Origin of the sequence: Maricaulis sp. D1M11 (assembly GCF_047308265.1) — a bacterium.
GTDB lineage: Bacteria > Pseudomonadota > Alphaproteobacteria > Caulobacterales > Maricaulaceae > Maricaulis.
In genome coordinates, this window is record NZ_JBKQWY010000010.1 from 115344 (window position 1) to 172325 (window position 56982).

The following is a 56982-nucleotide window of genomic DNA, read 5'->3' on the forward strand; positions in this document are numbered from 1 at the left end:
CCAAAGACGGTCATCGGTCGCAGGATTTCGATTCCCGGCGTCGACGCATCTACCAGGAATTGGGAGTGCTGGCCGTGGCGGGATGCCTCCTCCCCTTCAGTCCGCGCCATCAGCACATAGACCACACACCGCGGATCGCCCGCGCCCGATGCCCAGTATTTCTCGCCATTGAGCACCCATTCATCGCCCTCCAACTCCGCTTTGAAGGCAATATTTGTGGCATCAGAAGACGCCACATCGGGTTCCGTCATGAGATAGGCCGAGCGGGTCTTGCCCTCGAGCAGATCACCCAGCCATTTTGCCTTCTGAGCCGCGCTGCCATAACGCTCGATGACTTCCATATTGCCGGTATCGGGCGCTGCACAGTTGAACACTTCCGGCGCAAGCAGGGACCAGCCCATTTCCTCAGCCAGATAGGCGTATTCAACGGTCGACAGACCAAAACCGCGATCGCTGTCGGTCAGCCAGAAATTCCACAAACCCCGTTCACGGGCTTTCGCCTTGAGACCTTCTCGGATCTCCTCCTGGCGCGCGGTAAAGGCGAACCGGTTTCCGCCCTCGGCCCTGCCGACTTCATGGTGATATTCGTCTTCGAGCGGCATGATTTCATTGCGAACCATGTCACGTACTTGCTCGATCAGCGGCTTGAGACGCTCGGTAATACCCAGATCCATTCTATAGTCCTCCCTCAGGGTACCAGGACGACCTTACCGATCGCCTTGCGTCCCGACAGCTCGCCAAAGGCGGCCAGAAATTCTTCCAGTTTGTATTCAGCTGCGACATGCGGCTTGATCTGCCCGGCTTCGAAGAAACCGAAGAGTTCCGCCATATTGTCGTAATGGGCTTGCGGGTCCCGCATGGCCCAGGCGCCCCAGAACACGCCCACCGCGGACGCCCCCTTGAGCAGCGGCAGATTGAGCGGGAGTTTGGGGATGTCACCCGCAGCAAATCCGATCACCAGATGGCGACCTTCCCACGCAATCGAGCGGAAAGCCGTTTCCGCCATCTCACCCCCCACGGGATCATAGATGACGTTTACACCCTGCCCGCCCGTGATCTCCTTGATGCGGGCGCGGAGGTCGTCGGAGGTGTAGTTGATCACCTCATCCGCCCCATGCGCCTTGCAGACCTCAAGCTTCTCATCTGTCGAGGCCGCCGCGATGACCTTGGCCCCCATGGCCTTGCCCAGCTCGACCGTCGCCAAGCCCACCCCGCCGGCTGCACCCAGAACCAGCAGGGTTTCGCCCGCCTTGAGCTGGCCGCGCTGTTTGAGGGCGTAGTAAGACGTGGCGTAGACGACCGTCAGACCCGCTCCTTCGGCAAAACTCATCGAATCCGGAATCTTCACAGCGGCCGGAGCGGGAACGGCCGCCTTTTGCGCAAACGCACCGGTCAGGCCGTTGAAACACACCCGGTCGCCCACATTCAGAGTGGACACATCATCAGCGACCGCAGTGACCGTGCCAGCCCCCTCTCCCCCGGGAACAAAGGGCAAGGGCGGTTTGAACTGATAATCACCGCGTACACATAACAGGTCCGGAAAATTCAGGCCCGCTGCCGCAACATCCACAAGCACATGGCCCGGTGCGAGCACCGGATCGTCGATCTCCTCGACCAGAAGATCTTTCTCCGGACCAAAGGCCCGGCAATACAGAGCTTTCATATCACCCCTCCCCGAGGTGTTTCAGGAGGAGCCGGTGGTATTGTTTTTTTGGATCCACCGGCCCGAAAAGGCCGGGCCGAGCCCGGTCAGGCTCAACCCATTTTGACACCGAAATGTTCGGCGGCCTTGGTCAGGAATTTCATGGTTTGCTCGCCGCCCTGCTGATAGAGGCCCTGACCGTCAGCCGCGATGATATCATCAATCCGTGCGGCCACATTCTCAGGCGTCTGTTCCTCGGGCGGGAGGTAGATACCGTCCGTCTCGTAGATCCGGGTCGCAGCATACCCCCCAGCACCGGCACACAGAACCAGCCGCGACGGCGCATCCTCGGCCACCAGATAAGCCAGCCCGGCCGACACACTCTCGACGGTCATAAGCTTCAACGCATCTTCGGGAATGAGGCCTTCGGTCATTCGCGTGGCGGCCGTCGGCGACAGGGCATTTACTCGAATGCCGTATTTCTGACCTTCCAGATGCAGGACATTCATCAAGCCGACCAGCCCCATCTTGGCCGCACCGTAATTGGACTGGCCAAAATTGCCATAAATCCCCGATGAGGATGACGTCATGGCGATGCGCCCATAATTGCGTTCGCGCATGTGTTCCCAGACGGCCTTGGTACAGATGACCGAGCCCATGAGATGGACGTTCACGACCGCCTCGAAATCCTCGTGGGTCATTTTCACGAAGGACTTGTCGCGCAGAATGCCGGCATTATTCACCAGAATATCCACCTGGCCCCAGGTCGAGATCGCCTGGTTGACCATGTCCTCGACCTCGTCGGCTTTTGTGACATTGGCCGTGTGGGCAATAGCTTCGCCCCCGGCTGACCGGATCTCCTCAGCCACATCTTCCGCGGCAGACCCCGAGCCTGTGCCATCCACAGACCCACCCAGATCATTGACGACAATTTTCGCGCCCCGAGACGCCAGAAGCAGGGCATGGGACCGGCCCAGCCCATGGCCCGCACCGGTGATAATGGCGACGCGGCCATCAAATCGAATCTCACTCATATCGTTATCTCCTAACCCAGCATCTGCAGCGTCAGCCATTCGGCGATCAGTGCGGGTTTGTCTTCACCCTCAATGTCAACGGTCACCTCATAGGCGAACATCCACTGTCCGGGACGCCGTTCGCGCGCAGATTTCAGATGAAAACGTCCACGCACTTTCCGACCTGCACGAACCGGCTGAAGAAACCGGATCTTCTCGAAACCATAATTGATGCCCATGGTCATGCCGTCCAAGCCGATGACAGTGCCCATGGCCAGTTTGGACAACAGGGACAGGCTCAAAAACCCGTGGGCGATGGTACCGCCAAAGGGGGTCTCCGCCTCAGCCCGCGCCGGGTCGATGTGAATGAATTGATGATCTTCCGTGCAATCGGCAAAGGCGTCGATCCGGTCTTGAGTCACCTCGACCCAGTCCGAAACACCAATTTCCGTGCCGACAAGATCGGCCACGGCGTCGGGTTTGACGATCATGTTCGCTCCCCATGTTTGCTTTATCGTGCCCGCTTTGCGGTGCACCAACCGTTTTTCTTGCTAGCTAAGCAGAGGAATTGGCTGAGTGGAAGGGGAAGCGCGCCCACTCAGCCGGTCGTTTTCATGCAACACCATGTTGCAATACAGCAAATACTCGCCGTTCAGGTCAGCGCTGCAAGCCGCTGGCCGCTTTCACTTCTTGTGTCACCGCCAGCAAAGTCATGACCGGCACATCCAGCGTTTCCGGCCGGGTGACGGAGGGATAGGCCTGATCCAGCAAAGCAATCGCGGTGGTCATGCGCGCCGCAGCCTCAGGCGCATCTTCGAAGACAACCGCATTGTGCCGGTCCCAGAGCTGGCGCGCAGTTCGCGCAAAACCATATCCGTCAAGATAGGCTTCGCCGGCATCGGGCTCGGCAAGCACGAACTGATATTGCAGGGCGGCCCGCTCGATCAGATCAGCAAGCACCTGGGCTCGAACAAATCCCTCGGCCTGGTCTGTCGCGGGCGCAACCCGTTCCGCCGCGTCGATCGCAGCCGTCACAGCCTCCACAGCCACGACGATGTCGTCATCACTGGCCCCGCTGTAAGGCAGAGTAGAGGCAGAGGTCATCTGATCGAGAAACGGTTCGGCGCCGAGGGTCATGATCGTGTCCTCCAGGTCGAGATAGATTTCGGAGATTGGGTGCGCAAACATTTCAGCGCCCGCTGCGCGCTCTCCGGCCAGCAAGGCGTCGATCCCAGCTACATAATGCGCGCGCATCACTTCCATTGCCGTCAGATAGGCGACCGGATCCTCCAGCGCCTGCTGCGGGTCAATCCCGAACTCTCCGCCGCCGCTTTCGCCTGCACCTTCACCCTCACCGGCTCCCTCGCCTGAAAACGCCGCGGCACCTGTTTCCTGAGGGGTTTCAACCGCCGTCGGTTCGGCCTCAGTTTCGTTTTGAGGCGCCTCTTCGGCGGCACAGGCGGCAAGCCCGGAAACGAGCACTGCCGTTCCGGCATGGGTCCACAGTTTGCGTGTGCGTGTGATCGCCATAATGATATTCCCTGAAATCGAAGCCGCTGGGGGCAGAAGACAAACCGCTGCCTAACCCATATTATCGACTTTGACAATCATTCGCAGGTGCGCCGTGGTGTTTCAGTTACAAAAGGTCCTTAACGCGGACGAAATCCAGACTCTGCGGAGCCTCATTCTGGACGGAGGCCAGCTCGAAGACGGCGCACGCACGGCCGGTTGGGCAGCAAGACCGGTCAAACACAATGAGCAATTGGCACGCGGCGCCCGGCTGGACACGCTCCGCTCACAGGTCCGTCGATGCCTGGACCGTCACCCGATGTTTCAGCCCTATACACAGGCCCGGTCGATCACCCGCATTCTGGCCTCGCGCTACACGCAAGGCATGAAGTACGGCCAGCATGTGGACGATGCTCTGATGGCCGGACGTCGATCAGACCTGTCCTTCACCCTGTTTCTCAGTGAACCCGACACGTATGAGGGCGGGGAGCTGATACTGGATCTACCAGGTGAGACCTTGGGCATCAAATTGCCTGCCGGGGATGCGATCATCTATCCGACCGGAGCGCTTCACCAGGTGAGCGAAGTCACTGCGGGCGAACGGATTTGTGCGGTGGGCTGGGTTCGCAGTCTTGTGCGCCGCGCCGATCACCGTGAAATTCTGTTCGATCTGGACCAGACGGCAAAAGGCCTGTTCTCCCAACACGGTAAAAGCCGCGAGCTGGATACCGTCCTCAAGACCAAGTCGAACTTGCTGCGCTTGTGGGCTGATGACTGAAACGGCACCGGCCTCGGCAAGCCTCAGATCTCAAACCGATCGTCTGCAGCACCAGGGTCGTCGGCAATCGCAACAGGCGCTTCAGAGCGCAGGGCGGTGGGCGCACCCTGGCGTCCCAATTGTCCCAGCATGGACTTGATCCGCTTGAGTTTCGGGCGCCCCTCGACCTGCTCGGCCTCCGACAATCCGGCTTCGGACTTGATCAATCGAAGGGCCCGGGCCTGGGCATCGGCCAGACAATCGCCCTGCGGCAACGCCCCGCCGGTGGCCAGACGCAAAAAGCCATTGGCACGATCAAGCACGGATTGTTGCCCCGCTTCGATCGCATCAAACACCCGCGTCTCCTGAATCAGCTTCATGCCCAGGGCATCGATCTGTTGCGTCAAGGCGCTTTGATCCTCATCGGGATAGCTGGCCTGACGCACATCCGCCTGGAAGCGTGCGAGAATGGCGAGCCGCTCCAGCGGACTGCCCTGCCCCCGGACAAACCAGCTCTCAGCGGGATGGCCGCCGACGACGCTGCGAATATAGCCGGCCAGTTTGCGCTTGTTGGGCGCACCGACAATGTTTTCTTCCAGGGTGAACAAACGCTGGATCTGATCCACCGGTGAATCGGTACCCTGGAGCATCTGGTCGATCGTTTCCGGTTGCAGAAGCCGAGCAGAGCGGGCCGTAAACGACTTGGTCAGTGCATCAATAGGCAGGGAAGAATCCGCACTCATTACCAGTTTTTGTGCGAGCTCACGTGCCAGACGCACTTCTTCTCGCACGCTGGACGGCCGCAAGCGTCTGGGGCTTTCCAGATCCGCCAGCAAGGCCTGAGCGATGGTGATCTTGCAGGCCGGCAGGTCACCCGCCTGGATCATTTCCGCCACCTGCCGCGCTGCGTCCGGGCTCATGGAAATTGCTTCCGCCTTGTCATCACCGTCATAGAGACAGGTCAGGCGTTCCAATCGCTCGCCCAGATCCCGACATTCGCCCAGCAGAGCCTCGCGGCCTGCATCAAACTGCATCACATCGCTGATCGACTGATCCAGTTCGCACAGGGCAAACTCCCTCACCTCACCCGTCTCGGGCAGGGCCAGGGACATGGCGAGCAGGGCATTCAGCTTGTCGGCATAATTGCGATTGCTCTTCAGCATCGAAGCAATAGCCGCCCGCAGGCGATAGGGACGGCTGTCGGATGCATGAATTTCGGCCGCGACCTTGCCAAAACAGTGTTTGGCCGAGACCTGCGGCAAAACCTTGTTGCGATGATCCGTGTACAGGCGCGTCAGGGTTTTCTGAACCAGCTCATTGGCCTGTTTCACAAACCCATGGACACTCGCATCGCTGTCCCGGGCGTTCGCCACTGCGACTTTCTGCACCGCATGCTGCAGCTCGGTTCCCGACGCTTCGAGACTCTCCGCCAGGTCAGGACGGTGCAACAATTCGAGCGGAATGGCCTGTTTGCGCTCCAGCCAGTCCTTGAGGACCCGGCGGATCGTGTCGCGACCATGCGATTTACACAAATCATCCGGTGCAAGGCAGGGCAGACGCGCTTCGCCAGTCTTTTCCTTGACCGCGGTCATGCGCTCATTTCCGCCATTGAAGACCGGAACCGAGCGGAACGTCCGGTCCGCTTCGTTGTAGACTTCCTTCGAGATCCGGACCGAACCATCCGGATTTCGTGCAAGAAGCTCGTGTGCCAGCTTGAACGCCTCATCACGCACTTCTTCGGCCCGCTCCAACACCCATCCGGCTTTGCGGTTCTTCTTCACAAAGACTTCGTAATGAACCCGGCTGGACATTCAGCACTCCCTTCTCCGCCAAGTTGCAACAAAGGGCTTAAAACCCGGTGAAGATTAACCACACAGGCTGGCCTGTATCCGGCTTCAGGATTACGCTTTGCCTATCATGGGTTTGATGGTTATGGTCCCGTCATGGGCCAATCTGGAAAGCGCTAACAAAGAGGCAGCATACCGCATGGCGACCATTGCCCTTGTCGATGACGACGAGAACATCATCACCTCCGTGTCCATCTTCCTGGAAGGTGAGGGCTATCATGTCCGCACCTATAATGACGGCGCCTCTGCCCTCTCGGCCTTGCTTGAGGACCCACCGGATTTGGGCGTGTTCGACATCAAGATGCCGCGCATGGATGGCCTCGAATTGCTGCGCCGTCTGCGTCAGTCTTCCAATCTTCCCGTCATTTTCCTCACTTCCAAGGATGATGAATTTGATGAGGCGCTTGGCCTGAATCTCGGTGCCGATGATTATATCAGCAAGCCCTTCTCCCAACGCCTTCTGGGAGAGCGCGTCAAAGCGGTCCTGCGTCGGGTTCGCCCGGTTGATGAGACGGAAGATGCGGCCTCGCTTGAGCCCGGCGACAGCAAGCCCATCGAGCGCGGGCGCCTGTTGCTGGATCCGAACCGACATGCCTGTTCCTGGGATGGCGAACCGGTACGGCTGACCGTCACAGAGTTTTTGATCCTGCAAGCTCTGGCAACACGGCCGGGCTATGTGAAAAGCCGGGACAATCTGATGGACGCCGCCTATGATGATCAGGTGTATGTCGATGATCGAACCATCGACAGCCACATCAAGCGCATCCGGAAGAAGTTCCGCGAAGTCGATACCAGCTTCGATTCCATCGAGACCCTCTATGGCGTGGGTTACCGCTATAAGGAAGTTTAGGCTCGCAAGTCTGCGCAAGGCCTGGAACTGGCTGGAAGATTTCTGGCTGGGTGTGAGCCCGCGTGCCTCATCGCGGCTGGCCCAACTCATCCTTGTCGCGAATTTTGTGGCCCTGGGCGTTCTGATCTTCGGCATGCTGGCGCTGTCGGAAACCCGCCGGGGTCTCGTCAATGCCAAGCTCGACAATTTGCTGACCCAGGGCACGATGATCGCAAATGTGCTGGAGCGCGGTGCGTCGGAAGATTTCCCCGCACCCGCGCCGGCCTTGAGAAACGGGGACGCTCGGGCCCTGCTCAGACAGGTCTACCAGTCTGACGAGAACCGCGTTCTGGTGTTTGACAAGGGCGGCCACCTCGTCGCTGACAGCTTCCTGCTCGATGATGTTGTCGAGATCGATGCCCTGCCTCCGCCCGCAACCGATGAGCGCGGCATTCTTGGCTTTATCGCGGATCTACCCGGCGATGCCGGCCAGGCTATTTCCAATCTGTTTGGCGGTGAGGAAGCGGGTATTTCTGACATCGCCAGCCTGGAGACCGAAGTCGACCAGGCCATTGCCGGAGAACGTGTATCCGGGGTCCGCCGCGATGAAAATGGTCGCCGTATTGTGTCAGTCTCCGTGCCTATTCAGCCGGTACGGGCGGTGATCGGTGTGGTTACGGTCGAATCCTACGATCTGGACGCTCTGATTGCCGCAGAACGCCGGGCTCTGCTGCCTTTCACGCTGATCGCCTGCCTGGTCAGCATCATGTCGTCACTGGCACTAACCGTCTTTATTGCCCGCCCTATCCGGCGCCTCGCCAAGGCAGCGCGGGAAGCGCGGCGGGCCGGGGGACGTCGCGTGAAAATGCCTGACATGCGTCACCGCAAGGATGAGATCGGTGTTCTGGCCACAGAACTCTATGACATGACCGAAACCCTGTACGACCGGCTCGATGCGATCGAACGGTTTGCGGCAGATGTTGCCCATGAACTCAAAAACCCGCTCACCTCCATCCGGTCAGCGGCAGAAGTGCTTCCCAAGGCCAGAGATGACGAAAGACGGGACCGGCTACTCCGCGTCATCAACAATGATGTCGGGCGTCTGGACCGTCTGATCAGTGATATCTCGCGCGCGTCGCGCGTGGATGCCGAACTGGCCCGTGAAGATATTGAACTCATGGATGTCGGCGGTCTGCTCTCCGAACTGGCAGAGACCTATAACGCCGCTTCCGATGGACAGGGCGCTCAGATCGCCTATCAGACACACGTCCGTCGCAGTGTGATCAAGGGGCGTGAAGGACCGCTCGGTCAGGTGTTTCGAAACCTGATCGACAATGCGATGACCTTTTCGCCGGACGACGGCACCATCAATATTGATATCCATCGCGATCATCTGGGTGACGACCCCGCCCTTCTCGTGACCGTCGATGATGACGGGCCGGGAATTCCAGAAGATAATCTGGAGACGATTTTCGAACGTTTCTACACCCAGCGCCCACAAGGTGCCGCCTTCGGAACCCATTCCGGTCTGGGACTCGCCATCTCTCGCCAGATCGTCGAAGCGCATGGCGGTCGGATTTCAGCCTCTAACCGTCTCGGGACACAGGGGCAGATTCTGGGTGCGCGCTTCTCGGTCTGCTTCCCGCGGGTGATTTAGACGCCTCTCACTGAGCAAAACAGGCACAGTGTTGCAAAAAGACGCTTTCTCTTAACCCATCACCGCGCTTAGATAGATTCATGATTGGAGTCGTCGTTGTCACTCACGGTCGTCTGGCCGATGAATTCGTGGCCGCCACAGAACATGTGGTGGGTCCGCTCGATGCGTTTGCTGCGGTCTGTATCGGTCCGGATGACGATATGGAAAAGCGGCGTGCAGAAATTCGAACAGCCATCGAAGACACCGACCAGGGTGAAGGCGTCCTCGTTCTCACAGACATGTTCGGCGGCACTCCGTCCAACCTGGCGATTTCCCTTCTGGAACCCGGCAAGGTGGAAGTCATCGCGGGCGTCAATCTGCCAATGCTGATCAAACTCGCCGAGGCACGCTCGCGGGCAGATCTGGATGCCCTGGCCCGCATGGGCGCCGAAGCCGGCAAACGTTATATCGCGGTAGCATCCAATGTACTTGAAGGTGCCGGCAAGTGAGCGACACATTGCGTCGCACCGTTACGATCTGCAATGTCCGGGGTCTGCACGCTCGCGCCTCCGCAAAATTTGTGGAGACCGGCTTGGATTATCAGGCAGACATCCTGGTCAGCAAGGACGGCGAGACGGTGAGCGCCGACAGCATTATGGAATTGCTCATGCTTGCAGCCAGCAAGGGCTCAACCATCGACATCATCTGTTCCGGCCCGCAGGCCGAACCTGCCCTTGACGCCCTGGTTGCTCTCGTGGAAGCCGGCTTCCACGAAGACGACTAGCGACACCTCCAACATCACGTAGAAAAAAGGCGGACCTGGGCCCGCCTTATACATTCACTCAGCCTTTTACATGCGCCCCGCCACTCATATGCGGTCAGGCCCGACCGGCCAGTTATTGGGCGGCCAGTTATTGTGCGGGCGGTGGTGGTGGCGGCGGAGGTTCAACAGTCGGTTCGCCCACAGCCCCATCCGGGCTCGCACCGTCTGCCTGGGCGGCATCACTCTCGACCGCGCCATCATCAGAAATACCCGTTTCCGGGGCGACCTCTTCTGAGGCCTGCTCCACCGCCGGAATATCCTCAGCCACAACATCATTCGCAGCCGGGGCTTCATCAATCGTCGCAGAGGCGTCCTGTCGAGGAGCACTCGTCGGCATAACCAAGCTGAGGGCCGACATCAGGATTGGCGCCTTGGTAGGCGGCGCGCTCGGAGCCGGCATGGCTGCGGCCAGCGTCGCAATCGAGCCAAGGCCCGGCTCAGGAGAGGACGCCGCATCCGACCCCTCGTCACCGCTCAATGTCGTATCAGCCGGATTGGCCTCAGCTCTTTCTGTCTCCGCTGCACCGGTTTCGGATGACGGACTGCCGATATCGCTGTCGACCGGCTCACCTGCGCTGTCCTCACCCTCATGCCCCTCGGGCGCGGTCTCAGCCTCAGTTTCAACTGTGTCCTGCTCTACAGCCCCGTCGACAGTGCCAGCCTCAGACACTCCATCCTGGACCTCAACGGTTTCGGACGCAGCGACCTGGGGTGCAGGCGCGGGTTCAGCAGGTGTTGAGTCTTCCTCCGCAGGCGGTGTCTCACCCGCGAGAACAGTCTCTTCGACCTCATTTTCGTTCGTCGCATCAGCCTCAACCACCTCGACAGGTTCGGCCGCTTCAACAGGTTCAGCCGGGGAAGATTCACCGTCCGTAGGCGCGACTTCGTCAATCTCAGATTCTGCAGGTGTAATCTCGGCGACCGGCGCGTCTACAGGACTTTCCGCCTGCGTGGAATCTTGGGCTTCCCCGTCAGCGTCGACGGCGACGTCCTCCTCCACCGGTTGGGCTGTCCCCTCATCCTGTGTCGTCTGGGCCGGCATGGGCGGCGGCGCAGCAACGGGCATAGTCCGCTCATCATCCAGCGGATCATCGGCCGCGTTGGCGTTCGTCTCGACTGTCTCACCGGCGTCTTCAGCCGCTGCCGCGGCACGTGCTGCAGCCAGCTCCGCCTCGCTGGGAAGCCCGTCATCCAGATCGGCTTCGGCTTCGGCTTCGGCTTCGGCTTCGGCTTCGGCTTCGGCTTCGGCTTCGGCTTCGGCTTCGGCTTCGGCTTCGGCTTCGGCAGGGTCAGCCTCCTGCACGCCGCCAGCGTCAAGAACCGTTTCCGCGTCTTGATCGATATCAACGGTCTCGGTTTCAACTTCGAACGCCGCATCAACGGGATCCGCATCCGTCACAGCCACAGCCTCGTCCGTCTCGGTGTCCGGCGCACTGTCTTCGGCGACGTCGCTCACGGCCTCAGCTGCAGGTCCAGCATCTTCCGGAACCGGATCGGCCTCATGCACACCATCGTCATTGGTATCCGACAGCACCTCCGCAGCCGCCACGGCGACGGCGCCCGATGCTGCCACCGGAAGTCCGACCGGGTCCTGTTTTTCGTCTCTGTCGGATGCGTGCTCCGCAAGCTGTGCTGCGTCGGACGCCTCGGCTTCGCTCGTCGTGCCGTCTCCAATTTCCGCTTCGACACATTCCAGGTCCACATCACCTTCCGGCGCGACACCCGGCGTTACCTCTTCGACCTCTTCAGCAATCTCGGCCTCAGAAACTGCGTCCTCGGCGACCGCATCTTGATCAATCATCGGATCCGCAGCCTCAAAACGGGCTTCAGATGCCGCCGGCTCGCGCGACAGACTCACGCCTTCTTCAGGCGGATGGCGCAGCACGTGTTCAGACAGTCGTTCAACACGGGCGTTGAACCGTCCACCATCACGCACACGGTTCACAAATCCGCCCAGCATGAACAGAACAGCTGTCAGGGCCAGAATAACAAGCGTGGCTTCGGCTCCCCCCAGAACAGCACCGGCCAACAGGGCCAGCATCGTCAGGGCCGGAACATACAGCAGGCGCCAGGACCGTACGGTATAAGCCAGCAAGGCCAGCCCGGCCGCACCAAGACCCAGCCCCCACTCCGTCAATTGCCCCATGGGGATCCACCCGAAGGAGGAGACGGCATCATACAATCCATCAGGAAGCGCCATTTCCAGACGCCAGCTATCGAGCCCCGGCATACGGGAGATCAATTCCGAAAAGACATTGAACGCCGGAACTCCGGCCATCATCGCGCCATTGATTTCCGTCAGGAAGGCATGGAGCGCAGGCCATACGGCCAGAGCTGCAACCAGAACCAGGGCCACAATCGAGAGCCACCAGTTAAAGGACCGCGTCACGCCCGATTTGGACAACGTTGTTGTGGCCTCGGCCTCCGCACGCAGCCAGACACCGCGCGAATGATTGACGACGGCAACCGCACGAGATCGACGCTTGGGACCGGACTGAACCCGCAGCACGCTGGCCTGATCGCCCGGCGCAAGCGCCGAGCTGGATTCCATCAGCCGGACCTCGTGTTCCATCCCGTCCGCATCAATGATGATGCCTTGATGGCCGTCGACCGAAGCGACCTGACCGGACACCGTAAAATAGTCGACCCGACGCGCCCCGAAGGACTGACCCGCATGAGCAGTAGGCAGCAAGGACATGGCGAAACACACCTCAAAACAACTCTCGTGCGCGCCCGATCCGCGTCATCCCCACCGGCAGCCCTCCTGCAGATGAAGACGAAACTGTGCGGAAATCGGTCAGCACACCTCTCCCTCTGATCGGACCTTACAAGTTTGAGACCGCAATTAGAACACTTATTAATGTCTCAAAAAGAAATTGTTCCCCAAGCGTTCCGTAAATTCGGAAAAACTTCACAGGACCGTAAGATATCTGCCCACACGTCGTGTTGATGCTGCGGGCTCTGCGCCTTTAGTTTGGCTCGCCCATCCGTTCAGAGTTAGCGTATCCCTTATGAAACTCCTTGCCTTTCCTCTGCTGAGCCTTGCCCTCTCCGCGTGCTCGCTTTCGATGCCTGCACCCGATCTTCCCATGCCGGGAGATCGTGAGCGAGGCCCGTTTATTCCCCGTGATGTCTATCCGGCTCCCCCCAATGTGGAGCGACTGATTACACCGGGCGATTGTCAGGGTGCGCAATTGGCCGCCGTTGAAGCCCCTTTTCCAGACTATCCGCCGCGGGCCTGGCGCAATGGGCGTCAAGGCTGGGTGATCGTCCGGTTCGACGTCCTCGCCAGCGGCGAGGTGGATGATGCGGAGATCGCGCGCTCCGTCCCGCCGGATACGTTTGATCGCGAAGCCCGCCGCACCGTCCGGCGCTGGCGTTTCAGAGCGCTTGAAAGTGTTGAACGACTGGATAACTGCGTGGTGATGTTCGAGTTTCGCGCTGGCAATGTCACGGTCCGCTGAGGTGGTAGTTCCACACGACACATTAACCCTTGGGTAAGATTTCCACAGCTTCGTGCTGTTGCAAAGCCCGGCGCCCCTTTTTGGTTTCTCTGCACCACCGTGCAGAATCAACCCTTTGAGCCGACTCCCGATTTTCCTCGTCGAAAATCCGGAACACCGGCACAGGCGATCGAGATTTCCGCATCCCTCAAAATAACTTATTAAGATTTTGCTAGCAGCGGGCGTCGCCCCCGAGTCCACGCATCAGTATGATGCTGATTCGTTTCCTCAGGGATGGAGACACTCTGGAGTGGGCATCCGGAGTGGAGTGGGCAAGGGCAGGACATGCAGATCGCTTCGCTTATAGTGACATTTGGAGCCGTCGCGCTGGCAGTCGCAGTGGGGATATGGGCTTACCGCATCACCAGTGGCGCGCGCATGGCGCAGGCTGTCTGGCGGCGTCGGATGGGCGATTTCGAGGATCGTATCGCCCGCTCCGACAGCGTGTTCGGTGCCTATCCCGGCCTGGTACTGGTTTGGGATCAGCCCCCCTTGGACGAGACGGCCACAGATTGGGGCCAGCCCCGCATTTTCGGCTCCTCCGTTGCTCTGGCCTCGCTGTTGCGTTTCGCTGACGCGAGCGATGGCCCCGATCCGGCAGGTATCCTGATGGAAGGCCTGGCAGACTATGAAGCCCGCTCGGCCGGAGGTGAGGACACGACCCTGCGCCGACGTTTCACGGATCTGATGCAGCAGGGCCGACCGTTTTCGCTGACCATTCTGGGCCCGTCCGGACGTTTTCTGGAAGTTGATGGGCGCGCGGCCGGTACCCAGCTCGTGGTCTGGCTATCGGACAGCACCATTCGCGGGCTAGAAGAGTCCGGAGCGCGCGGTCGTATCGAGGAAGCCCGTCGTCTTGTCAGCCAGGACCCGCTGGCTTTTCTGGACATGCTGGGCAAAGCCCCCTTCCCTGCCTGGCGCATGAACGGAAGCGGTCGCCTGGAATGGGTCAATCTCGCCTATGTGACCGCTGTGGAAGCCGAAGGTCCCGAACAGGTTCTCCAAGACCAGGTCATGCTGGATGCCGGCCTGACCGAACAGGCCGAGAAAGTTATGCGCGATGGCCACCCCGACAGCGACACACGCGCAGTCGTGTCACGCGGTCAACGCTGCGCAATGCGATTTGAAGTTTTCCCGGTTTCAGGTGCTGCCGCCGGTTTTGCCATCGACGTGACCGAAGCCGAAGAAGCCCGGAACAATCTGCAACGTTTCCGTCAGGCGCATGACGAAACGCTGAACCACATGGCTGAAGCCGTGATTGTGTTTGATCGCTCCAAGGCCCTGAGTTTCTACAACACGGCCTTTTCACATCTGTTTGGTCTCGATGAGGCGTGGCTGAACGAACGCCCCGGTCATGCCGGCCTGCTGGATCGGATGCGTGAGAAAAGACTGCTGCCGGAACAAGCGAATTTCGATCAGTGGAAAGCTGACGAGCTGGCGCGATACAATGCTGCGCCCAATGAGGAAATGCCCGACGAACTCTGGCCCTTGCCGGATGGTCGCACGCTCAGGGTCGCCGTCCAGCGACACCCTTTGGGCGGCCTGATGCTGATCTTCGAGGACAAGACCGACGAGCTGGCCCTTCGCGCACGCTACAACACACTCATCAATGTGCAGCGCGCGACCCTGGACAAGCTGCACGAGGCTGTGGCGGTTTTCTCTTCCAATGGCCGCCTGCAGCTTCACAATAACGCGTTCGAGACCCTGTGGAGTTTTGACGCTGAAGATCTGGCCGGCCAGCCTGATTTCGACAGCGTGGCTGAAACCTGTGCCGGGCTGTTCGCCGATGATCGTGTCTGGACCGATGTAAAGGCCCGCGTCACCGATCCCAGCCCGCAGGCCCGAAAACAGGTCACCGGCGAGATGCGCCGCACCGATGGCCGCGTCCTGACCTATCTCACCCGTCCCCTGCCCGATGGTGCGACCCTGATTTGCTGGGATGATGTGACCGACAGCCGCCGGATCGAGGAAGCACTACGTGAACGAGCCGAAGCCCTTGAAACGTCCGAGCGGATCAAGACGGAATTTGTCGAACATGTCAGCTATCAGCTGCGCACACCACTCACGACGATCAATGGCTATTCCGACATGCTGGCCCAGGGGTTTGCCGGTCCGCTGACCGACCGCCAGATGGAACCCATGAACGCCATCCAGACCGCAGCCGATCATCTCGCCAAGCTGATCGACGATATTCTCGACGTCGCCGCCATCGATGCCGGTCAGCTGGAACTGGATCTGGGCGATGTCGATGTCGCCGATGTGGCGCGCGAGACGATGGAATTTGCGCAAGCGCGAGCCGAACACCATTCGATCAAGCTCGACACGGACTTCAAGGGTCACTCAACCCTGATCCGGGCCGACAAGAACCGGGTGAAACAGGTATCGATGAATCTGGTTTCCAACGCCTTGCGCCATGTCGCAGCAGGGGGCCAGATCACGATCGGCACCCAGCAGGAAGGCGACATGCTGACCCTGTGGGTCGCGGATAACGGAGAAGGCATCGCGCCCGAACAACAGGTGAAAGTGTTCGACCGGTTTGCGCGCGGTGAACGCGGTGGCGCCGGCCTCGGTCTCGCCCTGGTGAAGGATATCGTCCAGCTGCATGGCGGCTGGGTGGAACTGGAATCCGAACCAGGCAAGGGCACGCGTGTGAGCTGCCACCTGCCCCTGGAAGCCCGTTCAGACACTATTCCGGAGCTTAGCCTAACCTGACACCGGCACATTGCGCGGCTATTTCATGCCGCTGCCATACCGCAGACCCGACCCAGGATCGGGTCCGGCTTCGGTCCGGTGTCTAGCCCTGCTGAGCCGGGGTCTCGACGATCAGACCATCGAGCGCATCACTGATCTTGATCTGGCAGGACAGGCGCGATGTGTCGCGCACATCATCGGCAAAATCGAGCATGCTCTCTTCCATGCCTTCCCGAGCCCCGGTCTTTGCGACCCAGTCAGGATGGACATAGACATGGCAGGTGGCACAGGCACAGGCGCCGCCACAATCGGCATCAATGCCCGGAACCATGTTCCGCACAGCCGCTTCCATGACGGTCAGGCCGTTCGCGGCCTCCACGACACGTTCCGTCCCATTATGCTCGATGAAGGTAATTTTCGCCATTGATCACTCCGTCAGTTGCCGAGCAAATGAACAGCGTACGCCGTGAAGTCAAGATGTGGCGGCTGCGCTTGCCGTTCCTGCCGGGCTCGGCTAATCGCTGAATATGGATCTGATGCGCCGCGTCATGCTCGCCTCCGAGGCGGAAACCCGAACCTTCGGACACAGGCTGGCGCGCCAGCTGGCGCCCGGTGATGCGGTGTTCCTGGAAGGCGATCTGGGTGCCGGTAAAACAACACTGGCCCGCGCCATCATCGAAACCCTGACAGATGTCACGGACGCCACCAGCCCCACCTTCACCCTGGTCCAGATCTATGATCTCGCCAATGGCGCACAACTCTGGCATGCGGACCTGTACAGACTGGAGCATCCGGACGAGATCGAGGAACTGGGGCTTTACGATGCCTTCGAAGAGGCCATAACCTTGGTTGAATGGCCTGAACGCATGGGCCTCTGGAGACCCCGAAATCGCATAGACATCGCCCTGACACAGCCGGACAACGGCGCGGGCACACAACGCATGGCCAGTCTAACCGGACACGGCATGTGGGAGGAAAAGATCAAAGATGACCGAGCGTGAGACGGCGATGCAAGCCTTCCTCGACTCTGCGGGCTGGGGCGCAGCAGATCACCACCCCCTGCCGGGTGATGCATCCACGCGGCGCTATATCCGTCTGAAGCGCGGAAGTAACAGCGCCATGTTGATGGATGCGCCCCCCGGTGCAGAAGCCCCTGCCTGCCCGCCCGACGCCACACACGAAGAGCGGGTAAAGCTGGGATATAACGCACTCGCCCGATTGGCCGGGCCCAATCTGACAGCCTTTGCCGGTCTGTCCGATGCGCTGACACAAAGAGGGTTTGCCGCACCGCGCATCCTGGCATCAGACATCCCCGCAGGCTTTCTACTCCTTGAAGACCTGGGCGATGATCTTGTTGCCCGCATTGTTCCCGAACCCGAACATGAGGGTCAGATCTATGCCCTGGCGATCGATGTGCTTGCAGCGCTTTACCGCTCCAGCTTCGCCCGGGAAGTCACGCGGGATGGACAGGTCTGGCCTGTTCTCGACTACGACCTGACAGCCTACAGAGCCGAACTCTCGCTCTTTCTTGACTGGTATCTGGGGCAATATTCCGGTTCCGGTGTGACATCAGAGGCGCGAGACGCCTGGGATGCCGCCTGGAGTGATGCACTGACACCGGTCTTCGAAACCCCGTCCGGACTGGTCCTGCGGGATTTCCACGCCGAGAACCTGCTCTATCGCCGCGACTGCGAAGAGCTGGCGATGCTCGGTCTGATCGACTTCCAGGATGCCCTGTTTGGCCACCCGGCCTATGATCTCGTCTCCCTTTTGGAAGACGCCCGGCGGGATGTGGATCCTGGCCTGGTCGCACCGTTGAAGACCCGCTTCTTCGACAAGTCCGGGCTGCAGGACCGGGACCGGTTTGATGGTGATTATGCCGTGATCGGCGCCCAGAGAAACGCCAAGATTCTCGGCATTTTCGTTCGACTGGCCAAGCGCGACGGCAAGCCGGGCTATCTCGACCTCTTGCCGCGTGTTGCCCGCCACTTTGTCGGCGACCTGGATCACCCTCGTCTGGCTGCGATCAAGGCCTGGTGTGAAACCTACACACCGAACGTGTTCAAAGAGGCTCAATCATGATCGAGATCAAGACGGGAATGGCGCTCGCTGCGGGTTTGGGCACACGTATGCGCCCGCTCACCGATGATCGCCCCAAAGCCCTTGTCGAGCTCAAGGGCCGACGGCTCCTGGACTATGCGCTCGACCGCTTCAAGGCCTCGGGCGTGGAACGCGCCGTGGTCAATGTCCACCATTTCGCCGATGATGTTGAAACACACCTCACCAATCGCGATGCGGGTCTCGACGTCGACATCTCGGATGAACGCGGACAATTGCTCGAAACCGGCGGCGGCGTGGTCAAGGCGCTGCCCAAACTGGGATCCGATCCGGTCTTCATCTCCAATATCGACGCCGTCTGGGTCGATGGCCCAACGCCCGAACTCAATCGTTTGCGCCGGACCTGGGACGGTAATCGCATGGACGCGCTCCTGTTACTCGCACCGATGAACCAGGTTCTGGGTTTCGACGGAACAGGGGATTTTTTCTGCAAGACCGATGGCCGCCTGACCCGGCGAGGGCAGGCGCCATCCGCGCCCTATGCCTATGCGGGGGTTCAGATCCTCAATCCGGCTCTCATGAACGGGCAACCGGAGGAAAAGTTTTCACTCAACCGCGTGTGGGATATCGCGCTGGACAAGGGGCGACTCTTCGGACTGCCGATGAAAGCCTTCTGGATGCATGTCGGCGATCCGGTCGCGCTTGATGCCGCTGCCGCCCGCCTCGACACCCGGTCCTAGGCCCGCGTGACCGGGGACAGCCTCTTCTCGGCCGGGACACCGCGCGTCTTCACCCTGCCACCGCAGGCTGACTTTCTGCGGACGGTCGCGACGACGTTGCGCGATCATTTCGAGGCCGAAAGCAATCCACAGGCCATTGCAAAAATTACACTTTTGACGCCGACACGGCGGGCCGCACGCGCCTTGGGCGATGCGTTTGCACGGGCAGCGGGCAATGGCGTTGCCGTCTTGCCGCTGATCCGTCCGCTGGGTGATATCGATGTCGACGACCCGCCCTTCGAACCTGGCGAGCTGGCTGGTCTTGTGCCTGAAGCCATATCGCCAGCCCGGCGACGGTTCGAACTGGCGCGACTGATCCTCGCCAAGGAAACCGCACTGGGGCGCACCATGGATCTGGCGGGCGCGCTCGCGCTGGCCGATCCGCTGGCCATGGCGCTGGATGATCTGGCGACCGAGCGCGCTGGGTCCCTGGCCGGCCTGGCTGACCGTCTCGCCGGAGAGCTTCCAGCTGATCGTCTGGAGACCGCCAGCTTTCTCGACATACTGGCCGAGGCTTGGCCAGCCCGTCTGGCGGAGCTTGATCGCATCGATCCGGCAGACAGGCGTAACAGGGTGCTGGATGCGCTTCGGGACAAGTGGGCCGAGAGTCCGCCGGACACGCCGGTGCTGGTTGTCGGCTCGACAGGATCGATCCCGGCGGCCCGTGAACTGATGCGTGACATTGCACACCTGGAACACGGCGCCGTCGTCTTGCCCGGCTTTGACTGGGACAGTGATGACCGCAGCTGGTCCCACATCGATGATGCCCACCCGCAATGGGCGATGCGCGCCTTTGTAGAGAGCCTGGGGCTGCACCGAAGCGAGATCAGGACCTGGCCCGGAGCCTCAGAGCCCGAGACAGCACGGGCACGGCGCCGCTTGATCGCCGAGGCCCTGCGCCCCGCCGAAGCCACCAGCGACTGGGTGCAACGCATTGCGGATATCGAAGCCGGCAATGAACCCGGTTTTCTGCCCAGCGGCACAACCGGCTTCTCACTCGTGGAGTGTCCGGACGAGATCAACGAGGCGCGTGTGTGTGCGCTTGCCCTGCGCGAAACGCTGGAAATTCCAGGCCGGACCGCCCTGCTTGTGACCGCTGACCGCCTCCTGGCAGACCGGGTTTCCGCGCAGATGTTGCGCTATGGCGTTATGGTCGACAATTCGGCCGGGACGGCTCTCAACCAGACCGATGTCGGTCAGTTCCTACTCCGCTTGCTGGATGTCATCAGCGCACCGGGCCAGGTGGTTCCCATCATGAGCCTTTGGAGTTCAGGCTTTTTTGCGGCGCGCTGCGAGCGTGGCCCGCTTCATAGTCTTCTGGGCAAGCTGGAAGCGGCCTGCCTGCGCGGACCTCGACCCGGACCGGATCTGGATGCGATTCTGGATCGGTTGGCCCAGTCGGATGATCTGCACGACACAGACCGCCCCATGCTGACCACGGCCCTCGCCACACTGGCGGAGGCAGCCGCCCTGCTCACAGACCAGCCCCGCAGCCTTGCCGACTGGACAACGGCCCATGCGCAGGCGGCAGAAGCTCTGGCCGGTGATCATGCGGTCGCCGGTGCGGTTCGCCTCTGGCATGGTAAAGCCGGAGAAGCGGCCTGTGGGCTGATGCGCGATATGATGACGGAAAGCGATGCGCTGGCGCCGGTCAATTTTGCGACCTATGCCGCCGCCTTCGCCGATCTCGCCCAATCGCGACGCGTGCCGCCCGAACGCGGCCTGCATCCACGCATCCAGATTCTTGGACCGCTCGAATCGCGCCTTCTCACAGCGGATCGTATTATTCTGGCGGGCCTGAACGAAGGCGTCTGGCCGGGCTCTATAGGCGCTGATCCCTGGTTGAGCCGCGGCATGCGCGACGCTCTGGGCCTGGCCATGCCGGAACAGCGGCAAGGTCTGGCGGCGCATGATTTTGCCCAACTGGCCGCCGGGTCCGATGTCCTGATCACCCGATCTGAAAAGCGTGGCGGATCACCGACCGTGGCGTCGCGCTGGATCTGGCGTCTGAAAACCCTGCTGCGTGGCACGTTGGGGGAGCAAGGCGCACAAGACGCGCTTAGACCCGATACGGACTATCTGTCGATCGCACGGGCGGTTGATCGCGCGCCAGACCATGTGCGACCGGCCCAACGCCCCGAACCCAAACCACCCCTCGCCCTGCGCCCGCGCACGCTCTCGGTGACCGAGATCCGCACCTGGATTCGCGATCCCTATTCCATCTATGCGAAACATGTTCTGGGACTGCGTCCGCTTGATCCGCCCGATATGGCCACCGGTCCGCGCGAGCGGGGCACAGCCCTGCATGCCGTTCTCGAGCGCTGCTACAAGGCCTGGGGAACACGCTGGCCGGAGGACGCTGCAGAACAATTGGCCACCGCGGGAATGGAGGCCTTGCGCGCGGCCGGGTTCGACAGCGCGGCCCTGGAAGTGGAAGCCCCGCGCCTGTCCCAGGCCATGACCTGGCTTGCCCGCTGGGAGGCTGCCCGTCGTGGGCGCAGTCTCCTGCCCGCAGCGATTGAGGCCAAAGGCGAAATGACGCTTCACGGTCCGGAAGGTCCGTTCACCCTGCGCGTCCAGACAGATCGCATCGATCGCCACGCAGACGGGCGATACGAAGTGCTCGATTACAAGACAGGCCGACCGCCCTCCACAAAAGAGGTGGCCGCCGGTTTCGATCCTCAGCTTCCTCTGACGGCAGCCGTGTTGGCGTCCGGTGGTTTTACCAGCCTGTCCGCCGGGCCCGCGGCTGAACTCCTTTATCTCAAACTGTCAGGCGGGCGGGATGGCGGTGAGGAAGCCCGCCTGAGCTCACGCACGCGCTCGGCAGAGGCCCTCACCGAGAGTGCACTGGACGATTTGCACAACTGGATCGCCCGTTTCGATACTGAAACGACAGGATATGCCTCCCAGCCCCGTTTGAAATACACCCATGATTACGGGCAGTACGACCTTCTGGCGCGGCGTGGGGAGTGGTCCAGCGCGGTGTCGGGGGAGGAGACATGAACCAGCCCGGTTTTGATCCGGTGATCGCGGCTTCGGCCTCGGCCGAACAATTACTCGCCGCCCAGCCCGATACCTGCGTATTTGTGGAAGCCAATGCCGGTTCGGGGAAAACCCGGGTGCTGGTCGACCGGGTCACGAATATCTTGCTGTCGGACATTCCGCCCGACCGCATTCTGTGCATCACCTACACCAAGGCCGCAGCAGCCGAAATGCAGACGCGTTTGTTCGACCGACTGGGCAAATGGTCCGTGGCGGGGGATGACGACCTCAAAGCCGATCTGGCCCGACTGGGACATGAGAGCGTCAATCTTGTCGATCTCGCCAATGCCCGCAAATTGTTTGCGCGAGCACTGGAGACTCCCGGCGGACTGAGGATCCAGACCATTCACGCCTTCTGCGAACGTGTGCTGCGATATTTTCCGCTGGAAGCCGGCGCACCACCAGGATTTGATACGCTCGATGATCTCGCTGCACGGGATCTGGCTGAGGCCTCCAAAAGGGCCGTACTGTCCACTCCGGATCGCGAGGCCCTTGCCGTTATGCTGGACCGGTCCGGCCCGGACAGTATCGATCAGGTGTTCAACTTTGCACGGTTCAACCGACAGGCCCTGGTGAGGTTGATCGAGCGCTCGGGCGGCCGCTCTGGCGCTGTTGAGCGACTGTATGCCCGCCTGGGTGTTGACCCGACGGACACTACAGCGCGTCTGCAAGCCGAGGCCTGGCAGGCCGCACCCAAAGACCGGCTGAAAGAGGCCGCCCGGCTGTTGGCGGACAGCAAGGGAGCCACGGACAAGAGCTTCGCCGCCACCTTGTTCGACGCCCTGAATGCCCAGACCGACCAACAGGCCTACACGCTCTACCGGTCTCTCTTCTACACCCAGAAAAACGAGCTCAAGGTTGATATCACGCCGGCGACCACAGCCCGCCATCATGACTGGATCGAGGCCCTGTTCGGCTCGGTCAAGCGACTGGGCTATGGCACCGAAACGCTCCGTATCCAAAGCACGGAGTTTCGCCTGAAAAACCTCGCCTGCGCCGAGGGTAGCCGGGCCGCCCTGAGCCTCGCTGCGGACTTTATCACTCACTATACAGAAGGCTTAGAGCTCCGACGGGCCCTTGATTTTGACGACCTGATCCATCTGGCAGGCGGGCTGCTCGCTCCGGACAATGCCTTTGCCGGCTGGGTCAGCTACAAGCTGGATTCCCGACTGGCCCACATTCTCGTCGATGAAGCCCAGGACACCGCTCCCGCCCAGTGGGATATGATCGCTGCGCTATCGGAAGAGTTTTTCTCCGGCGCGGGATCCGACCAGGCCTCCGGCGAACATGCCCGAACGGTGTTTGCGGTCGGCGACGAAAAACAATCCATCTACTCTTTCCAGGGAGCGGCACCGGATCGCTTTATCGCGGAGGGCGAGCGCCTCCAACGAAGGTCCGCGACGGCCGGGCTGAAATTCGAGACGCCCTCCCTGAATGTCTCCTTCCGATCGGCGTCAGACATTCTGGCCGCTGTGGATGAGGCCTTCGCCGACCTGGCCCAGACACCCGAGCCCTTGGCCCCAGAAGTGAAATTCCAGGCCCCGCCCTTCCTTCACTATTCCGGCCATGCCGCAGCCCGCCGCCATACGCCAGGTCGCGTCGAGTTCTGGCCGGCGGTGCCACGTCCGGAAAAGACCGAGGAAACCTCCATTCTTGACCCGGTCGACGCCCGCCAGGCCGGTTCATCGGTTGATGTCCTCGCCCGAACCGTCGCCGAACACGTTCGAACCATGATCGAGACCGGTCAGACCGTGTGGCATGAGACAGACGGCGGCGGGTTCGAGCAACGCCCTGTTGAACCGCGCGATATCGCGCTGCTCGTCTGGCGCCGCACAGGTGGATTTTTCGAAGAAGTCATCCGGCAACTCAAGATCCAGGGCCTGCCCGTGGCCGGTGCGGACCGGATGGTCCTGCGCGACCAGACCGCCGTACAGGACATTCTCTCCCTGCTGAAATTCGCCGTGACACCCAGTGATGATCTGGCCCTGGCCGAAGTGCTCAAATCACCTTTCTTCGATCCGGCGGACAGCGCATCCCCTTTGATCGATGATGATGTTCTGCTGGCGCTGACACAAACCCGTCAGAACACCCGGCGCGGCGGATTATGGGCGGCCCTCCTGCGAAGCGAGGATGGTCGTCTTTTGGAGGCCCGAGACGCCCTTGTCGACGTTCGCAACAGGGCCGATCGCATGCCTCACTATGCCCTGATCGCCGATTTTCTGAATGCGCGCACGCCAACGGGTGAGACCCGCTGGACGCGGATGTTTGCACGCCTGGGTGAAGAGGCTCGTGATCCGCTGGAAGAATGCCTGTCACGCGCGCTGGACTTTCAGAACCGCGATAGCGGCTCCCTCGCGCGTTTTATTGCGACGCTTGAGGCCGACGACACACAGATCAAGCGCGAGCAGGCGGGCGATCGCAATGAGATCCAGGTGATGACCGTGCATGGCGCCAAGGGTCTGGAATGGCCGGTGGTGATCCTGCCTGACACCACACGTTCACCGGGACGACGACGTGATCCGGGCTTTTTCCTGCACCCGGACGCCGGCTTTTTATGGTCTCCACGCAAGGCGGAGGATCCGCTTATCGTGTCGGACTGGCGCGAGACACTGGCCGCCCGGGAACGGGCTGAAAACGAGCGCTTGCTGTATGTCGCCCTCACTCGGGCACGCGATCACCTGATTGTCTGCGGATGGCGTCATGGGCTGGGAAGTCCGGGCAAGGTTGACGAAGACAGCTGGTATGCCCGACTGGAACGCCAATGGACCGATGAGACCTGGACGGATCTCCAAACACCGCTTCATGCCCTGTATGATGACCTCCCGGCGGGCAAGGTTCGGGGCCCGGATCGCGACCAGCAAATGCGCGGCGCCACCACCACCGCGACATCCACCGGCCTTCCCGACTGGGCCACGCAACACGCACCGCAAGAGGCTGGGCGCCTGGTCAATGTGAACCCATCCCGCGATTTTGGTGAAGCCGGCCTGTCCTCAGACGCCGTCAATTCACCTCTTTCGGATCCGGATGGATATCGTTTCCGCAGAGGTGATGTGATTCACAAATTGCTCGAAACACTGCCACCCCTGCCGGACTCCCGTCGGGCAGAGGCCGCCAAACGGTATCTGGACCGTCAAACGGATCTGGCCGAAACCCAGCGCTCGATTATTCTCGAAGAAACCCTGGGTATTCTCTCCCATCCCGACTTTGCCCCGCTCTTCGGCCCGGATAGCCAGGCGGAAGTTTCCCTGAGCGGACGCGCGCCCGGCTTGCGGGCGGGAGCAACAGTAAGGGGGCAGGTGGACCGTCTGGTGGTCACCGATCACAGCGTTTTGATCATTGATTATAAGACCAACCGACCTGCTGCCGCGACTGTCGAAGAGGTCTCCCCACTCTATATCGGTCAGATGGCGGCGTATCGCCAGTTATTGCGGGCCCTTTACCCCCACAAGACTGTAATCTGCTCTCTCTTGTGGACGGACACGGCTCAGCTTATGACACTGCCCGATGAGATTCTTGATCGCTCATTGAACCGGTCCACGCCTTGACGAGGACAGACCGGCTTCTTAGGTGAGCGGCCATCCCCAGAGTGCGGCTGTTGCCGCCTCGTCCCGAGATACAAGGAGCAACACCATGGCAACCAAAATGGTTAGCGATGAGTCCTTCGAAAGCGATGTTCTGAATGCCGATGGCCCGGTCCTGGTCGACTTCTGGGCCGAATGGTGTGGTCCGTGTAAACAGATCACTCCGGCGCTGGAAGAAATCGCTCAGGAAATGAACGGCAAGATCACCATTGCCAAGGTCAATATCGATGATCACCCGATGACACCGGGCAAATATGGCGTGCGTGGCATTCCGACCCTGATGATCTTCAAGGATGGTCAGGTCGCCGCCACCAAGATCGGCGCCATGGCAAAAGGCAAGATCAATGAGTGGATCGCCGAGACACTGGCCTAAGGGTTCTCGGACGAGATGAAAAGGGCCACCCATCGGGTGGCCCTTTTGCATTGAGGTAGGCTTTATTGCGCTAAGGCGTATTCGAGTGCCGCCTCTGGCTCCATTTCGATGTCCGGCGCTACGCCGTGGCCTTCAATCCGGCCATTGGCAATGGAGTAGTAATCCGCGATCGGCAGGGCGAGTTGGAAACCGCCCGGAATGTCGAAAATAGTCTGGGACAGCATCCGCCCGGGAGTGGATTCCCCAACAAGGGTCACCCGGTCTGATGCATCGAGCGCATCGGCGGCCATTTCCGCTGCACTTTGCGTACCCTGATCGATCAGAACAAACACTGGTCCAGAGAAATGGTCTTCCGTTTCGGGATGAAATCGGATGGGTGTGAGCATATTGTTGCGGGCCGAAGCCCAAAAAGCGCTCACCGACCAACCTGTCCAGGGCTCCAGATCTGCAATATCTGCCACTGTCGGTGCGCGGTCATAGGCGGCATTCCAAGGTTGGGATACGAACACACCGGCGTCCAGGGGCGTCTCGATTACGTGTTCGACCAAAGGTTTGACTGCGAAGGCACCCCCAGAATTGCCACGCAGATCAATGATCAGCTTGTCCGCTCCACGTGATGCGATTTGAGAGTAAGCGACCTCGATCTCCTCGATCGTGTCATTTCCCATCATCGTGTTGATGTCGAGAATTGCGGTGTCGCCCTCCCAGCTCAGCACGGCGCCTCCACCGCCGATCCTCATGCTGTCGATCTGTGCGATCATGGCCGCAACAGGAGCCCGGGCAATTGAGAGCTGAACATGGGAGAAGGGGCCATCGGCCCAGAGTGCGTTATAGGCTGCAAGGAAGTCTTCCGGCGTTTCTGCCGTACGCCCGAGATCGATTGTCGCGGTTTCGATGGCGCGATAGGCCGCGCTGTCGAGTTCAGCGGGATCATAGTGATGGGCCCGCATTCGCGCATTGATCGTCTCGGCCACGGTCTCAAGACTCACGGGCTCTGATGGCTCTGCGGTCTGGGCCAGGGCGGGAGATGACAGAGCGGTGAGACTGCATGTCAATGAAACAAGAAGGTTACGCATAAGATCTCCAAAGCTTGAGCGGACTGCTTCAACCCTCGGATGTCTGCCAGTACGGTTTTGGATGCTTACATCGCCGTAACATTAGCCGGGTGTTGATTGCGGCGGAAGATCACGGCCCAGCGCCAGAGCCTCCCCGGCCAGATACAGCGATCCGCCTATAAGAATGCGTGGCGCCGGACGAGTGCGGGCAGCGGTGCGCACGGCATGAAGCAGGCTGGACGCACATTCAACGGTGAAACCCTCTGCCATGCCCAGCTTGGCGGCATCACGCGGATCGATCGAACCGCCGCGACCGGATGTAAAGCCCACCGTGATCACATGCCGCGCCAACCCGGTGAAATGCCGGAACCAGCCCCGAACATCCTTATTGGGTGAAAATCCGCACACCAGGATTAAGGGACGTTCCTGCCGTTCGTCCATATCCGCAAAAGCATGCGACAAGGCCCGTGCCGCCGCTTCGTTGTGACCGCCATCCAGCCAGATCTCCGCACCGGTCTCACGAACTATCTCACCGATCGGCCCCGCAGTGATACTTTGCAGACGACCGGGCCAGCGCGCCTTGGCCAGACCGGTACTGACCGCCTCTTCCGGCCAGCCCAGCATTGCCCCGCACGCCGCCGCCACACCCCCATTGATAGTTTGATGCGGTCCTATCAACCCCGGAGAAGAGAGATCCCAGCACCGGGTCTCGTCCTGGTAGACCAACCGTCCGTGCTGGGGATAGGCGTCAAAATCGCTGCCATAGACCCACAGGGGCGCTCCAACCTTGCGCGCCTCGCCCGCAATCACCGTGCGAGCTTTCTCGTCCTGGGCCGATATTACGGCCGGGACACCGAATTTCAGGATGCCGGCCTTTTCTGCCGCGATCTTTTCGATCGTATCACCCAGGAAATCCTGATGGTCCAGGCTGACCGGTGTGATCACGCTCAGCGCAGGTTTGGCAATGACATTGGTCGCATCGAAACGACCTCCAAGCCCCACTTCCAGGATGAGACGGTCGGAGGGATGTTCGCTGAACAGTAGAAAGGCCGCTGCTGTGGTGATCTCGAAGAATGTGATCGGTTCACCAAAATTGGCTGCCTCGCACCGGGCGAAGGCTTCCATCAACACATCATCACTCACCGGCTCGCCGTAGAGGCGGATGCGCTCGTTGAAATCGACCAGATGAGGCGAAGTGTAGATATGAACCCGTTCACCGGCCGCCTTGGCCATTTCGGCCAGGAAGGCACACGTGGACCCTTTGCCATTTGTACCGGCCACATGAATGACTGGCGGCAAGACGTCCTGCGGTGAGCCCAGTGCCGTGAGAAGGCGCTGCAGGCGCCCCAGCGACAGATCTATTTTCTGCGGGTGCAGGCGCGCCAGGCGCTCCAGCGCATCATCCAGTGCCTGACGGCGGGCACTAATGGCCGCCTCCGTCTGTGGGCACATGGTCAATCGGCGGCGGTGCCAGCTCGTCGCGGACCGTGGCACTGGGGCGTTTGCTCATCACTCGCAACAGACGGCCCAGAGTGGCGGGCAGTTCACGACGATGCACAACCTTGTCCACCATGCCCTTCTCGAGCAGATATTCGGAGCGCTGGAAGCCTTCCGGCAGTTTTTCACGAATGGTCTGTTCGATGACCCGCGGTCCTGCAAAACCGATCAGGGCACCCGGTTCGGCAATGTGAACATCGCCCAGCATCGCATAAGACGCCGTCACGCCGCCCGTCGTCGGATCGGTCAGGACGACGATATACGGCAGCCCCGCCTCATTGAGCATGTCGATCGCCAGGGTCGTTCGCGGCATCTGCATCAGGGACAGGGCCCCTTCCTGCATTCGCGCGCCACCTGCCGCCGTGAAGACAACAAGCGGAAGCTTGCGCTCGTAAGCAGTCTCGGCAGCCTTGATGAAACCCTCTCCCGCCGCCATGCCCAGCGATCCGCCCATGAAGGCGAAATTCTGGACGAGCACGACCGTCTCCACACCCTGGATTTCCCCCACACCAATCGCCATGGCGTCATCACGCCCGGTTTTCTTGCGGGCAGCAGCCAGACGCGACACATAGGTCTTGTCGTCCTTGAATTTCAGCGGATCCCGGGGAACATCAGGCACATCGATCTCGGTGTAGTCCCCGTCAAACGTGAACTGGAACCGCCAGGCGGGTGCGATCCGCATATGGTGACCGGCCGGTGTGACGAACATGCCGGCTTCCAGATCCTTGTGAAACACCATCTCTTCAGAGATCGGACATTTAACCCAGAGATTCTCCGGCGTGTCCCGCTTGGAAAAGATCTTGGAAACCCCGGGAGGGGTGATTTTGGACAACCAGTTCATCGACGATTCCTGTCCTCAACTGTTGTGATCACTCACAACTGTTACGCCCGGCGAGCGCCATGAACGGCCGCCGCCAATTCCTTCACAAGACCGGTGGCCCCGTCTACTCCGCCCTCGGCCATCGCGTCCACGATCGCCGAACCGACAACCACCGCGTCCGCCCGCTGGGCAATCGTGGCGGCGTGTTCGGGCGTGCGTACGCCAAAACCGACAGCAACGGGCAAACCGGATGCCTTGCGGACCCGGTCCACAGCCTCACCGACTTCTGTGACAGCACCGGACCCGGCCCCTGTCACACCTGTCGTGGATACGTAATAAACGAAGCCAGAGGTATTTTCGACCACACGTCCCAGTCGGGCATCATCGGTTGTTGGTGTCGCTAGGCGGATCATGGAAATACTGTGCTCTGCCAAGAGGGTGCGTAGCTCGGAATCTTCTTCCGGCGGCAGATCCACACAGATCAGCCCGTCAATACCCGCCTTTGACGCTGCCTTGGCAAACACCGCCCATCCCATCGCGTGGATCGGATTAGCGTACCCCATCAGCACAATCGGTGTTTCCCGGTTGGATTTGCGGAACTCAGCGGCCTGGGCCAGCGTGCCCTTGAGAGTCATGCCTGCTTCGAGCGCGCGTAGGGCCGCCTTCTGGATGGATGCGCCGTCCGCCATCGGGTCCGTGAAGGGCATGCCCAGCTCGATGACATCAGCGCCCGCCCCCGGCAAGGCATTGAGCAGGGCCTGGCTGTCGCCATCACCCGCCATCATATAGGCGACGAATCCGGGGCGCCCGTATGCGTCGAGTTCATTGAAACGGGTGGTGAGGCGGTTGGTGATCGACATTACAACTCCACTCCCAACATCTCCGCGACCTGCGGGACGTCCTTGTCGCCGCGACCGCACATATTCATCAGGATCAGCCCGTCCTTGCCCAGCTCACCGGCCAGGTCGCGCACCCGTGCCAGGGCGTGCGCTGGCTCGAGCGCCGGGATAATGCCTTCCAACTGCGTGCACAGCTGGAACATTTCGAGCGCCTCCTTGTCGGTGGCGGAGACATATTCCGCGCGCTTGGCGTCGTGCAGGAAGGCGTGCTCCGGCCCGATCCCCGGATAGTCCAGACCCGCGGAGATAGAGTGGGCATCAATGATCTGACCGTCATCATCCTGCAGAAGATAGGTCTTGTTGCCATGCAGAATGCCCGGCTTGCCACCCTTGAGGCTGGCCGCATGCTCGCCGGTCTCGATCCCGTGCCCGGCGGCTTCGACACCGATCAGGCGCACGCTTTCGTCCTCAATGAAGGGGTGGAACAGTCCCATCGCATTGGAGCCGCCGCCAATACAGGCAACAGCCGCATCGGGGAGACGCCCCTCACGCTCGAGAAACTGTTCCCGGGCCTCCCGGCCAATGATGGACTGGAAATCGCGCACCATGGCCGGATAGGGATGCGGGCCGGCAACCGTACCAATCACGTAGAACGTATCGGTGACATTCGTCACCCAGTCGCGCAGCGCTTCATTCATCGCGTCCTTTAGCGTGCCCGTTCCCGAGGAAACCGGCACCACTTCCGCGCCCAGAAGTTTCATACGAAAGACGTTGGGCGCCTGTCGGGCAACATCGGTTGCTCCCATGAACACCGTGCATGGCAGACCAAAACGGGCGGCCACAGTTGCGGTCGCCACACCATGCTGGCCGGCACCGGTTTCCGCGATAATCCGCGTCTTACCCATGCGTTTGGCCAGCAGGACCTGCCCCAGGCAATTATTGACCTTGTGGCTGCCCGTATGATTGAGCTCGTCACGCTTGAACCAGATCTTGGCCCCGCCAAAATGCTCGGTCAGACGTTCCGCATAATACAGCGCCGACGGTTTTCCGACGTAATCGCGCAGGAATTCATCCATCTGCGCGCGGAAATTCACATCCCGCTTGGCATCTTCATAGGCCTGCTCCAGGTCGAGGATGAGCGGCATGAGGGTTTCAGCAACATAACGCCCACCAAAATCGCCAAATCGGCCTTTGGCATCCGGCCAGGCAGACAGCGCATTCGGTCGGGGGTCGACAGAGGCGGTATCGCTCATGGCTATCTCCTTCACGCGGATGATTGAAGGGCCTCGGAAAAGGCCTGGATAAGATGGGGGTCCTTCACGCCCGGTGTGGATTCAATGCCTGAGGACACATCCACACCGCCCGCTCCGGACGCGTTTACAGCGGCAAGGACATTGGTTCGGTCCAGCCCCCCAGACAAGAGCCAAGGCTGCGCCAGCTGCAGATTCTTCAGCAGTGCGTAATCATATCCCACGCCCCATCCTCCCGGACGATCCGCCCCCTTGGGCGGTTTGGCATCAAACAGGAACATGTCCGCGACACCGGCATAGGCATCAACCTCAGCCAGGTCCGACGCCTCTGCCACAGGCAAGGCCTTGATAATGCCACGTTGAGCATAGGCGCGGGCCTGGACCACGCGCTCGGGAGTTTCTGACCCGTGCAGCTGAATCCAGTCCGGACGCATGGCATCGCGCAGGCGTGCCAGAAGGTCATCATCCGGATTGACGGTCACGGCGACGGTCTGTGTGCCGGTGGCCAGATGCGCCAATTCCCCTGCGAGGCTGGGTGAAACATGACGCGGGCTTTTCTCGAACACGACATAGCCCGTATAGCGCGCACCGGCCTGGCGTGCCGCCTGGACATCCTGGCCCGTTTTCAGTCCGCAGAACTTGATATCAGTCATGGGGGGGAGTTAGCGCCTTACCCGCCTGAGGAAAAGCCGGTTCTGTCCGATTGAGACAGAAAGCCATGGGCTGGAACAGCATCCACCGGATGAATGCCTGGATCTTAGGCTCTTTTTGCCGCGCTGGGTCGAACACCATGTAGTGACTGTGCGTATGAGGACTTTCATGTTTGAAGGGCTGCACCAGCACGCCCGACGCGATCTGCTCGGCGAAATAGATCGGGGTCACCATTGTCGCTGCATCACCTGATGCGATCGCAGCCGACACTTCCATGGTCTGCGTCTCCAGTTCCAGGTGAGGCCGGGACGGCAGAAGAGACGGATCCACGCCTTGCTCACGGAACCACTCACGCCACCACAGCATGGGACCGAACAGGCGCAGCTGAAGCAGATCTTCAGCCCGGTTGAAGGGACCGTAACGCTCCATGGCCGCCGCCGGAACCAGGGGCGCCGTCTTGTCCTCGAACAGGTGGCGGGCTTCCAGCCCCTCCCAGTTTCCATAACCCGAGCGCAGGCCGATATCCGCCTCACCCGCCTTGATATCCTTCATCTCATCACTGGTATCGATCCGGACTGCCAGATCTGGATGTTCCAGCTGAAAGGCCCCGATGCGCGGCACGAGCCAGTTATTGCAGAAAGTGGGCAGAGCCGTGATGTGGAGAATACTGTCCCGTTCCGCCCGGACATCCTCGAACGTACGCTCCAGGAGACGAAAGGCCTCACTGGTTCCACTGGCCAACCGGTGTCCGCGTGGGGTGAGTTCAACATGGCGGGCCTTGCGCTCGAAAAGCTTAAACCCAAGCCGGTCTTCCAGGATCTTGATCTGATAGCTGACCGCGGCCTGGGTCATGCCCAGAGCTTCGCCCGTCCGGGTGAAATTCCCGAACCGTGCCGCCGCTTCAAAGACGCGGATCGCCTGGATCGGCGGCAGTCGGTTAGATCTGGACTCGCTCAACCCCATAAACCCATCCCTCGCCCTCTCAGCCAAACCCATAAAATTTACTTATGCCAGACCCTCGATATTGCGTTGGTCAGGGTGCAATCGGGTCGATTATACCCGTCTCATCTTATGACGAAAGAGAGAGGAGCGACGTCATGAAAGTGTTTGAACTGATGTATGAGCGCCAGCACCCGCCCATTCCTGATGCGGGTCAAATCCACTGGTTGCGCGCTGGCGGCCTGTGGGGGTGGCTGGCTCGCCTGTTCCACCGAAACGGTGATCACGCCGACTATATGCGCAAATTCTGACGCGCATCTCATGTTTCAGGCGCGTGGATGCCGATCGCCCGCCTGATCCTGATCCGGTGGTTTTCGGGCGGTCCCGACACACCCGACTGGTTCTTCCCGTCCACGGCCTGAAATCCTCACACAGCGTGGGCATCTTCACAGGGAAGAAACAGGGTCAGCGTGCCGTTTCACTCTCCGAACGGCTGACAGGACCACCGGATCAGATTTACGCCGCAATGCTAGCGGCCAGCTCTGTAATGGCCTGATACGCCCGGGACCCGTCGGGATTCACGGTTGAGCGCGCCTCTTCCGGCTCCTCACCACGCATCTCAGCCAGCTGCTGATTCAGCGAAGGACGAAGCTTGTTCTCCTTGCCCGCTTCGCGGTCATTGGGATCAGTCTCGTCTGACTGCTGCGCCAACTCGGCTCTCGCCTGAGCCATTTTGGCATCGGCCATCGCCGCGACCTTGCGGTCCTGTGCTGACGGTTCAGCCGGGGCCAGTGCCGCGGCTTTGACGATACGCATCTTTTCAATTGTCGCCGCGGGATCACCTTCAATGGGGCTGGCATCGATGGGCACCTCTCCACCCACCGCATAACGCTTTCCATCCGGGCCCTGCTGGAACTCATAGCTGATACCGCCCGCGTATTGACCACCGACAGCCTTGTGTGCCTGTTCATGGGCCCGCACCTCCCGGTCACGGGCTTTGAGCTTTTCGACTTGGCGCTGCTCCTCCTCGGTGAGCTGATTGGCTCCCTGAGCCTTGTTGACGCTCTTGCTGTCGCAACCGGGACAGCTGGACGACCCGCAGCTGGAACAGCCGGAACCGGACACACGAGTCTGCCCTCCCTCCGGCTCAGCCGGACGGACAACTGCCGCTGACGGTGCAGGAGCCGTCGCGGTGATGGGTGACATATGAATGCCCGACATCATGCTTCCAACAGGCCTCAGTCCTTGGCCCGGCTCAAGTGTCGGTAATGGAGTTTAACCAGAGCTGAAGCCCGCCACTCAAATGTCGGACATTCGATAGAAGCGACTAGACTTCCTCGACCTCTTCGCGTGAGGCATCCACCTTTTCACGCAATTCCTTGCCGGTCTTGAAGAAGGGCACATGCTTCTCTTTGACGGAAACGCTTTCGCCGGTGCGCGGATTGCGACCGGTACGCGCAGGACGGTGACGGACGGAAAACGCGCCAAACCCACGCAACTCAACCCGTTCTCCACGAGCCAGGGCGTCAGTGATACCGTCCAAGATAGCGTTCACAACACGCTCCACATCGCGGTGATAGAGATGCGGATTGGCTTCAGCCAGCTTGTCGATCAGCTCGGATTTAATCATGCCTGCTCTCCCCGGTCCTGTGACGAAATTTTTGCCGTCTCACTGCAGCTACGTCAATGAGCACAAACAAAAAAATTGGCCGGAGCGCGTTTCGCTCCGGCCAATCGCACCGGCTTAAGGCCAGATTGCTTCAAAACGACGCTTAGTTTTCGTCGCCGTCATTTTCACGCAGGGCCGCACCCAGGATGTCACCCAGGGACGCACCGGCGTCAGAGGAACCGTACTGTTCCACAGCTTCGCGCTCTTCGGAGATCTCCAGGGCCTTGATGGACAGGGAGACACGACGGGAGGCCTTGTCGACATTGGTGATGCGAGCATCAACCTTGTCGCCGACAGCAAACCGCTCCGGACGCTGCTCAGCGCGGTCACGGGACAGGTCGGACTTGCGGATGAAGGACTTGACGCTTTCATCATCACCGAAGGCCACTTCGATGCCGCCCGAGGTAATTTCCGTCACCGTACAGGTCACGGTATCGCCACGGTTGACGCCGGAGCTGTCCATCGGATCGCCCGCCATCTGCTTGATACCGAGAGAGACACGCTCTTTCTCGATATCCACATCGAGGACCTTGGCAGACACCATGTCGCCCTTCTTGAAATCGGCAATGGCTTCTTCGCCAGAACGATCCCAGGAAATATCGGACAGGTGAACCATGCCGTCGATCTCGCCTTCCAGACCGATGAACAGACCGAATTCGGTGATGTTCTTGACTTCCCCTTCGATGGAGGAGCCGGACGGATGGGTTTCGGCGAACACTTCCCACGGATTGCGTTGCGTCTGCTTCACACCCAGGGAGATGCGGCGCTTGTCGGCGTCGACATCCAGGACCATGACCTGAACTTCCTGGGAGGTGGAGAGGATTTTGCCCGGATGGACGTTTTTCTTCGTCCAGGACATTTCAGACACGTGGACCAGGCCTTCAACGCCCTGCTCCAGCTCCACGAAGGCACCGTATTCGGCGATATTGGTGACACGGCCCTCGAAGGTCGCACCCACCGGGTATTTCGCGGCAACGCCTTCCCACGGGTCAGACATGAGTTGCTTCATGCCCAGAGAGATGCGCTGGGTGTCCTTGTTGATCTTGATGATCTGGACTTTGACAGCCTGGCCAACTTCGACCACCTCGGACGGGTGACCGACACGGCTCCAGGACATGTCAGTGACGTGCAGCAGGCCGTCAATGCCGCCGAGATCGACGAACGCACCATAATCGGTGATGTTCTTGACGACGCCTTCGCGCGTTTCACCCTCAGCCAGCTGACCGACGAGCTCAGCACGCTGTTCGGCACGGCTCTCTTCGAGAACGGCACGACGGGACACGACGATATTGCCGCGCGGACGGTCCATTTTCAGGATGGCGAACGGCTGTTCCTGGTTCATCAGCGGGCCAACATCGCGCACCGGACGGATATCCACCTGGGAACCCGGCAGGAAGGCAGAGGCGCCACCCAGATCGACGGTGAAACCGCCTTTGACACGGCCGACAATGGCACCATTGACCGGCTCTTTTTTCTCGAAGGACTTCTCGAGGCGATCCCAACTCTCTTCGCGGCGCGCTTTGTCGCGCGACAGGACGGCATCACCGAGCGCGTTTTCGATACGCTCCAGGAAGACTTCAACTTCGTCACCGACAGACGGGGCTTCAGAACCGGGACCGGTGAATTCGCGCAGCGGGACACGGCCTTCCGTTTTCAGGCCGACGTCCACGACCACGAAATCATTCTCTACGGCGGTCACGGTGCCTTTGACGACCTGACCTTCGAGAAGGTCACGGCCCGCCAGGCTGGCTTCCAGCATGGCGGCAAAATCATCAGTCGTCGGGGTGAAGGTTTGATCAGACATCAGAAGGATTGAACTCCAGATGATGACAGGGCCGCCGTCTTGTCCGGCATCCCGCGGGGCGGGTCTATGAATATCGCTCTGTCATCGGCCGCCCGAAGGCGACAGGGTTAGAAATGAAACACAGGAGCAAACCACCGCGCTTGCCGGTTTTCCCACGGCAAACACGTCAGCTCACTCAGGCTTAAGGCTGAAGCGGCCATCACATGGTCACGCCGGACGGCGGTTTTCCACAATTTCGATCGCAGCTGCAACGGCCGCGTCTATACTCAAGGATGACGTATCAAGCAAGACCGCGTCGTCTGCCGGCCGCATCGGACTGTCGGCTCTTTGCGTGTCGCGGGCATCCCGTTCGAGCGTCTGGGCCAGCATGTCCTCGAAGGAAATCGTCTGGCCCTTGGCCTCGAGTTCCTTCCAGCGACGGCGCGCACGGATTTCCGCATCCGCTGTCACATAGATTTTCACCGGGGCATCGGGACAGATCACGGTTCCAATATCCCGACCATCCAGCACGGCCCCGCCCGGGCGGGACGCGAAGGCCCTTTGCAATTCCAGAAGCGCCTGGCGCACACGAGGCTGGGCCGCCACCTTGGACGCAATCAAGCCTGCCTCCGCCGTGCGGATCCGGGTTTCATCAATAGCATCCAGATCGAGTGAACGCGCGGCGGCTTCCGCTGCATCCTCGTCCAGAGGATCCGCTCCGGCATCCATAACCGCGACACCGGTCGCGCGATACAAGGACCCCGTGTCCAGATGCGCGATGCCATAATGCTGGGCCAGCGCCTTGGCGATCGTACCCTTGCCTGAGGCCAAAGGGCCGTCGACTGCGATAATCATATTCCCCCCTCCATAGGAGCACCCAGCGCCAGCATGTGGGCGAAGAAATCAGGATAGCTTGTCGCGATCATGACAGTTTCGTCGACCGTCACGGGATTTTGCGCGGCCAGGCCCAAAACCAGACCGGACATGGCCAGACGGTGATCATGCCGGGTCTCGACCACACCGCCGCCGGGAACCCCGCCCACGCCCAGCCCCTTGACGATCAAACCATCATCCAGGAGTTCGAAACGGGCACTGTTGGCAGCGAGAAGATCCGCGGATCCGGCCAGGCGGTCGCTTTCCTTCGCGCGCAATTCCTCAAGCCCCATCATGCGGGTCTCGCCCTCAGCCGATGCTGCGGCGACAGACAGGACAGGATATTCATCGATCATGGACGGCGCGCGCTCGGGCGGCACCTCGACACCGTGAAGCGTGCTGAAACGCGCCTCGATATGGCGCGTCCGCTCACCCGCCATCACGGGACCGGGTTCGAACCGCAGATCCGCGCCCATCTCCAGCAGTGTCGTGTACAGCCCGATACGGGCCTCATTATCCATCACGTTCTCGATCCGGATGGAGGATCCCGGCACGGTCAGCGCCGCAACAAGCGCGAAGGCCGCCGATGACGGATCACCCGGCACATCCACCGTCTGCCCGGTCAGGATTTGAGGCCCCTTGAGCGTGGCAATCAGCCCGCCATTTTCGCGCTGAACATCGATCTCCCCACCAAAGGCGGTCAGCATGGTTTCCGTATGATCCCGGGTCGCACGCGCTTCTTCCACGCGCGTTATCCCGTTTGCGCCAAGACCGGCGAGCAGAATGGCAGATTTCACCTGCGCCGATGCAATGGGCGGCGCATAAGTGATACCTGTCAGGGCGGAGGCCCGGTTTTTCGCGGGCAGGCAGCCATCACGGGTCTCGAAATTCGCACCCATTTGCGAGAGCGGCCGGGTCACCCGCGCCATCGGCCGCACCGACAGGCTTTCATCACCGACGAATTCGGCATCCACACCCGCGCCGGCCACAACACCCATCAAAAGGCGCACACCCGTGCCGGAATTCCCGCAATCAAGCGGCTGATCGGGAGCGTTCAATTCTCCGGCCCGACCTTGCACAATCCACTGCCCCTCACCGGTCCGCTCGACCTGTGCCCCAAGGGCAGCCATGGCCTTTCCGGTGTTGAGAACGTCCTCGCTCTCGAGAAGACCGGAGATGCGCGTTTCACCGCGTGCAAGCCCGCCGAGAATCAGCGAACGATGAGAAATGGATTTGTCACCGGGTGCGCGGAAGCGTCCGCTTAATTCGGTGGCAGGTCTGGCGCGCACCGCGCCGGAGAGGAGTGCTGAAGCTTGGGTCATGGACATTTTCATGAAGAATGAGAGAAGTCACGGCTATCAGGTTTTGACAGCGCGCGTTGATCGTGGCAACCGATCCGGCCAAAATACACATCACGTCATGCAGGACACTCCCCATGGCCAAAGCCGACCTTGGAACCAAACAAGTCTGCCCTAATTGTGCAGCAAAATTCTATGACCTGGGCCGTCGCCCGGCACAGTGCCCCAAATGTGAGCACACTTTTGACCCGGAAACCGATGATCCGCGTCTGAAATCCTCTGCCAAGGCTGAAGAGCCTGCCGAGGATCAGACACAAGAGGATCAGGATGGTTACGGCGAAGAGGCCGAGCAGACCAAGGAAATTGACCTTGAAAACACCTCGATTCCGGCCGATGCCGGATCGGATGATGAGTCCGATGATGATCTGGGTGACGATCTCGAGGATGGATTCACTGAAGAATCCACCGAAGGAGAAGACGATACGAGCCTCCTCATCGACGATGAGGAAGAGGAGGATTTCGGCGACATCTCGATCGACAAGGGTGAGGAAGACCTCGCCTAGCCAGCCAACTGCAGTTCGTATGCAGGCGGCGGCAATTGCGGGCTTGATCCCGGATAATTCCGGGACTAGGTTCCGCGCCTCTCGACGCCCCATTTATTCCCAAGGGGTGGCGACCCGAGTTTCGGGGCTATAGCTCAGTTGGGAGAGCGCTTGAATGGCATTCAAGAGGTCAGCGGTTCGATTCCGCTTAGCTCCACCATGACAAACCCCGCGGCGATGCTGCGGGGTTTTTCTTTTCCCACGCTGGATACCGGTCAAGAAAAAGCCCCGTGCTGAGCTCGGGGCTTCCTGTTTGGGATGGGCTGACGGTGTCGTCAGGCCGCGTCGCTTTGCGGCTCGCCGGCAAGGATGACGTGGATCGCATCCCCGTCCGGAGCAGCTCTGAGGCGCTGTCGCACGTCTTCACGCCGCATCAAGCGCGAGACCCGTGCCAAGGCCTTGAGATGCTCTGCTCCGGAATTCTCCGGCGCCAGCAACATGAAGATCAGATCAGCGGGACGACCATCGATGGATTCGAAATCCACCGGGCTGCGCAGACGCGCAAACAGACCCGTCACTTTCGTCAGCCCCGGAATACGGGCATGAGGAATAGCCACGCCTTCACCCACCCCTGTCGAGCCCAGACGCTCGCGCTGAAGCACACCGTCAAAGATCGGGCGTGCATCCAGTCCGGTCGCATCTGCAGCCAGATCAGAGAGAGATTGAAGGACTTGCTTTCGGCTGGACGCTCCCAGGTCAGTGAGAATGCTGCCGTCTGCAAGAATGTCTGATAACGCCATCTGTCCGCTACTTCTGTTACGCGCCCACCTTGGACTGACTACGAGCTGGGTCGACCCAGCCAATATGTCCATCCGGTCGCCGGTAGACGAGGTTCAAACCACCGTTCGCCGCGTTTCTGAAGAGCAGAAAGGGCGAATCTGTGGCATCCAGCTCAAAAGATGCCATTCCGACGGTCAACGTGCGGATCTCCGCAGCGGTTTCCGCGATGACGATCGGCTCTGGAGCCGCCCCTTCGGGTGCACCATTGAGCTCGTCCTCATCGTCCTCCACCTCGTGGATCTCGCGCATGCCCTTAAGCACCACGACATCGAGGCTTTCAGCCGGAAGCACGGACTTGTTGTCAGCATGGTGGTTCTTGAGCTTGCGCTTGTAACGACGGAGCCGTTTTTCAAGTCGCACCATGGACTCGTCCGCTGCCTTATAGGCATCATCCGCATCCCCTTGGGCCTGGAGCATGACGCCCGATGGCAAGTGAAGCGAGCAATCGACCCGAAAACCGACACCTTCTCGCGAGATCGCGATATAGGCTTCGCCCGGACGATTGAAATACTTCGCTACGCCATCCTCGACACGTGCCAGGATTTGCTCCCGCAACGCGCCACTGACATCAATACCTTTATTGACCACCTGGATTTGCATGCGCTCCTTCCCGCTGGCCATACACCAGCATGTGAGGCTCCAAGAATGTTCCCGCCGCCCCGTCTCGGATTGCGGGCGGAAACTAGTCGCGGGGGCGCGCCGGAGTCAATCGACAATACAGCCGCACTCAAGGCGGAATGCCCGGGGCCTGGCGAGCCTGTCACAGGCCGGCCCTCGCGCTAGACAGCGCTGGAGGTCCCTACCCAGCTCGCTTGAGAATTCTGCGCCGCTGGACCGAGGACGGGATATTCAGCGCTTCCCGGTATTTGGCCACAGTTCGACGTGCAATTTCAATCCCTTCATTCCGCAACAACTCCACAAGCTTGTCATCGGACAGAACTGTGGTTGCTGTTTCCTGATCAATGAGGAGCTTGATCCGGTGGCGCACAGCCTCGGCGGAATGAGCTTCTCCACCGCCAGAAGCGGGAATAGCAGAGGTGAAGAAATACTTCAGCTCGAACAAGCCGCGCGGCGTGGACACGTATTTGTTGGATGTCACCCGGCTGACCGTCGATTCGTGCATGGAGATCGCGTCGGCCACGGTTTTTAGGTTCAACGGGCGGAGATAGGCCACGCCTTGCGCCAGAAACATGTCCTGCTGGCGAACGATCTCGCTTGCCACCTTGAGAATGGTCCGCGCGCGCTGATCCAGGCTTTTGACCAGCCAGCTGGCGTTCTGACCGCATTCGGAGATGAATTCCTTGTCCTTCTCCGATTTGGCCATGGCGCTGATCTCGGCATAATAGCGCTGATTGACCAGGACACGGGGCAGGGTTTCGGTATTGAGCTCTACCTGCCATCCGCCATCGGGGGATTCACGGATCATGACATCCGGCTCGACCGCCCGCGTGGAATCACTGCCGTAAGCGAGACCCGGCTTGGGGGTCAGCCCGCGGATCTCCGCCACCATCTCATCGATGTCTTCCGCATCCACGCCGCACAGTTCTGTAAGAGCGTCATAATCATGGCGCGCCAGCAAAGGCAGATTGTCCAGCAAGGCCGCCATGGCCGGATCAAGGCGATCACGTTCCCTGAGCTGGAGCGCTAGGCATTCCGACAGATCGCGCGCCATGACACCGGCCGGCTCGAAACTTTGCAGCATGGACAGCACAAATTCGACGGACGAACGCTCCAGACCCAGCCGGGTTGCGATCTCGTCCAGATCCGCCCGCAGATATCCGTCCTCATCGGCCAAGTCGATCAAATGAGCACCGATCAGGCGCTCCACCGGATCGGACGTCGCCGTGCTCAACTGATTGTGCATGTGCTCCGCTAGGGTCACCTCACGGCTCGCATTGGCCGCAGCATCATAGTCTTCGCCATCAAAACCGCCGCCACCGCCGCCTGAAGACGGCGACCAGCTGCTCATACCGACAGCATCTCCGGCCGCCCCCTGCTCGACCCCCGCCAGATCAGAGCGGGAATCATCGCCATGAATCATGTCGCCATCGGCATCGATGGCATCCTGGGCGTCGTTGGACGGTTGAGAAAGCTCGAGTTCGCGTGGTTCACCGGCGGGAGCATCGGCAGCCTCGGCGGCCGGCTGGGGATCTTCGCTGCGCTCATCACGCTCAAGCAGGGGATTGCGTTCCAGCTCTGCTTCAACAAACTCGGTCAGCTCGATATTGGAGAGCTGCAAGAGCTTGATCGCTTGCTGGAGCTGGGGTGTCATCACCAGGGATTGACCCTGGCGCATATCCAGCCTCTGCAAAATTCCTGCCATGTTCGCCTCTGCTCGGTGAATTCTGCAGAGAATTAATCATGCAAAGCTTTCACCGAGATAAACACGACGCACATCCGCATCTGCGCGGATCTCGTCAGGTGTGCCTTCAAACAGCACTTCACCCTCGTGGATGATGGTCGCACGGTCGGTGATTTCAAGCGTTTCGCGAACATTGTGATCAGTGATCAGAATGCCAATACCGCGATCCTTGAGGAAGCGGATCAGATCCCGGATATCGCTGATCGCCAGCGGATCAACACCCGCAAACGGCTCGTCGAGCAGCATGAAGGACGGGCGTGTCGCCAGCGCCCGGGCAATCTCCACACGGCGACGTTCGCCACCCGACAGGGAGGGCGACGGGGCGTCACGCAGATGGGAAATGCGTAACTCCTCGAGAAGCTGGTCCACCAGCTCCCGTCGGGCCGTCTTGTCGCGCTCGACAACTTCAGCCACGGCCATGATGTTTTCCTGGACGGTCAGACCGTGAAAAATGGATTTTTCCTGCGGGAGGTATCCGATGCCCAGACGCGCGCGCTGATACATTGGCAGCCGCGTAATGTCTTCACCATCATAGAGGATGCGACCGTAATCCGCCTCGATAAGACCGGTGATCATGTAGAAACACGTCGTCTTACCGGCCCCGTTCGGACCAAGAAGCCCAGCGATCTCTCCGCGCTGCAGAGCAAGGGAAACCCCCTTGACCACAGGACGTTTGCGATAGGCCTTGCCGATATTCTCTACCGTCAACCCGGACTGGGCCTCTTCGGCGAGCGGCGCTGATTCTGCGGTATCCGTCATGGTCATCCGTGCACGTTGATCTGCGGACCGCTAGCCGTCCGCATCCTGAACGGGGTTACCATTGCTCGGGACAAAACGGAATTGCACACGTGCACCATCATCCGCCCGGCCGTAATTGGAATCGCCGGTCTCGAGATTTGTAGAGAAGTAATTCGTGGCGATCACGTTTTCACCCTGGGTCAGGAAAACCTCACCGGTTAGCGTAATCGTCTCGGTTTCCAGCTCGTAGACACCACGATCACCACGGGCGCGGCGGGCGGGCGTGATGTAGAGAACATTCCCGGTGGCGATAATGCGTTGCACGTCACCCCACGCGCCGGTGGACGCGGCAGCACCCTCACCCACAAAAATATTCACCTCATCAGCGAGAAGACGCCCTTCGCCCTGGCGGATATCGACATTTCCGGACAGGACAACGCGGCGCTCCGAGTCGATCGCCCGCATGCGATCCGCAGCGACATCCATCGGAAGGCGGCTGTCACCGATCTGGGCCTGGGCCGCGACGGTCATTGCACACCAGGCCACAAGAACGGCCAGCGGTTTCAGCGTATGCATCATTCTCTCTCTCCTTCGAGAAGCTCGGTTCCCGGTGCGATTTCAGTCCATGGAGCATCCAGAACCGACGGATCCGTGCGGTCCTGGACAAAACGTGCGCGCACCTGACCTTCAAAGATCACCGTGTCGCCCCCATCAAGGATTTCATACGACTGGGCCTCGATTTGCCCCATCGGCCCGCGTCCCTCGACCGGCTCATCGCCGGCCACACGCTGCTCGCGCAAAAAGATGCGGGCATGCGACGAGGAGAAGGTGTATCCTTCATCCGTCGTCAGATTCACATTCTGAAACAGGTCAAGAATCCGGTTTGTCGGGTCGAAAAGTCCGGTCTCGGCAATCACTTGCGAGGCCTCGCTGCCTCCTGACAGAGGATTATAGTCCAGACGCGGGCGTTCCAGCTCGGTTATTCCACTCGGGCTGTCATCCCGGCGGACGGCCAGATCGGCCGTGACGGTAAACGGGGTCTGGTTCTCATCTCGGCCGGTAAATCGCGGATTAGTCATGCGCAGATCCGGGCTGACCACAGGAGCGGTCTCCACAACCGCGCCACGAGACTGGTTGACGACCTGCACGGCGAGAAGCGCAACAATGCCCGCTGCCGCCAGAAGAAAGGCGACGCGTAGCAGACCGACAAATGCCGTGCGACGACGCGCCGCTTCCAGCGTCAGGGCACGACGAGGCTCCCAGGGACCACGCCCTGTCGGCTTGAGGGCGCCCAGCCCGTCTGCAGTGATCGCGGTCATGAGTAACGCTAACTATCCGGAATTCGTGTGGGTGTTCTGCTTGGCAGACACAAAGCCTGTGCGCAAGGCGATTTCAGGGCGACCCGCTCAGGAATGCGCAAAAATATCGGTTTCCGGCCAGCCCGCCAGATCAAGTGCAGCGCGTGTCGGTAGAAAGTCGAAACAGGCCTGGGCTATCTCCATCCGTCCCTCACGCTCCAGCATGGCCGTGAGTCGGTCCTGGAGAATGTGAAGATGAAGAACATCCGAGGCCGCATACTCGAGCTGGGCCTGGCTGAGCGTTTCGGCACCCCAGTCCGAGCTTTGCTGCTGCTTGTTCATGTCCACGCCCACAAGCTCGCGTGTCACATCTTTCAGGCCATGCCGATCCGTATAGGTGCGACAAAGCTTAGATGCGATCTTGGTGCAAAACACTGGTGCCAGCGTGACACCCAGATACCTCTGGATCATGGCGACGTCGAAGCGCGCAAAATGCAGGATCTTGACCGAACCCGCATCCGACAGCACGCGCTTCAAGTTCGGGCAATCATAGCTGGACCGGTCCATCTGCACGACATGGGCATCTCCGTCACCGGACGACAACTGCACGACACACAAGGCATCGCGCACAAGCGACAAGCCCAAGGTCTCCGTATCCACCGCAATACGCGGACCCAGATCAATATCGGCGGGCAGATCACCCTTGTGGTAGTGCACAGTCATGGCGTGTCCTTTGGTCAGTTCCGGGCGTCCTAACGCCTGTCGGATGCGGGCGCAATGCGGCTGAGCTCCGAGCGCAGCTCGCGCCAGTCTTCATCATTGAGGAATTGGGGCGCGGTACGCTCTGCCGGCAAGCCGGACTCGATCACCGCATCCACGAATGCATCGGCCTCGACCCCATTGGGCGTGGCCAGCCAGACCGCGCGCCGGTCCAGTATAGCAGCCTCGCTCTCATCCACGGTCTGAGGTGTGAGACGATGGCCAAAATTCGACCGGTCTTCGACCTCTAACGACGGTGTTCCACCAACCATCACATCCACCATGGCCTGGCCAATATGGGGCAGGTAGTGGGATGGTTCGTAGAACGTCGGATGTAGAACCCGGCCCGGCTGTCCGGGTGACGCAACCGTCGCCGGCGACTGGAACCCGGAAAAATCGAACAGGACAGCCGCGCCGCCCTCGACACACCCCTGCGCGGGTTCGGCCTGGGCATGGCGCGCGAACACATTGGCCAGGTCCCGGCGAAGCTGGAAATAGTCATCCTGACGGTCCGCCCGGAAGATCACATTCTCGCGCCAGGCGTGAATGGGGTGGATGAAGCCGATGACCTGAACTCCGTCTTGGGTCAGCGCTTCGATCGCCGCCTCAAAAAACGCCACCCGCTCGGTATCGTATTGATAGGACTGGTAGTAGCCATAAATCCCGCGTGTACCGCTTTCGAACCGCCCTTGCTGCACACCCGGCTCGTAGAGGTCTTGCCAGGGCCGACGCGCGGATCCGCCCCCCAGATTATCGGCGAGGGTCTGGAGCGAGGCCCCGAATGTACTGGGCGACAACGAGACCCGGGCCAGAGCCAGATCCCGATGACCGTCCACCAGAGCTGACAGCCAATACGTCGCCTTGGCCTTGCCGTGAGTGCCAAATTCATCCGGGTCCAGCCCTACAACTACGCATTTCAGGGCAGGATCCCGCGCTGCCAGCACCATGGCGCGGGTGAGTTCATACATGTTTGTGCCGCGCATACCGGCGTTGTAGAGGCCGCCCGGCCAGTTCTCCGGCGGATGCGGGAAACCATCAACCACGCGCGACGATCCCAGCAGGATGGAGGTCTGCCCGCCACGCAGGAGCTGGTCGCCCACATGGACACGACCACCATCTTCATAGGTGCGGGTTTCACGGGCCGTAACACCGGGAATGTCGGGCGCGCCGGTGATGCCGAACGGATCGACCAGGGCGTTGAACCCGGCAAACAGGACCAGGGCCGAGAACAGCGCCGAAAAGAGGATCAGTGTGTAGCGATGCATCTCACGCTCGTCCCGGTCAGAAGGTGTAATAGATGAATTCGGACGTCTTCCAGGCGTTCAGGACCGACAGGAAGAAGATCGCTGCAGCCGCGAGAGCAGCCCCCCGGCCAAACCGCCAGCGCACACCCGGTTTCGGCTTGATCTGCGCATCCTTCATCGACTGTTCGTCGATGACATCGCTGAACACTTCCGGCGTATCGGGCAGGGACCAGACGATGCCCAGACCAAAGATCACCCAGGCGATGGCTTCCAGCTCGAAACCGCCCAGACCCCATCCACTGAACCCGAACATGCCGGCCAGGATGCGCCCGGCGCCGGCCCAGCTTTCCGCCCGGAAAAAGACCCAGGCGATCGTGGTGAAGGCGAAGGTGAGACCGATTGCGAGAATTTTTCGGCGTCCGTCAAACCAGCCGGACGGGCCGTATTTCGCCCAGTAGTGGTTCACGGTTAGCGCGAGCCCGTGCAGCCCGCCCCATATGACGAAAGTCCAGGCCGCGCCATGCCACAGCCCACCCAGCAACATCGTGGCCATCAGATTGATCGACCGGCGCATCTCCCCCAAACGGTTCCCACCCAGAGGAATGTAGAGGTGGTCCCGAAGGAAATGCGACAGCGTAATGTGCCAGCGGCGCCAGAATTCCACAACGGAGGCCGATTTATACGGTCCGTTGAAATTGATCGGCAGCGTATACCCCAGACAGCGCGCCAGACCGATGGCCATGTCGGAATAGCCTGAGAAATCAAAGAAGATCTGCAGCGAATAGGCGATCGCACCCACCCAGGCCGCAACGAGGCCCGGCTCCCCGCCGCGCTCGGCAAACTGGAACAGGGATGAGGCAAAGGGCTCGATATTCTCGGCGATCAGCACTTTCTTGGCGAGACCGATCGCGAAGATCGTCAGACCGATGCCCAGATTATTCCAGATATCATCCTTGCGATCAGCATCGGCAAACTGAGCAGCAATTTGATGATGCTGGACCAGAGGGCCTGCCACGATGTGAGGGAAGAAGCTCACGAACAGCATATGGGAGAATATGTGCCCGGGCGCCGTTTTCTTCCGGGCAACATCTACCAGGAAACTGATCTGCTGGAATGAGAAGAAGGAGATCGCCAGTGGCAGTCCCACATTCAGCAGGGGAATATCTGCGCCGGCCAGTGCATTGGCGTTGCCGATCAGGAAATCCGCATACTTGAAAAAGCCCAAAACCGACAGGTTGAACAGGATACCCAAAGCTAGCCAGGGCTGGTTGCCCCAGCGGGCCATCGCGCGCGCGAACAGGTGATTGATCGCGACGGACGCAATCAGGATCGGCAGATTCCTGACATCCCACCACGCGTAAAAGACCAGCGAGGCCAGGTTCAGCAGGAACAAGGCCGCCAGATGCGACACATGTCGGCGCGCCAGATAATAGGCGACCAGCACGACTGGCAGGAAAAGAAAGAGAAATTCGAAGGAATTGAAGAGCATTCCAGTGCCCGGTTTACAGCCCGCGAGACGCTAGCCCTGTCCTCGCCGCGGGTAAAGTCTGGCTCGCACGCCCGGTCACAGCCTCACACGCAGAAAAAGTTTTCCACAACCCCTGAGATTTTGTCATGCATTCGCGCAAGTCCATGATTTTTCATACGTCTTTTTCTACACCCCCTCAGATTATCGCCAATAACCGCGACGTATAGGCACAAGATTGATGTCAATTAAATTGAATTAAAACAACTAGATAAGATCACAAACTCGATCATCTATATATTCCGTACACTGATTTTACATTTTTACGACATTAGTGTAACACTGCCGTCACACAACAACACGAACCCCCGATATCAAGGAGGGATACATGACAACAACGACCAAACTTTGCGCCCTGGCACTGGGCGCCTCAACGCTTTTCGCATCCACCGCCTCTGCCCAGAGCGGTGAAACCGTCATGCTGGAAATGTTCGGCGGCCGCGGCTGGGAAGTCAGCTGCGAGATGGCCCAATCCGATGGCGACCGGATCAATACACGCGATCGCGGCCGAGGCCGCATCGACAATGGACGCTTTGCCGTGACCGATGTGGTCAGCGCAAACTGCTCCTACACTGTTCCCGCAGAGGGCCGCCTCCAGCTGACGCTCGATACGCAGCGCGGCGCGCTGGACTGCCCGTTTGTCGAAGACAGCGCTGGTTTTTGCCGCGCCCAGTTCGCAGCCGGCACCTCCGGAGCCTTCAGCATCCAGACCACCAGCGGCGCCTCCCACCTTTATACGGGCAGCTAATCCCCCGCTGACCCAGGAACAATAATAATACCGACGCCAGACTGAGGCGCTGCGTGTTTCCCCCAAGCACGCAGCGCCTTTTTCTTGTGCATCAACACCCTCAGGATCGAACCGGGTCCGGATTTCAGGCACAAAAAAACACCCCCGAAGGAGTGTTTCTTGATTTCGCCGACATGCGGGAAATGGTGCCCAGGAGAAGACTCGAACTTCCACGCCCATACGGGCACTAGCACCTGAAGCTAGCGCGTCTACCAATTCCGCCACCTGGGCCGGTGTTGGAGCGGGGGTATTACGGAAACTGGACGGCGGCGTCAACGCAGATCATGCAGATCGCGTACAGTTAGACTGCATTTTTCATACGCATTCCCCGCACCGTCCCTGCCCGGTCTGGTGTGACGCATGGACAAGAGCGACAAATTTTGTTCTATCCGGCTCCACCTTCCTATCCTAGACGCGGGGGCAATCATGCTGCGTGACGAGGTCATTACAGTTTTCGGCGGATCCGGCTTTCTCGGCCGCCATGTTGTGCGGGCCCTGGCCCGGGCCGGCTATCGGGTTCGTGTTGCCACACGCCGACCGCACCTGGCACAGGATCTGCGCGTTATGGGCGTTGTAGGCCAGGTCCAGCTTGTCCAGTCCAATATTCGGGTGCCTGCCTCCGTGGACCGCGCGGTTGAAGGCGCCTCAGGCGTTGTCAATCTGGTCGGTGTTCTCGCCGAACAGGGTCGCCAGAACTTTTCCCGCCTGCACGCCATGGGCGCCGCAGCAGTCGCCGAAGCCTGCCGTGAAGCCGGAATCGAGACGCTGATCCAAGTCTCGGCCATCGGTGCAGACGCCGAGTCGGCCTCGGCCTATGCCCGCACAAAGGCGGAAGGCGAGGCCGCGGTTCTGGACACGGTTCCCACCGCAAGCATTCTGCGTCCGTCCATTGTCTTCGGCCCGGAAGATGATTTCTTCAATCGCTTTGCCGCCATGTCGCGCTTTGTGCCGGCCCTGCCTCTGATCGGCGGCGGCCAGACCCGGTTCCAACCGGTGTTTGCCGGCGATGTTGCCAGCGCCGTTCTTGCGGCCATGGAATCCGGCGAAGCGCGCGGCGAAACCTATGAACTGGGTGGACCGGGCATTTATACCTTCAAAGAGGTCCTGGAATTCATCCTGAAAACCGTGGATCGCCCGCGCTTCCTCGTGCCGCTGCCTTTCCCGGTCTCCTCGGTCATGGCCATGGCCTTTGAGCTCGTCGGTGCGCTGCCGCTCATCCCGACCTTCCTGACCCAGGACCAGGTCAAACTGCTCAAAAGCGATAACGTGGTCAGCGATGACGCCAAAACCCTCGCCGATCTCGGCATTGAAGGCGAGACGGTTGAAGCGATCGTCCCATCCTATCTGGAACGTTATCGCCGCTACGGCCAGTTCCACGAGACGGAAGCCTGATACATCAGATCGAGCTGAAATTGCGAAAAGCCCGGGTCAGTCCCGGGCTTTTTTGTGTGCGGCCTTGAGTACTGCTTTGTGTGCGGTGCAAAACGCCTAGCTTCCCGGTGCGAGCAGGATCCAGACCAGAATGCCACCCCCCAGCGCCAGTCGGTACACCACAAAAGGCAGGAAACCGATCCTGTCGACCAGCCGCATCAACAGGGCGATAGCTGCCAGGGCCGAGATGAAGGACAGGGCCGCAACGATCAGCCCGTCCATCAACTGACCCGATCCGGCGGGTGCAGCGAGCAACTCCAGAACCGAGACCAGGGTGAAACCGGCAATGACCGGGATCGCCATCAACATCGAAAAGCGGGCGCTTTCCTTGCGGCTCATACCCAGAGCCCGGGCCGCCGTCATGGTCACACCGGATCGGGAGGCGCCGGGAATCAGCGCAAACATCTGGGCGATACCGATAAAGAAAGCGGATCTGAAACTGAGCGTCTCCAGCGTCAGATTCTGCTTGCCATATCGATCGGCCAGCCAGAGCGGCAGCGCAAAGACCAAGGTTGAGATCGCGATGACGAGAGGCGAGCGAAGGACCTCCACGAGGTCGGTGGCATACAAAAAACCGCCAAACAGCAAGACCGGCGGCAAGCTGGCCGCGACCAGCAGCGCAATACGCCCGCCCGGTGTCACGCGGCCTCGTAACAATGCGAACTTGCCCTGGACAACAGCCAGAATATCCCGCCAAAAATAAACCAAGACTGCGACCAAGGAGCCCGCATGCGCCATGACATCGATCAATGGCCCCTGATCCTCGGCATCAAGTAGGGTCGGCGTCAGGATCAGATGGGCGGAGGAGCTGATCGGGAGAAATTCGGTAATGCCCTGGACGAGCGCCAGAAAGACCAGATGAAAGATCGTCATCGCAGAACCTCCAGAAGTCAGGCTCTCCCGAAACCCGCCTCGCGTGATCACTTTAGCGCATTCCAATGGCGCACGCGCAGATTTCAGTCTAGTTAAGATCTATGCCCCATGACGTTCACAGCGCCGCAGGCCGTCCGGGCCAGCTCACACCGGACGAAGCCAAACGCATCAACAGCATTGCCAGTCGTGCCTCGCTGGTGATCGCCGCCATCCTGGTCACAACCAAGCTTCTGGTCTGGCACGTCTCCGGCTCGGTTTCACTTCTGGCCTCGGCCGCTGACAGCGCCCTCGATCTCACCGCCTCGCTGACAGTGTTCTTTGCCATTCGGTATGCCGCCCAGCCCGCGGATCAGGATCACCGCTATGGGCACGGCAAGGCCGAAGCGGCGGCTGGCATGCTGCAGGCCGTCCTCGTCGCCATTTCAGCGGCCCTCTTGCTGCGCGAGGGCGTGGTGCATGCAATCAATCCGGTCGAGGTTGAGGCTGAGGCCTGGGCGCTTGGCGTCATGGTTCTGTCGATGGTGTTGACCCTCCTGCTCATCCAGATCCAGAGCCGCACCCTCGCCCAGACCGGATCTGTGGCGATCGAAGGCGACCGGGCGCACTACTTCACGGATCTCGGTAGCAATCTGGCGGTCATCGTGGGTCTGGCGGGCACGACTTTTCTGGGTTGGGTGTGGCTGGACGGGGTCGTGGCCATCGCTATCGCGCTCTGGCTGTTCTGGACCGCATGGGAGGTCGCCAGCGGGGCGTTTGACCAGATCATGGACAAGGAATTGCCGGACGAGGACCGCGACCGTATTGCCGCGATCGCCGCGGATGACAGCCGGATCATCGACATTCATGACCTTCGCACCCGGGCAGCCGGTCCGATCATCCACATCCAGTTTCACATGGCACTGCCCGGTGAGCTGGCGTTACGGGATGCGCATGCCGTATTGGTCGCGTGTGAGGAAAGATTGCTGGCCGCCTATCCGGCGGCCGACATCATCATTCACCCCGATCCGCATGGCGAGGCCGAGCCCCACGGGGCTGCATTTTTCAAGCCGCAAAACCATGCATAGGAAACGACTTAGACCGTTCGACAAATTGCAGTAGCGTCCACCGCATGCGCCATCTTTATCACTGGCCTATCGACCCCTTCTCTCGCCAGGTTCGCCTGGTCCTGGAGGAAAAAGGCCTGAAAACCGAGCTGGAAATCACCACACCCTGGGACAATCCTGAGGTGTTGATGAATTACAATCCGGCCGGGACACCGCCGGTCCTGATCGATCATGTCGGGGGCCAGGACCGGGTGATCGCCGAGGCCCGGCCCATACTGGAATATCTCGAGGAGACCACGCCCACACCCTGCATGCTGCCGGGCGGACCAGCGGAACGCGCAGAGGCTCGCCGGATCATGGACTGGTTCGACCGAAAGTTTGACGGCGAGGTCAATGCCTACCTCCTGCACGAAAAGCTGGAAAAACGCCTGCAGGGGCTGGGCTCACCCGATCCGGCCGTTTTGCGCGCCGGTCGCGACCATTTGCGCTGGCATCTCGATCACATGACCTGGCTTCTGGAAACCCGTGATGGCCTGGCCGGATCCCGCTACACCCTGGCCGATATCGCCGCGGCAGCCCATCTGTCATGTGTCGACTATCTCGGTGACGTGCCCTGGGGTGAGTTCGAGACCGTCAAACACTGGTATCAACGCATCAAATGCCGCCCGGCTTTCCGTCCTCTTCTTGAAGACAAATGGCCCGGCATGAATCCCGTTGAGCATTATGCGGATCTGGATTTTTAGGACATAACCCGGAGCCATGTCGCCCGACGCGCTCAAAATCCTTGCCCACGAGATCGGGTTTTCAACGGTCCAGATCTGCCGAGCCGATGATCCCTGGCCGGCCGGGGCACGGCTCCGCGATTTTGTCGAGGCCGGTCATCATGGCTCCATGGGCTGGATGGAAGACACGCTGGACCGTCGCAGCCACCCGACCGCTATGTGGCCGGACGCAAAAAGCGCTGTGGTCGTCGGGCTCAATTACGGTCCCGAACACGACCCCCTGCCTGCACTGGAGCGTCGCAGTGAAGGCGTCATCTCAGTCTATGCTCGCAATGCCGACTATCACGACCTGATCAAGAAACGCCTCAAACACCTGGCCCGGGCCTTTGTCGCGCAGACCGGAATTGAGGTAAAAGTCTTTGTCGACACGGCGCCGCTGATGGAAAAACCACTCGCGGCACTTTCAGGCATGGGGTGGCAGGGCAAACACACCAATCTGGTCAATCGCGAATACGGGTCCTGGCTGTTTCTCGGCGTCATGCTGACCGCAGCCGAGCTGGAACCGGACGCACCCGACCAGGATCATTGCGGCTCTTGCCAGGCCTGTCTGGACATCTGCCCGACGGCAGCTTTCCCCACACCCTATACCCTCGATGCCAGGCGCTGCATCTCCTACCTCACCATCGAGCATAAAGGCGTGATCGCTGAGGAATTCAGGGCCCCGATGGGCAATCGCATTTATGGCTGCGATGACTGCCTGGCGGTTTGTCCCTGGAATAAATTTGCCCAGACCGCCTGCGATACGGCCTTTCACCCCCGCCCCGAACTCAAGGGCCCTCTCCTGTCCGAACTGGTCGCGCTGGATGACGAGAGTTTCCGCCTCGTCTTCACCGCCTCACCCGTCAAGCGGATCGGACGCGACCGCTTTGTCCGAAATGTTCTGATCGCGTGCGGAAACTCTGGCGACGTCACACTGGTGCCCGCAATCGTCGAGCGTCTGGACGATCCATCTCCGCTTGTACGCGGAATGGCCATCTGGGCCCTCAAACGGCTCGACCCTGCCCGCTTCGCCGCAGAAAAACAGCTCCGACACCCCAGCGAAACTGATGCCGACACCTGTCGGGAATGGGGCGCTTGAGCCGCGATTGGGTGACGGCCCGACATTTCATCGGCTTATTAGTCAAATTTGAATGATTCCAGTTTTAACTCACCTCCAACGTCGCACAGACAAGCGACGATCTTGGGTGAGATAATAATGGGGTCTGGACGGCGAAGTACCGTCCTGTCAGGCATGGACACTGAACACACAGCAACATCTCCAATCACGGTTCTGATCTGCGAAAGCAGCGCGGTACAATTGCGCATTCTCAAACAGGCCGTTCAAGAGGCCGGATTTGAGGTCCATGCGACCCAATCCGCAGAAGATGCATTGTCCCTGCTTCGACTGATGCCGATTGACATCTTCCTGACCGGTATCGAGGTGGGTGGCGTTACCGGGCTGGAGGCCTGCTGGTCCCTGAAGTCCAATACCGAGACCGAGTCCATCTATACGATCGTCATCACCGCATCTGGAGAAGAGCGACGCCTCGAGGAAAGCCTGGATGCCGGCGCCGACGACTTTATCCGCAAGCCCGTGAACATGACAGAGTTGCGCGCCCGCCTGCGCGCGGCCTCGCGCCTGATCCGGATGCAGAAACAATTCCGCCGCCTGGCCGAGACCGATGCGCTGACCGGAGCGGCCAACCGGCGGTCTTTTATGAGTTATCTCGACATGCAGATGACCCAGGCCCGCCGCACCGCTCAGCCCTTTTCCGTGGCAATGCTGGACCTGGACCACTTCAAATCCATCAATGACACTCATGGTCATGCGGCGGGCGACACCGTCCTCATCGAGACGGTGAAGTCCATCCAGGCCCAATTACGGGATCGAGATATGCTGGGTCGTCTCGGCGGCGAGGAATTTGCAGTCATCTTCCACAATGCCGAGCTGGATGATGCCTATGGCGCGACAGAACGCCTGCGTCTGGCCTTGCAAAACCTCAACATCACGCAGGATTCGGGCAAGGTCATTCCGGTCACAGCCAGCCTGGGTCTGGCGGAGAGCCTGCCCGATGCCGATTTCGACACGCCCGAAGCCCTGCTCCAGGCCGCCGATGACGCCCTCTACGAAGCCAAGTCGGGCGGGCGCAACCGCGTGGTCATGGCCCAGCGCAGCGACAATTCAATCGACCGGCTTCACCGCTACGGCTGAATTCAGCGCGCGCCCGGTTCGGTACGGCGGGCCTCGTTGATCTGTCCGCGCAGAACAAGCGCCGTGATCAAAGCCGGATCGAGCTGGCGAGCCTGATGCATATCGGCTTCGGCTCCGCCAATATCTCCCAGTTCCAGACGCGCCCGACCGCGCAGACGCCAGGCCTCGGCATAACCTGGCACGCGCGTGACCAGGCGTGAGGCCACGGCATTCAGCTCCGACCAGTCACCCGTGTTTTCCTGCGCGTGCGCCAGACCGAGAAGCAGATCGGGGTGATCAGGCTCGAAATCCAGCCCGGCCTGGAAACTGTCACGTGCCGCTTCCGCCCGCGATAGATCCATCCACATCTCTCCCGCCTCAAGCGCCAGCTGGGCCCGCACCGAATCTTCAATGGATAATGAGGAACTGGCCAGATGGCTCAGAGCGGCCGCGGCCGAGGTGGGAGATCCAAGTTGTTTGAGCGCTCGTGCTTCACAATGCAGTGCCGGCCAGCCCCCACCTTCCATCCGCCAGGACAGGGCGTCCTCATAGGCGTCCGAAGGTGTGCGCGGCACGGCCTCCAGACAGGCCTGATAGCGCGCGGTTTCTTCCCGTATGGCCGCGTCGATCACGCCACGGACCTGTCCTGTGGCGGGCGACGAAACGACCAGAGACACAGACAGGGTTAACAGCGACATGGCTGAGTGCAGCATGGATATCTCCCGGGCACACACCTGCGGGAGGGGCGGGCCTAACGCATGTTGGACAGCGCATCCACGCGGCGAGAGAAACCGGAGGCCAGCAAAGCGAGCCAGTCCAGGTCGGCCGGGGTCGACAGGCGGTGATCACCTGACTTGCGCAAGACATAATCTACATCGCCGCTGACGAGAGCGGGCATTAATTGTTCGACATGATCTGCGGGCACGTCCGGATCGGCACCACCCTGAACAATCAGGACTGGAATATCGATCGGTATCGGGCCGGGCAAGAGCGACCACTGCGCCCCATCCTCCAGAAGCTGGCGCGTAATGGGATAGGGGCCATCCCCATAGGCCGACGGACGCAGCCATTGTCCCTGCGTGTCTATGGCCTGCCGCGCGCTGTCGGACAGTCGGGGCAGGATCAGCCTCTGCGTGAAATCTACAGCCGGTGCGATCAGGACCAGCCCGGCAATCCGCTCTGCTCGGGCCAGCGCGGCCAGCAAGGCGAGCCAGCCCCCCATGGATGAACCGATGAGAATTTGGGGTCCCGCTGTCAGATCATCGATGACATCCAGCACATCCTGACGCCACTGCGACACCGTGCCAGAGGCGAACTCGCCTCCTGAGCATCCATGGCCACGATAGTCGAAGCGCAGATATGATCGTGTATCGGCCCGGGCCCAGGCCTCAAAATGCCGGGCCTTGGTCCCCGCCATTTCCGAATGAAAACCGCCCAGCCATACACAGCCCACCTTGTCAGCTGCGCCAACATGACGGACATAGGCAAGGGACGGGGCATCGCTCCGCACAAGGGTCTCGACAGGCTCGCTCATGGATCATCTCCCGGTTGGCCAGCCAGTTGACGGCGTGTTGACCGGTCTCGCAAGGGCTCAGGCCAGACGGCGTATGAAGGTTTTACAAGTCATTCCCGAGCTCAATGCTGGCGGCGCCGAGCGCACCACGCTGGAGATCACCGAAGCGCTCACAGCAGCCGGTCACGAGGCGGTTGTCGCGTCATGTGGCGGACGCCTGGAGGCCGAGCTGGAACATCTCGGGGGGCGGCTGGTACGCATGGATGCGAAGACCAAAAACCCCATCACCCTGAGACGCAATGCCACGCGCCTTGC

The 56982-nt window shown here is 60.5% G+C and carries 54 protein-coding genes and 2 tRNA genes (2 of these 56 running past the window's edge); 23 read left to right on the plus strand and 33 right to left on the minus strand.

Going from position 1 to position 56982, the window contains the following annotated elements:
- From RMQ97_RS14135 to RMQ97_RS14155, 5 genes are all read right to left on the minus strand, one after another.
- Window positions 1-674, minus strand: partial view of an acyl-CoA dehydrogenase family protein gene (locus RMQ97_RS14135; RefSeq protein ID WP_413661544.1) — the 5' portion only. It extends 577 nt beyond the left edge of the window; only the first 674 of its 1251 coding nucleotides appear in the window; the start codon lies at window positions 672-674; its stop codon lies off the left edge, out of view.
- Window positions 675-688: 14 nt separating this feature from the next.
- Window positions 689-1663: an NADPH:quinone oxidoreductase family protein gene (locus RMQ97_RS14140; RefSeq protein WP_413661545.1), complete on the minus strand. Its 975-nt coding sequence runs from the start codon at window positions 1661-1663 to the stop codon at window positions 689-691.
- Between the two features lie 92 nt (window positions 1664-1755).
- Complete coding sequence (locus RMQ97_RS14145) at window positions 1756-2676, minus strand: SDR family NAD(P)-dependent oxidoreductase (RefSeq protein WP_413661546.1); 921 nt, start codon at window positions 2674-2676, stop codon at window positions 1756-1758.
- 11 nt (window positions 2677-2687) lie between these two features.
- Window positions 2688-3146 carry a MaoC family dehydratase gene (locus tag RMQ97_RS14150; protein WP_413661547.1) on the minus strand — a complete coding sequence of 153 codons (459 nt, stop codon included), beginning with the start codon at window positions 3144-3146 and terminating at the stop codon, window positions 2688-2690.
- A gap of 166 nt (window positions 3147-3312) precedes the next feature.
- Window positions 3313-4185: a hypothetical protein gene (locus RMQ97_RS14155; protein WP_413661548.1), complete on the minus strand. Its 873-nt coding sequence runs from the start codon at window positions 4183-4185 to the stop codon at window positions 3313-3315.
- Between the two features lie 97 nt (window positions 4186-4282).
- Here RMQ97_RS14155 and RMQ97_RS14160 point away from each other — a divergent pair, with 97 nt between their 5' ends.
- A complete protein-coding gene (locus RMQ97_RS14160) occupies window positions 4283-4942 on the plus strand; it encodes a Fe2+-dependent dioxygenase (RefSeq protein ID WP_413661549.1) in 660 nt (219 codons plus the stop codon).
- Between the two features lie 23 nt (window positions 4943-4965).
- Here the strand turns inward: RMQ97_RS14160 and RMQ97_RS14165 are convergent, their stop codons facing one another.
- Window positions 4966-6732, minus strand: coding sequence for a hypothetical protein (locus tag RMQ97_RS14165; protein ID WP_413661550.1), 1767 nt, complete (start codon window positions 6730-6732; stop codon window positions 4966-4968).
- 175 nt (window positions 6733-6907) lie between these two features.
- Here RMQ97_RS14165 and RMQ97_RS14170 point away from each other — a divergent pair, with 175 nt between their 5' ends.
- The 4 genes from RMQ97_RS14170 (at window position 6908) to RMQ97_RS14185 (ending at window position 10017) form a co-directional block, all read left to right on the plus strand.
- Window positions 6908-7618, plus strand: a complete 711-nt coding sequence (locus RMQ97_RS14170; RefSeq protein ID WP_413661662.1) for a response regulator transcription factor — start codon at window positions 6908-6910, stop codon at window positions 7616-7618.
- Entirely contained in the window at window positions 7587-9254 is a 1668-nt protein-coding gene (locus RMQ97_RS14175) for a stimulus-sensing domain-containing protein (protein ID WP_413661551.1), read from the plus strand. Before RMQ97_RS14170 ends, RMQ97_RS14175 begins: the two co-directional genes overlap by 32 nt.
- Window positions 9255-9334: 80 nt before the next feature.
- The gene (locus RMQ97_RS14180; RefSeq protein WP_413661552.1) at window positions 9335-9742 is read left to right on the plus strand and encodes a PTS sugar transporter subunit IIA; all 408 of its coding nucleotides are present in this window, start codon (window positions 9335-9337) and stop codon (window positions 9740-9742) included.
- A complete protein-coding gene (locus tag RMQ97_RS14185) occupies window positions 9739-10017 on the plus strand; it encodes an HPr family phosphocarrier protein (protein WP_413661553.1) in 279 nt (92 codons plus the stop codon). The genes RMQ97_RS14180 and RMQ97_RS14185 overlap by 4 nt, the downstream gene beginning before the upstream one ends.
- A 127-nt stretch (window positions 10018-10144) precedes the next feature.
- On the opposite strand, the gene RMQ97_RS14190 is transcribed toward RMQ97_RS14185, so the two are convergent.
- Window positions 10145-12754 carry a hypothetical protein gene (locus RMQ97_RS14190; protein ID WP_413661554.1) on the minus strand — a complete coding sequence of 870 codons (2610 nt, stop codon included), beginning with the start codon at window positions 12752-12754 and terminating at the stop codon, window positions 10145-10147.
- 370 nt (window positions 12755-13124) lie between these two features.
- Between RMQ97_RS14190 and RMQ97_RS14195 the strand changes: the two genes are divergently transcribed.
- Together RMQ97_RS14195 and RMQ97_RS14200 are read left to right on the plus strand one after the other, a co-directional pair.
- Window positions 13125-13520: a TonB family protein gene (locus tag RMQ97_RS14195; protein WP_413661555.1), complete on the plus strand. Its 396-nt coding sequence runs from the start codon at window positions 13125-13127 to the stop codon at window positions 13518-13520.
- 324 nt (window positions 13521-13844) lie between these two features.
- Window positions 13845-16271 (plus strand): ATP-binding protein, encoded by a 2427-nt coding sequence (locus RMQ97_RS14200; RefSeq protein WP_413661556.1) that lies wholly within the window; start codon window positions 13845-13847, stop codon window positions 16269-16271.
- Window positions 16272-16353: 82 nt separating this feature from the next.
- On the opposite strand, the gene RMQ97_RS14205 is transcribed toward RMQ97_RS14200, so the two are convergent.
- Entirely contained in the window at window positions 16354-16674 is a 321-nt protein-coding gene (locus RMQ97_RS14205) for a 2Fe-2S iron-sulfur cluster-binding protein (protein WP_413661557.1), read from the minus strand.
- A gap of 103 nt (window positions 16675-16777) precedes the next feature.
- Here RMQ97_RS14205 and tsaE point away from each other — a divergent pair, with 103 nt between their 5' ends.
- From tsaE to trxA, 6 genes are read left to right on the plus strand one after another with little or no spacing between them, the layout of a single operon-like run.
- Window positions 16778-17251, plus strand: coding sequence for a tRNA (adenosine(37)-N6)-threonylcarbamoyltransferase complex ATPase subunit type 1 TsaE (tsaE, locus tag RMQ97_RS14210; RefSeq protein ID WP_413661558.1), 474 nt, complete (start codon window positions 16778-16780; stop codon window positions 17249-17251).
- Entirely contained in the window at window positions 17238-18332 is a 1095-nt protein-coding gene (locus RMQ97_RS14215) for an aminoglycoside phosphotransferase family protein (protein ID WP_413661559.1), read from the plus strand. Before tsaE ends, RMQ97_RS14215 begins: the two co-directional genes overlap by 14 nt.
- A complete protein-coding gene (locus RMQ97_RS14220) occupies window positions 18329-19048 on the plus strand; it encodes a nucleotidyltransferase family protein (protein WP_413661560.1) in 720 nt (239 codons plus the stop codon). Before RMQ97_RS14215 ends, RMQ97_RS14220 begins: the two co-directional genes overlap by 4 nt.
- 6 nt (window positions 19049-19054) lie before the next feature.
- Complete coding sequence (addB, locus tag RMQ97_RS14225; RefSeq protein ID WP_413661561.1) at window positions 19055-22093, plus strand: double-strand break repair protein AddB; 3039 nt, start codon at window positions 19055-19057, stop codon at window positions 22091-22093.
- Entirely contained in the window at window positions 22090-25677 is a 3588-nt protein-coding gene (addA, locus tag RMQ97_RS14230) for a double-strand break repair helicase AddA (protein ID WP_413661562.1), read from the plus strand. The genes addB and addA overlap by 4 nt, the downstream gene beginning before the upstream one ends.
- A 22-nt stretch (window positions 25678-25699) precedes the next feature.
- Window positions 25700-26086 carry a thioredoxin TrxA gene (trxA, locus tag RMQ97_RS14235; RefSeq protein ID WP_413661563.1) on the plus strand — a complete coding sequence of 129 codons (387 nt, stop codon included), beginning with the start codon at window positions 25700-25702 and terminating at the stop codon, window positions 26084-26086.
- Between the two features lie 62 nt (window positions 26087-26148).
- On the opposite strand, the gene RMQ97_RS14240 is transcribed toward trxA, so the two are convergent.
- The 7 genes from RMQ97_RS14240 to RMQ97_RS14270 all read right to left on the minus strand — a co-directional run bounded on the left by RMQ97_RS14240 (window position 26149) and on the right by RMQ97_RS14270 (window position 33161).
- A complete protein-coding gene (locus RMQ97_RS14240; RefSeq protein ID WP_413661564.1) occupies window positions 26149-27162 on the minus strand; it encodes a S41 family peptidase in 1014 nt (337 codons plus the stop codon).
- Between the two features lie 81 nt (window positions 27163-27243).
- Complete coding sequence (locus RMQ97_RS14245; RefSeq protein ID WP_413661565.1) at window positions 27244-28593, minus strand: bifunctional folylpolyglutamate synthase/dihydrofolate synthase; 1350 nt, start codon at window positions 28591-28593, stop codon at window positions 27244-27246.
- Window positions 28565-29479, minus strand: a complete 915-nt coding sequence (gene accD / locus RMQ97_RS14250; protein ID WP_413661566.1) for an acetyl-CoA carboxylase, carboxyltransferase subunit beta — start codon at window positions 29477-29479, stop codon at window positions 28565-28567. The genes RMQ97_RS14245 and accD overlap by 29 nt, the downstream gene beginning before the upstream one ends.
- A gap of 41 nt (window positions 29480-29520) precedes the next feature.
- Window positions 29521-30318: a tryptophan synthase subunit alpha gene (trpA, locus tag RMQ97_RS14255; RefSeq protein WP_413661567.1), complete on the minus strand. Its 798-nt coding sequence runs from the start codon at window positions 30316-30318 to the stop codon at window positions 29521-29523.
- Window positions 30318-31550, minus strand: coding sequence for a tryptophan synthase subunit beta (trpB, locus tag RMQ97_RS14260; RefSeq protein WP_413661568.1), 1233 nt, complete (start codon window positions 31548-31550; stop codon window positions 30318-30320). Before trpB ends, trpA begins: the two co-directional genes overlap by 1 nt.
- A gap of 11 nt (window positions 31551-31561) precedes the next feature.
- On the minus strand, window positions 31562-32200 hold the full coding sequence (locus tag RMQ97_RS14265; RefSeq protein WP_413661569.1) for a phosphoribosylanthranilate isomerase: 639 nt from the start codon (window positions 32198-32200) through the stop codon (window positions 31562-31564).
- Complete coding sequence (locus RMQ97_RS14270) at window positions 32193-33161, minus strand: LysR substrate-binding domain-containing protein (protein WP_413661570.1); 969 nt, start codon at window positions 33159-33161, stop codon at window positions 32193-32195. Before RMQ97_RS14270 ends, RMQ97_RS14265 begins: the two co-directional genes overlap by 8 nt.
- A gap of 134 nt (window positions 33162-33295) precedes the next feature.
- Here RMQ97_RS14270 and RMQ97_RS14275 point away from each other — a divergent pair, with 134 nt between their 5' ends.
- Entirely contained in the window at window positions 33296-33448 is a 153-nt protein-coding gene (locus RMQ97_RS14275; protein ID WP_413661571.1) for a hypothetical protein, read from the plus strand.
- Window positions 33449-33653: 205 nt separating this feature from the next.
- Here the strand turns inward: RMQ97_RS14275 and RMQ97_RS14280 are convergent, their stop codons facing one another.
- The 5 genes from RMQ97_RS14280 to aroA form a co-directional block, all read right to left on the minus strand.
- Window positions 33654-34343, minus strand: a complete 690-nt coding sequence (locus tag RMQ97_RS14280) for a putative metalloprotease CJM1_0395 family protein (RefSeq protein WP_413661572.1) — start codon at window positions 34341-34343, stop codon at window positions 33654-33656.
- Between the two features lie 121 nt (window positions 34344-34464).
- Entirely contained in the window at window positions 34465-34767 is a 303-nt protein-coding gene (locus RMQ97_RS14285; RefSeq protein ID WP_413661573.1) for an integration host factor subunit beta, read from the minus strand.
- Window positions 34768-34909: 142 nt separating this feature from the next.
- Window positions 34910-36610, minus strand: coding sequence for a 30S ribosomal protein S1 (gene rpsA / locus RMQ97_RS14290; protein ID WP_413661574.1), 1701 nt, complete (start codon window positions 36608-36610; stop codon window positions 34910-34912).
- Between the two features lie 207 nt (window positions 36611-36817).
- The gene (gene cmk, locus RMQ97_RS14295) at window positions 36818-37444 is read right to left on the minus strand and encodes a (d)CMP kinase (RefSeq protein WP_413661575.1); all 627 of its coding nucleotides are present in this window, start codon (window positions 37442-37444) and stop codon (window positions 36818-36820) included.
- A complete protein-coding gene (gene aroA, locus RMQ97_RS14300; RefSeq protein WP_413661576.1) occupies window positions 37441-38784 on the minus strand; it encodes a 3-phosphoshikimate 1-carboxyvinyltransferase in 1344 nt (447 codons plus the stop codon). Before aroA ends, cmk begins: the two co-directional genes overlap by 4 nt.
- A gap of 113 nt (window positions 38785-38897) precedes the next feature.
- Between aroA and RMQ97_RS14305 the strand changes: the two genes are divergently transcribed.
- Both RMQ97_RS14305 and RMQ97_RS14310 read left to right on the plus strand, forming a co-directional pair.
- Window positions 38898-39323 (plus strand): TIGR02300 family protein, encoded by a 426-nt coding sequence (locus RMQ97_RS14305; RefSeq protein ID WP_413661577.1) that lies wholly within the window; start codon window positions 38898-38900, stop codon window positions 39321-39323.
- A gap of 123 nt (window positions 39324-39446) precedes the next feature.
- Window positions 39447-39522: transfer RNA gene (locus tag RMQ97_RS14310), tRNA-Ala, on the plus strand.
- 115 nt (window positions 39523-39637) lie between these two features.
- On the opposite strand, the gene ptsN is transcribed toward RMQ97_RS14310, so the two are convergent.
- The 9 genes from ptsN to RMQ97_RS14355 all read right to left on the minus strand — a co-directional run bounded on the left by ptsN (window position 39638) and on the right by RMQ97_RS14355 (window position 48032).
- Window positions 39638-40102 carry a PTS IIA-like nitrogen regulatory protein PtsN gene (ptsN, locus tag RMQ97_RS14315; protein ID WP_413661578.1) on the minus strand — a complete coding sequence of 155 codons (465 nt, stop codon included), beginning with the start codon at window positions 40100-40102 and terminating at the stop codon, window positions 39638-39640.
- Between the two features lie 16 nt (window positions 40103-40118).
- On the minus strand, window positions 40119-40742 hold the full coding sequence (hpf, locus tag RMQ97_RS14320; protein WP_413661579.1) for a ribosome hibernation-promoting factor, HPF/YfiA family: 624 nt from the start codon (window positions 40740-40742) through the stop codon (window positions 40119-40121).
- Between the two features lie 199 nt (window positions 40743-40941).
- Window positions 40942-42465, minus strand: coding sequence for an RNA polymerase factor sigma-54 (gene rpoN, locus RMQ97_RS14325; protein ID WP_413661580.1), 1524 nt, complete (start codon window positions 42463-42465; stop codon window positions 40942-40944).
- 36 nt (window positions 42466-42501) lie between these two features.
- Entirely contained in the window at window positions 42502-43269 is a 768-nt protein-coding gene (gene lptB, locus RMQ97_RS14330; protein ID WP_413661581.1) for an LPS export ABC transporter ATP-binding protein, read from the minus strand.
- A 24-nt stretch (window positions 43270-43293) separates the two neighbouring features.
- Complete coding sequence (locus RMQ97_RS14335) at window positions 43294-43821, minus strand: LptA/OstA family protein (RefSeq protein ID WP_413661582.1); 528 nt, start codon at window positions 43819-43821, stop codon at window positions 43294-43296.
- Complete coding sequence (lptC, locus tag RMQ97_RS14340; protein ID WP_413661583.1) at window positions 43818-44561, minus strand: LPS export ABC transporter periplasmic protein LptC; 744 nt, start codon at window positions 44559-44561, stop codon at window positions 43818-43820. The genes RMQ97_RS14335 and lptC overlap by 4 nt, the downstream gene beginning before the upstream one ends.
- Window positions 44562-44648: 87 nt before the next feature.
- Window positions 44649-45263 carry a ribonuclease D gene (locus RMQ97_RS14345; RefSeq protein WP_413661584.1) on the minus strand — a complete coding sequence of 205 codons (615 nt, stop codon included), beginning with the start codon at window positions 45261-45263 and terminating at the stop codon, window positions 44649-44651.
- A gap of 29 nt (window positions 45264-45292) precedes the next feature.
- On the minus strand, window positions 45293-46564 hold the full coding sequence (locus RMQ97_RS14350) for a hypothetical protein (protein ID WP_413661585.1): 1272 nt from the start codon (window positions 46562-46564) through the stop codon (window positions 45293-45295).
- Window positions 46565-46580: 16 nt separating this feature from the next.
- The gene (locus tag RMQ97_RS14355; protein WP_413661586.1) at window positions 46581-48032 is read right to left on the minus strand and encodes an MBOAT family O-acyltransferase; all 1452 of its coding nucleotides are present in this window, start codon (window positions 48030-48032) and stop codon (window positions 46581-46583) included.
- 364 nt (window positions 48033-48396) lie between these two features.
- Between RMQ97_RS14355 and RMQ97_RS14360 the strand changes: the two genes are divergently transcribed.
- Entirely contained in the window at window positions 48397-48816 is a 420-nt protein-coding gene (locus tag RMQ97_RS14360) for a hypothetical protein (protein WP_413661587.1), read from the plus strand.
- Between the two features lie 183 nt (window positions 48817-48999).
- Here the strand turns inward: RMQ97_RS14360 and RMQ97_RS14365 are convergent.
- Window positions 49000-49086 (minus strand) — tRNA-Leu (locus RMQ97_RS14365).
- 195 nt (window positions 49087-49281) lie between these two features.
- Between RMQ97_RS14365 and RMQ97_RS14370 the strand changes: the two genes are divergently transcribed.
- Window positions 49282-50247 (plus strand): complex I NDUFA9 subunit family protein, encoded by a 966-nt coding sequence (locus tag RMQ97_RS14370; RefSeq protein WP_413661588.1) that lies wholly within the window; start codon window positions 49282-49284, stop codon window positions 50245-50247.
- Between the two features lie 96 nt (window positions 50248-50343).
- Here RMQ97_RS14370 and RMQ97_RS14375 read toward each other — a convergent pair whose 3' ends face one another.
- Window positions 50344-51159: an undecaprenyl-diphosphate phosphatase gene (locus RMQ97_RS14375; protein WP_413661589.1), complete on the minus strand. Its 816-nt coding sequence runs from the start codon at window positions 51157-51159 to the stop codon at window positions 50344-50346.
- Between the two features lie 101 nt (window positions 51160-51260).
- Here RMQ97_RS14375 and RMQ97_RS14380 point away from each other — a divergent pair, with 101 nt between their 5' ends.
- The 4 genes from RMQ97_RS14380 (at window position 51261) to RMQ97_RS14395 (ending at window position 55175) form a co-directional block, all read left to right on the plus strand.
- A complete protein-coding gene (locus RMQ97_RS14380; RefSeq protein WP_413661590.1) occupies window positions 51261-52223 on the plus strand; it encodes a cation diffusion facilitator family transporter in 963 nt (320 codons plus the stop codon).
- Between the two features lie 44 nt (window positions 52224-52267).
- Window positions 52268-52945, plus strand: a complete 678-nt coding sequence (locus tag RMQ97_RS14385; RefSeq protein WP_413661591.1) for a glutathione S-transferase family protein — start codon at window positions 52268-52270, stop codon at window positions 52943-52945.
- 16 nt (window positions 52946-52961) lie between these two features.
- The gene (gene queG, locus RMQ97_RS14390; protein WP_413661592.1) at window positions 52962-54062 is read left to right on the plus strand and encodes a tRNA epoxyqueuosine(34) reductase QueG; all 1101 of its coding nucleotides are present in this window, start codon (window positions 52962-52964) and stop codon (window positions 54060-54062) included.
- A gap of 153 nt (window positions 54063-54215) precedes the next feature.
- Entirely contained in the window at window positions 54216-55175 is a 960-nt protein-coding gene (locus RMQ97_RS14395) for a diguanylate cyclase (protein ID WP_413661593.1), read from the plus strand.
- A 2-nt stretch (window positions 55176-55177) separates the two neighbouring features.
- Here RMQ97_RS14395 and RMQ97_RS14400 read toward each other — a convergent pair whose 3' ends face one another.
- Window positions 55178-55867: a tetratricopeptide repeat protein gene (locus tag RMQ97_RS14400; RefSeq protein ID WP_413661594.1), complete on the minus strand. Its 690-nt coding sequence runs from the start codon at window positions 55865-55867 to the stop codon at window positions 55178-55180.
- A gap of 38 nt (window positions 55868-55905) precedes the next feature.
- Window positions 55906-56688, minus strand: coding sequence for an alpha/beta hydrolase (locus RMQ97_RS14405; RefSeq protein ID WP_413661595.1), 783 nt, complete (start codon window positions 56686-56688; stop codon window positions 55906-55908).
- A 73-nt stretch (window positions 56689-56761) separates the two neighbouring features.
- On the opposite strand from RMQ97_RS14405, the gene RMQ97_RS14410 reads away from it, so the two are divergent.
- Window positions 56762-56982, plus strand: partial view of a glycosyltransferase family 4 protein gene (locus RMQ97_RS14410; RefSeq protein ID WP_413661596.1) — the beginning only. It continues 925 nt past the right edge of the window; only the first 221 of its 1146 coding nucleotides appear in the window; the start codon lies at window positions 56762-56764; the stop codon falls past the right edge of the window.

Excerpts from the sequence above, each read along its gene's own strand:
- RMQ97_RS14140 (WP_413661545.1), bottom strand. The coding sequence starts at position 1,663 with ATGAAAGCTCTGTATTGCCGGGCCTTTGGTCCGGAGAAAGATCTTCTG.
- RMQ97_RS14145 (WP_413661546.1), bottom strand. The coding sequence starts at position 2,676 with ATGAGTGAGATTCGATTTGATGGCCGCGTCGCCATTATCACCGGTGCG.
- RMQ97_RS14150 (WP_413661547.1), bottom strand. The coding sequence starts at position 3,146 with ATGATCGTCAAACCCGACGCCGTGGCCGATCTTGTCGGCACGGAAATT.
- RMQ97_RS14155 (WP_413661548.1), bottom strand. The coding sequence starts at position 4,185 with ATGGCGATCACACGCACACGCAAACTGTGGACCCATGCCGGAACGGCA.
- RMQ97_RS14165 (WP_413661550.1), bottom strand. The coding sequence starts at position 6,732 with ATGTCCAGCCGGGTTCATTACGAAGTCTTTGTGAAGAAGAACCGCAAA.
- RMQ97_RS14170 (WP_413661662.1), top strand. The coding sequence starts at position 6,908 with ATGGCGACCATTGCCCTTGTCGATGACGACGAGAACATCATCACCTCC.
- RMQ97_RS14175 (WP_413661551.1), top strand. The coding sequence starts at position 7,587 with ATGGCGTGGGTTACCGCTATAAGGAAGTTTAGGCTCGCAAGTCTGCGC.
- RMQ97_RS14180 (WP_413661552.1), top strand. The coding sequence starts at position 9,335 with ATGATTGGAGTCGTCGTTGTCACTCACGGTCGTCTGGCCGATGAATTC.
- RMQ97_RS14190 (WP_413661554.1), bottom strand. The coding sequence starts at position 12,754 with ATGTCCTTGCTGCCTACTGCTCATGCGGGTCAGTCCTTCGGGGCGCGT.
- RMQ97_RS14195 (WP_413661555.1), top strand. The coding sequence starts at position 13,125 with ATGCCTGCACCCGATCTTCCCATGCCGGGAGATCGTGAGCGAGGCCCG.
- RMQ97_RS14200 (WP_413661556.1), top strand. The coding sequence starts at position 13,845 with ATGCAGATCGCTTCGCTTATAGTGACATTTGGAGCCGTCGCGCTGGCA.
- RMQ97_RS14205 (WP_413661557.1), bottom strand. The coding sequence starts at position 16,674 with ATGGCGAAAATTACCTTCATCGAGCATAATGGGACGGAACGTGTCGTG.
- tsaE (WP_413661558.1), top strand. The coding sequence starts at position 16,778 with ATGGATCTGATGCGCCGCGTCATGCTCGCCTCCGAGGCGGAAACCCGA.
- RMQ97_RS14215 (WP_413661559.1), top strand. The coding sequence starts at position 17,238 with ATGACCGAGCGTGAGACGGCGATGCAAGCCTTCCTCGACTCTGCGGGC.
- RMQ97_RS14220 (WP_413661560.1), top strand. The coding sequence starts at position 18,329 with ATGATCGAGATCAAGACGGGAATGGCGCTCGCTGCGGGTTTGGGCACA.
- addA (WP_413661562.1), top strand. The coding sequence starts at position 22,090 with ATGAACCAGCCCGGTTTTGATCCGGTGATCGCGGCTTCGGCCTCGGCC.
- RMQ97_RS14240 (WP_413661564.1), bottom strand. The coding sequence starts at position 27,162 with ATGCGTAACCTTCTTGTTTCATTGACATGCAGTCTCACCGCTCTGTCA.
- RMQ97_RS14245 (WP_413661565.1), bottom strand. The coding sequence starts at position 28,593 with ATGTGCCCACAGACGGAGGCGGCCATTAGTGCCCGCCGTCAGGCACTG.
- accD (WP_413661566.1), bottom strand. The coding sequence starts at position 29,479 with ATGAACTGGTTGTCCAAAATCACCCCTCCCGGGGTTTCCAAGATCTTT.
- trpA (WP_413661567.1), bottom strand. The coding sequence starts at position 30,318 with ATGTCGATCACCAACCGCCTCACCACCCGTTTCAATGAACTCGACGCA.
- trpB (WP_413661568.1), bottom strand. The coding sequence starts at position 31,550 with ATGAGCGATACCGCCTCTGTCGACCCCCGACCGAATGCGCTGTCTGCC.
- RMQ97_RS14265 (WP_413661569.1), bottom strand. The coding sequence starts at position 32,200 with ATGACTGATATCAAGTTCTGCGGACTGAAAACGGGCCAGGATGTCCAG.
- RMQ97_RS14270 (WP_413661570.1), bottom strand. The coding sequence starts at position 33,161 with ATGGGGTTGAGCGAGTCCAGATCTAACCGACTGCCGCCGATCCAGGCG.
- RMQ97_RS14275 (WP_413661571.1), top strand. The coding sequence starts at position 33,296 with ATGAAAGTGTTTGAACTGATGTATGAGCGCCAGCACCCGCCCATTCCT.
- RMQ97_RS14280 (WP_413661572.1), bottom strand. The coding sequence starts at position 34,343 with ATGTCACCCATCACCGCGACGGCTCCTGCACCGTCAGCGGCAGTTGTC.
- RMQ97_RS14285 (WP_413661573.1), bottom strand. The coding sequence starts at position 34,767 with ATGATTAAATCCGAGCTGATCGACAAGCTGGCTGAAGCCAATCCGCAT.
- rpsA (WP_413661574.1), bottom strand. The coding sequence starts at position 36,610 with ATGTCTGATCAAACCTTCACCCCGACGACTGATGATTTTGCCGCCATG.
- cmk (WP_413661575.1), bottom strand. The coding sequence starts at position 37,444 with ATGATTATCGCAGTCGACGGCCCTTTGGCCTCAGGCAAGGGTACGATC.
- aroA (WP_413661576.1), bottom strand. The coding sequence starts at position 38,784 with ATGACCCAAGCTTCAGCACTCCTCTCCGGCGCGGTGCGCGCCAGACCT.
- RMQ97_RS14305 (WP_413661577.1), top strand. The coding sequence starts at position 38,898 with ATGGCCAAAGCCGACCTTGGAACCAAACAAGTCTGCCCTAATTGTGCA.
- ptsN (WP_413661578.1), bottom strand. The coding sequence starts at position 40,102 with ATGGCGTTATCAGACATTCTTGCAGACGGCAGCATTCTCACTGACCTG.
- hpf (WP_413661579.1), bottom strand. The coding sequence starts at position 40,742 with ATGCAAATCCAGGTGGTCAATAAAGGTATTGATGTCAGTGGCGCGTTG.
- rpoN (WP_413661580.1), bottom strand. The coding sequence starts at position 42,465 with ATGGCAGGAATTTTGCAGAGGCTGGATATGCGCCAGGGTCAATCCCTG.
- lptB (WP_413661581.1), bottom strand. The coding sequence starts at position 43,269 with ATGACCATGACGGATACCGCAGAATCAGCGCCGCTCGCCGAAGAGGCC.
- RMQ97_RS14335 (WP_413661582.1), bottom strand. The coding sequence starts at position 43,821 with ATGATGCATACGCTGAAACCGCTGGCCGTTCTTGTGGCCTGGTGTGCA.
- lptC (WP_413661583.1), bottom strand. The coding sequence starts at position 44,561 with ATGACCGCGATCACTGCAGACGGGCTGGGCGCCCTCAAGCCGACAGGG.
- RMQ97_RS14345 (WP_413661584.1), bottom strand. The coding sequence starts at position 45,263 with ATGACTGTGCACTACCACAAGGGTGATCTGCCCGCCGATATTGATCTG.
- RMQ97_RS14350 (WP_413661585.1), bottom strand. The coding sequence starts at position 46,564 with ATGCATCGCTACACACTGATCCTCTTTTCGGCGCTGTTCTCGGCCCTG.
- RMQ97_RS14355 (WP_413661586.1), bottom strand. The coding sequence starts at position 48,032 with ATGCTCTTCAATTCCTTCGAATTTCTCTTTCTTTTCCTGCCAGTCGTG.
- RMQ97_RS14360 (WP_413661587.1), top strand. The coding sequence starts at position 48,397 with ATGACAACAACGACCAAACTTTGCGCCCTGGCACTGGGCGCCTCAACG.
- RMQ97_RS14370 (WP_413661588.1), top strand. The coding sequence starts at position 49,282 with ATGCTGCGTGACGAGGTCATTACAGTTTTCGGCGGATCCGGCTTTCTC.
- RMQ97_RS14375 (WP_413661589.1), bottom strand. The coding sequence starts at position 51,159 with ATGACGATCTTTCATCTGGTCTTTCTGGCGCTCGTCCAGGGCATTACC.
- RMQ97_RS14380 (WP_413661590.1), top strand. The coding sequence starts at position 51,261 with ATGCCCCATGACGTTCACAGCGCCGCAGGCCGTCCGGGCCAGCTCACA.
- RMQ97_RS14385 (WP_413661591.1), top strand. The coding sequence starts at position 52,268 with ATGCGCCATCTTTATCACTGGCCTATCGACCCCTTCTCTCGCCAGGTT.
- queG (WP_413661592.1), top strand. The coding sequence starts at position 52,962 with ATGTCGCCCGACGCGCTCAAAATCCTTGCCCACGAGATCGGGTTTTCA.
- RMQ97_RS14395 (WP_413661593.1), top strand. The coding sequence starts at position 54,216 with ATGGACACTGAACACACAGCAACATCTCCAATCACGGTTCTGATCTGC.
- RMQ97_RS14400 (WP_413661594.1), bottom strand. The coding sequence starts at position 55,867 with ATGCTGCACTCAGCCATGTCGCTGTTAACCCTGTCTGTGTCTCTGGTC.
- RMQ97_RS14405 (WP_413661595.1), bottom strand. The coding sequence starts at position 56,688 with ATGAGCGAGCCTGTCGAGACCCTTGTGCGGAGCGATGCCCCGTCCCTT.